At 71.6% G+C, this 54,735-nt stretch carries 56 protein-coding genes (1 of these 56 running past the window's edge); 31 read left to right on the top strand and 25 right to left on the bottom strand.

All coding sequences use genetic code 11. The annotated features are described in order from the left end of the window. Positions 1–16: 16 nt before the first annotated feature. Positions 17–403 carry a hypothetical protein gene (locus tag V3T34_RS04005; protein ID WP_305079264.1) on the bottom strand — a complete coding sequence of 129 codons (387 nt, stop codon included), beginning with the start codon at positions 401–403 and terminating at the stop codon, positions 17–19. A gap of 48 nt (positions 404–451) precedes the next feature. Continuing rightward, a complete protein-coding gene (locus tag V3T34_RS04000) occupies positions 452–1,132 on the bottom strand; it encodes a nitroreductase (protein WP_305079263.1) in 681 nt (226 codons plus the stop codon). Between the two features lie 110 nt (positions 1,133–1,242). Here V3T34_RS04000 and V3T34_RS03995 point away from each other — a divergent pair, with 110 nt between their 5' ends. Further along, complete coding sequence (locus tag V3T34_RS03995; protein ID WP_305079262.1) at positions 1,243–2,538, top strand: NAD(P)/FAD-dependent oxidoreductase; 1,296 nt, start codon at positions 1,243–1,245, stop codon at positions 2,536–2,538. Positions 2,539–2,557: 19 nt separating this feature from the next. Here the strand turns inward: V3T34_RS03995 and V3T34_RS03990 are convergent, their stop codons facing one another. Together V3T34_RS03990 and V3T34_RS03985 are read right to left on the bottom strand one after the other, a co-directional pair. Then, a complete protein-coding gene (locus V3T34_RS03990) occupies positions 2,558–3,532 on the bottom strand; it encodes a glutathione S-transferase family protein (protein ID WP_305079261.1) in 975 nt (324 codons plus the stop codon). Between the two features lie 63 nt (positions 3,533–3,595). After that, positions 3,596–4,516 carry an alginate O-acetyltransferase AlgX-related protein gene (locus tag V3T34_RS03985; RefSeq protein WP_305079260.1) on the bottom strand — a complete coding sequence of 307 codons (921 nt, stop codon included), beginning with the start codon at positions 4,514–4,516 and terminating at the stop codon, positions 3,596–3,598. 76 nt (positions 4,517–4,592) lie between these two features. On the opposite strand from V3T34_RS03985, the gene V3T34_RS03980 reads away from it, so the two are divergent. The 9 genes from V3T34_RS03980 (at position 4,593) to V3T34_RS03940 (ending at position 12,614) form a co-directional block, all read left to right on the top strand. Then, positions 4,593–5,105, top strand: a complete 513-nt coding sequence (locus tag V3T34_RS03980) for a 2'-5' RNA ligase family protein (protein ID WP_305079259.1) — start codon at positions 4,593–4,595, stop codon at positions 5,103–5,105. Continuing rightward, the gene (locus V3T34_RS03975; RefSeq protein WP_060846430.1) at positions 5,105–5,842 is read left to right on the top strand and encodes a phosphatase PAP2 family protein; all 738 of its coding nucleotides are present in this window, start codon (positions 5,105–5,107) and stop codon (positions 5,840–5,842) included. The genes V3T34_RS03980 and V3T34_RS03975 overlap by 1 nt, the downstream gene beginning before the upstream one ends. Positions 5,843–5,905: 63 nt before the next feature. After that, positions 5,906–6,679 (top strand): enoyl-CoA hydratase, encoded by a 774-nt coding sequence (locus tag V3T34_RS03970; protein WP_060846431.1) that lies wholly within the window; start codon positions 5,906–5,908, stop codon positions 6,677–6,679. Beyond that, complete coding sequence (locus tag V3T34_RS03965; RefSeq protein WP_305079258.1) at positions 6,679–7,635, top strand: threo-3-hydroxy-L-aspartate ammonia-lyase; 957 nt, start codon at positions 6,679–6,681, stop codon at positions 7,633–7,635. The genes V3T34_RS03970 and V3T34_RS03965 overlap by 1 nt, the downstream gene beginning before the upstream one ends. 10 nt (positions 7,636–7,645) lie before the next feature. Then, positions 7,646–8,167 (top strand): prolyl-tRNA synthetase associated domain-containing protein, encoded by a 522-nt coding sequence (locus tag V3T34_RS03960; RefSeq protein ID WP_060846433.1) that lies wholly within the window; start codon positions 7,646–7,648, stop codon positions 8,165–8,167. A gap of 279 nt (positions 8,168–8,446) precedes the next feature. Beyond that, on the top strand, positions 8,447–9,100 hold the full coding sequence (locus V3T34_RS03955; RefSeq protein WP_305079257.1) for an ABC transporter ATP-binding protein: 654 nt from the start codon (positions 8,447–8,449) through the stop codon (positions 9,098–9,100). A 76-nt stretch (positions 9,101–9,176) separates the two neighbouring features. Next, the gene (locus tag V3T34_RS03950; protein ID WP_305079256.1) at positions 9,177–10,418 is read left to right on the top strand and encodes a capsule biosynthesis protein; all 1,242 of its coding nucleotides are present in this window, start codon (positions 9,177–9,179) and stop codon (positions 10,416–10,418) included. Between the two features lie 64 nt (positions 10,419–10,482). Then, positions 10,483–11,709, top strand: a complete 1,227-nt coding sequence (locus V3T34_RS03945; protein WP_331369102.1) for an MFS transporter — start codon at positions 10,483–10,485, stop codon at positions 11,707–11,709. A 146-nt stretch (positions 11,710–11,855) separates the two neighbouring features. Further along, positions 11,856–12,614, top strand: a complete 759-nt coding sequence (locus tag V3T34_RS03940; RefSeq protein ID WP_091889506.1) for a hypothetical protein — start codon at positions 11,856–11,858, stop codon at positions 12,612–12,614. 104 nt (positions 12,615–12,718) lie between these two features. Here the strand turns inward: V3T34_RS03940 and V3T34_RS03935 are convergent, their stop codons facing one another. Next, a complete protein-coding gene (locus tag V3T34_RS03935) occupies positions 12,719–14,140 on the bottom strand; it encodes a TAXI family TRAP transporter solute-binding subunit (RefSeq protein WP_091889504.1) in 1,422 nt (473 codons plus the stop codon). A 48-nt stretch (positions 14,141–14,188) separates the two neighbouring features. Between V3T34_RS03935 and V3T34_RS03930 the strand changes: the two genes are divergently transcribed. Then, positions 14,189–14,758 carry a regulatory protein RecX gene (locus V3T34_RS03930; protein WP_407942668.1) on the top strand — a complete coding sequence of 190 codons (570 nt, stop codon included), beginning with the start codon at positions 14,189–14,191 and terminating at the stop codon, positions 14,756–14,758. A 93-nt stretch (positions 14,759–14,851) separates the two neighbouring features. Beyond that, complete coding sequence (locus V3T34_RS03925; protein WP_091889502.1) at positions 14,852–15,277, top strand: OsmC family protein; 426 nt, start codon at positions 14,852–14,854, stop codon at positions 15,275–15,277. A 95-nt stretch (positions 15,278–15,372) separates the two neighbouring features. Here V3T34_RS03925 and V3T34_RS03920 read toward each other — a convergent pair whose 3' ends face one another. Next, a complete protein-coding gene (locus V3T34_RS03920; protein WP_082742750.1) occupies positions 15,373–16,377 on the bottom strand; it encodes a 2-hydroxyacid dehydrogenase in 1,005 nt (334 codons plus the stop codon). Between the two features lie 318 nt (positions 16,378–16,695). Between V3T34_RS03920 and V3T34_RS03915 the strand changes: the two genes are divergently transcribed. Beyond that, positions 16,696–17,259, top strand: coding sequence for an SH3 domain-containing protein (locus V3T34_RS03915; protein ID WP_305079273.1), 564 nt, complete (start codon positions 16,696–16,698; stop codon positions 17,257–17,259). A gap of 83 nt (positions 17,260–17,342) precedes the next feature. Here V3T34_RS03915 and irrA read toward each other — a convergent pair whose 3' ends face one another. Continuing rightward, on the bottom strand, positions 17,343–17,843 hold the full coding sequence (gene irrA, locus V3T34_RS03910; protein ID WP_048430708.1) for an iron response transcriptional regulator IrrA: 501 nt from the start codon (positions 17,841–17,843) through the stop codon (positions 17,343–17,345). A 236-nt stretch (positions 17,844–18,079) separates the two neighbouring features. Here irrA and fabA point away from each other — a divergent pair, with 236 nt between their 5' ends. The 3 genes from fabA (at position 18,080) to fabI (ending at position 21,089) form a co-directional block, all read left to right on the top strand. After that, entirely contained in the window at positions 18,080–18,631 is a 552-nt protein-coding gene (fabA, locus tag V3T34_RS03905; RefSeq protein WP_060846441.1) for a 3-hydroxyacyl-[acyl-carrier-protein] dehydratase FabA, read from the top strand. Between the two features lie 237 nt (positions 18,632–18,868). Next, the gene (gene fabB / locus V3T34_RS03900; protein ID WP_060846442.1) at positions 18,869–20,095 is read left to right on the top strand and encodes a beta-ketoacyl-ACP synthase I; all 1,227 of its coding nucleotides are present in this window, start codon (positions 18,869–18,871) and stop codon (positions 20,093–20,095) included. Positions 20,096–20,261: 166 nt separating this feature from the next. Beyond that, positions 20,262–21,089: an enoyl-ACP reductase FabI gene (gene fabI, locus V3T34_RS03895; protein WP_060846443.1), complete on the top strand. Its 828-nt coding sequence runs from the start codon at positions 20,262–20,264 to the stop codon at positions 21,087–21,089. Between the two features lie 891 nt (positions 21,090–21,980). Here fabI and V3T34_RS03890 read toward each other — a convergent pair. Beyond that, positions 21,981–22,652, bottom strand: a complete 672-nt coding sequence (locus V3T34_RS03890; protein ID WP_305079252.1) for a L,D-transpeptidase — start codon at positions 22,650–22,652, stop codon at positions 21,981–21,983. Positions 22,653–22,834: 182 nt separating this feature from the next. Here V3T34_RS03890 and V3T34_RS03885 point away from each other — a divergent pair, with 182 nt between their 5' ends. Beyond that, positions 22,835–23,338, top strand: a complete 504-nt coding sequence (locus tag V3T34_RS03885; RefSeq protein ID WP_305079251.1) for a DUF427 domain-containing protein — start codon at positions 22,835–22,837, stop codon at positions 23,336–23,338. 33 nt (positions 23,339–23,371) lie between these two features. On the opposite strand, the gene V3T34_RS03880 is transcribed toward V3T34_RS03885, so the two are convergent. The 5 genes from V3T34_RS03880 to V3T34_RS03860 form a co-directional block, all read right to left on the bottom strand. Next, complete coding sequence (locus V3T34_RS03880; protein ID WP_305079250.1) at positions 23,372–24,433, bottom strand: HD-GYP domain-containing protein; 1,062 nt, start codon at positions 24,431–24,433, stop codon at positions 23,372–23,374. Between the two features lie 376 nt (positions 24,434–24,809). Then, positions 24,810–25,256: an RrF2 family transcriptional regulator gene (locus V3T34_RS03875; RefSeq protein WP_082742439.1), complete on the bottom strand. Its 447-nt coding sequence runs from the start codon at positions 25,254–25,256 to the stop codon at positions 24,810–24,812. An 8-nt stretch (positions 25,257–25,264) separates the two neighbouring features. Continuing rightward, positions 25,265–25,762 (bottom strand): dUTP diphosphatase, encoded by a 498-nt coding sequence (dut, locus tag V3T34_RS03870; RefSeq protein ID WP_305078041.1) that lies wholly within the window; start codon positions 25,760–25,762, stop codon positions 25,265–25,267. Then, positions 25,759–26,628 carry an aldolase/citrate lyase family protein gene (locus tag V3T34_RS03865; RefSeq protein WP_305078040.1) on the bottom strand — a complete coding sequence of 290 codons (870 nt, stop codon included), beginning with the start codon at positions 26,626–26,628 and terminating at the stop codon, positions 25,759–25,761. Before V3T34_RS03865 ends, dut begins: the two co-directional genes overlap by 4 nt. A gap of 56 nt (positions 26,629–26,684) precedes the next feature. Further along, positions 26,685–27,299, bottom strand: coding sequence for a GntR family transcriptional regulator (locus V3T34_RS03860; RefSeq protein ID WP_305078039.1), 615 nt, complete (start codon positions 27,297–27,299; stop codon positions 26,685–26,687). 187 nt (positions 27,300–27,486) lie between these two features. Here V3T34_RS03860 and V3T34_RS03855 point away from each other — a divergent pair, with 187 nt between their 5' ends. The 4 genes from V3T34_RS03855 to V3T34_RS03840 are packed head-to-tail and all read left to right on the top strand — an operon-like array spanning position 27,487 to position 31,665. After that, positions 27,487–28,818, top strand: a complete 1,332-nt coding sequence (locus tag V3T34_RS03855; protein ID WP_305078038.1) for an MFS transporter — start codon at positions 27,487–27,489, stop codon at positions 28,816–28,818. Between the two features lie 41 nt (positions 28,819–28,859). After that, complete coding sequence (locus V3T34_RS03850) at positions 28,860–29,540, top strand: DUF2848 domain-containing protein (protein WP_060846450.1); 681 nt, start codon at positions 28,860–28,862, stop codon at positions 29,538–29,540. Positions 29,541–29,548: 8 nt separating this feature from the next. Continuing rightward, positions 29,549–30,421, top strand: coding sequence for a hypothetical protein (locus V3T34_RS03845; protein ID WP_305078037.1), 873 nt, complete (start codon positions 29,549–29,551; stop codon positions 30,419–30,421). Further along, on the top strand, positions 30,379–31,665 hold the full coding sequence (locus V3T34_RS03840) for an amidase (protein ID WP_305078036.1): 1,287 nt from the start codon (positions 30,379–30,381) through the stop codon (positions 31,663–31,665). Before V3T34_RS03845 ends, V3T34_RS03840 begins: the two co-directional genes overlap by 43 nt. Before the next feature lie 529 nt (positions 31,666–32,194). Here the strand turns inward: V3T34_RS03840 and V3T34_RS03835 are convergent. Further along, positions 32,195–32,380 (bottom strand): DUF3606 domain-containing protein, encoded by a 186-nt coding sequence (locus tag V3T34_RS03835; RefSeq protein ID WP_060846453.1) that lies wholly within the window; start codon positions 32,378–32,380, stop codon positions 32,195–32,197. 215 nt (positions 32,381–32,595) lie between these two features. Here V3T34_RS03835 and V3T34_RS03830 point away from each other — a divergent pair, with 215 nt between their 5' ends. The 4 genes from V3T34_RS03830 to V3T34_RS03815 all read left to right on the top strand — a co-directional run bounded on the left by V3T34_RS03830 (position 32,596) and on the right by V3T34_RS03815 (position 36,858). Continuing rightward, positions 32,596–33,711 (top strand): asparaginase, encoded by a 1,116-nt coding sequence (locus V3T34_RS03830; protein WP_091889484.1) that lies wholly within the window; start codon positions 32,596–32,598, stop codon positions 33,709–33,711. Positions 33,712–34,148: 437 nt separating this feature from the next. Beyond that, a complete protein-coding gene (locus V3T34_RS03825) occupies positions 34,149–34,907 on the top strand; it encodes an SDR family NAD(P)-dependent oxidoreductase (RefSeq protein WP_091889482.1) in 759 nt (252 codons plus the stop codon). Positions 34,908–34,918: 11 nt separating this feature from the next. After that, positions 34,919–35,800 carry a beta-keto acid cleavage family enzyme gene (locus V3T34_RS03820; protein ID WP_305078035.1) on the top strand — a complete coding sequence of 294 codons (882 nt, stop codon included), beginning with the start codon at positions 34,919–34,921 and terminating at the stop codon, positions 35,798–35,800. Positions 35,801–36,069: 269 nt separating this feature from the next. Beyond that, entirely contained in the window at positions 36,070–36,858 is a 789-nt protein-coding gene (locus V3T34_RS03815) for a lytic murein transglycosylase (protein WP_060846457.1), read from the top strand. A gap of 280 nt (positions 36,859–37,138) precedes the next feature. Here the strand turns inward: V3T34_RS03815 and V3T34_RS03810 are convergent, their stop codons facing one another. The 6 genes from V3T34_RS03810 to glmU form a co-directional block, all read right to left on the bottom strand. Beyond that, on the bottom strand, positions 37,139–38,296 hold the full coding sequence (locus V3T34_RS03810) for a DUF2778 domain-containing protein (protein WP_305078034.1): 1,158 nt from the start codon (positions 38,294–38,296) through the stop codon (positions 37,139–37,141). 298 nt (positions 38,297–38,594) lie between these two features. Further along, positions 38,595–40,421 carry a glutamine--fructose-6-phosphate transaminase (isomerizing) gene (gene glmS, locus V3T34_RS03805; protein ID WP_305078033.1) on the bottom strand — a complete coding sequence of 609 codons (1,827 nt, stop codon included), beginning with the start codon at positions 40,419–40,421 and terminating at the stop codon, positions 38,595–38,597. 235 nt (positions 40,422–40,656) lie between these two features. After that, positions 40,657–41,211 carry a fasciclin domain-containing protein gene (locus V3T34_RS03800; protein WP_305078032.1) on the bottom strand — a complete coding sequence of 185 codons (555 nt, stop codon included), beginning with the start codon at positions 41,209–41,211 and terminating at the stop codon, positions 40,657–40,659. A gap of 117 nt (positions 41,212–41,328) precedes the next feature. Further along, positions 41,329–42,057: an anti-sigma factor gene (locus tag V3T34_RS03795; RefSeq protein ID WP_331369101.1), complete on the bottom strand. Its 729-nt coding sequence runs from the start codon at positions 42,055–42,057 to the stop codon at positions 41,329–41,331. Further along, positions 42,054–42,647: a sigma-70 family RNA polymerase sigma factor gene (locus V3T34_RS03790; RefSeq protein WP_060846462.1), complete on the bottom strand. Its 594-nt coding sequence runs from the start codon at positions 42,645–42,647 to the stop codon at positions 42,054–42,056. The genes V3T34_RS03795 and V3T34_RS03790 overlap by 4 nt, the downstream gene beginning before the upstream one ends. A 111-nt stretch (positions 42,648–42,758) precedes the next feature. Then, positions 42,759–44,126, bottom strand: coding sequence for a bifunctional UDP-N-acetylglucosamine diphosphorylase/glucosamine-1-phosphate N-acetyltransferase GlmU (gene glmU, locus V3T34_RS03785; RefSeq protein WP_305078030.1), 1,368 nt, complete (start codon positions 44,124–44,126; stop codon positions 42,759–42,761). Positions 44,127–44,461: 335 nt separating this feature from the next. On the opposite strand from glmU, the gene V3T34_RS03780 reads away from it, so the two are divergent. Together V3T34_RS03780 and mdoH are read left to right on the top strand one after the other, a co-directional pair. Further along, entirely contained in the window at positions 44,462–46,000 is a 1,539-nt protein-coding gene (locus tag V3T34_RS03780; RefSeq protein ID WP_407942667.1) for an OpgD/OpgG family glucan biosynthesis protein, read from the top strand. A 29-nt stretch (positions 46,001–46,029) separates the two neighbouring features. Further along, on the top strand, positions 46,030–48,144 hold the full coding sequence (mdoH, locus tag V3T34_RS03775) for a glucans biosynthesis glucosyltransferase MdoH (RefSeq protein WP_305078045.1): 2,115 nt from the start codon (positions 46,030–46,032) through the stop codon (positions 48,142–48,144). A 48-nt stretch (positions 48,145–48,192) separates the two neighbouring features. Here the strand turns inward: mdoH and V3T34_RS03770 are convergent, their stop codons facing one another. Then, on the bottom strand, positions 48,193–48,690 hold the full coding sequence (locus V3T34_RS03770; RefSeq protein ID WP_305078028.1) for a GNAT family N-acetyltransferase: 498 nt from the start codon (positions 48,688–48,690) through the stop codon (positions 48,193–48,195). Positions 48,691–48,718: 28 nt separating this feature from the next. Continuing rightward, positions 48,719–49,423: a class I SAM-dependent methyltransferase gene (locus V3T34_RS03765; protein WP_091889464.1), complete on the bottom strand. Its 705-nt coding sequence runs from the start codon at positions 49,421–49,423 to the stop codon at positions 48,719–48,721. A gap of 130 nt (positions 49,424–49,553) precedes the next feature. On the opposite strand from V3T34_RS03765, the gene V3T34_RS03760 reads away from it, so the two are divergent. From V3T34_RS03760 to V3T34_RS03745, 4 genes are all read left to right on the top strand, one after another. Continuing rightward, the gene (locus V3T34_RS03760) at positions 49,554–50,204 is read left to right on the top strand and encodes a GntR family transcriptional regulator (RefSeq protein ID WP_091889462.1); all 651 of its coding nucleotides are present in this window, start codon (positions 49,554–49,556) and stop codon (positions 50,202–50,204) included. A 103-nt stretch (positions 50,205–50,307) separates the two neighbouring features. Further along, positions 50,308–50,865: a biotin transporter BioY gene (locus tag V3T34_RS03755; protein WP_305078026.1), complete on the top strand. Its 558-nt coding sequence runs from the start codon at positions 50,308–50,310 to the stop codon at positions 50,863–50,865. Then, positions 50,862–51,857 (top strand): biotin synthase BioB, encoded by a 996-nt coding sequence (gene bioB / locus V3T34_RS03750; RefSeq protein ID WP_305078025.1) that lies wholly within the window; start codon positions 50,862–50,864, stop codon positions 51,855–51,857. Before V3T34_RS03755 ends, bioB begins: the two co-directional genes overlap by 4 nt. A gap of 142 nt (positions 51,858–51,999) precedes the next feature. After that, positions 52,000–52,137 carry a hypothetical protein gene (locus tag V3T34_RS03745; RefSeq protein ID WP_167543904.1) on the top strand — a complete coding sequence of 46 codons (138 nt, stop codon included), beginning with the start codon at positions 52,000–52,002 and terminating at the stop codon, positions 52,135–52,137. On the opposite strand, the gene V3T34_RS03740 is transcribed toward V3T34_RS03745, so the two are convergent. The 3 genes from V3T34_RS03740 to V3T34_RS03730 all read right to left on the bottom strand — a co-directional run. Then, entirely contained in the window at positions 52,110–53,330 is a 1,221-nt protein-coding gene (locus V3T34_RS03740; RefSeq protein WP_305078024.1) for a DUF2336 domain-containing protein, read from the bottom strand. The genes V3T34_RS03745 and V3T34_RS03740 overlap by 28 nt on opposite strands. A 41-nt stretch (positions 53,331–53,371) precedes the next feature. Further along, the gene (locus V3T34_RS03735) at positions 53,372–54,310 is read right to left on the bottom strand and encodes a transglycosylase SLT domain-containing protein (protein WP_331369100.1); all 939 of its coding nucleotides are present in this window, start codon (positions 54,308–54,310) and stop codon (positions 53,372–53,374) included. Between the two features lie 269 nt (positions 54,311–54,579). Then, positions 54,580–54,735, bottom strand: the 3' end of a protein-coding gene (locus V3T34_RS03730) for a flavin reductase family protein (protein ID WP_060846470.1). 471 nt of this gene lie beyond the right edge of the window; 156 of the gene's 627 nt are visible here — the last part of the coding sequence; its start codon lies off the right edge, out of view — the gene reads right to left on this strand; it ends in the stop codon at positions 54,580–54,582.

Genomic DNA, 54,735 nt, shown 5'->3' with positions numbered 1-54,735 from the left:
ATACGCAGATCGGCCGCTACCCAACGAGCAGCCTGACGGCCTGGACACGCACAAGAGTCGCGGCGAAGAATATACATGCCACCACCAGCGCAGCCATCAAGGCAACGGCGAAGCCGGGCTCAGATTGAGGTGAGCGACGCAGCATATAATTAGGGGCCACCCAGTTGGCGATCGCGGCTAAGGTTAAAATACACGAAAATACAAACAAATACTGAACGGTACTTTCGCCCTTGTTTGGCCTGTCCCCTGGATTTGCCAAATGATACAGATCATTTGTATCTGGCGCAATTTGATAACACAATGTTGCTATTATCACAGAATTTATAGATATAAAAGCCAATAAATAAGTAAAATATTGACGATATTTCTTTCTAAGATCAATATTTTTGGCATCATATTGCATATAGTCACCTTGTATTCGTATCGATTTATCTGGAAAACCATCCCTCTGTTAAGAATCATGAAACACCGCGTAGCTCTCCACCGGCTCCCGCTCCGCTCGCAACGCGTTCACCGGTTCGTCCGGGTCGGCGAAGCCGAGCGCCATCCCGCACACCACCGTCTCGCCCTCCGAAATCCCGAGCTCTCCCCGCACGACCCTCGGATAGCTCGCGATCGCCGCCTGCGGGCAGGTGTCGAAGCCTCGCCCGCGGGCGGCCAGCATCAGGGTCTGGAGGAACATGCCGTAATCGAGCCAGCTGCCCTGCTCCAGGTCGCGGTCGATGGTGAAGACGAGGCCGACGGGAGCGCCGAAGAACGTGAAGTTGCGGCCCAACTGGCGCTTGGCGCCCGCCTTGTCGCCCTTCTCGATGCCGGCGAGCCCGTAGAGCTGCCAGCCGAGGCTCCGGCGCCGGCCGAGATACGGCTCGCGCCAGGTCACGGGGTAATACTCGTATTCTCGCGCCTCCGGCACGTCGCTCTCATGCGCCGCCGAGAGCGCGGCGGTCAGGCGCGCGAGGGCGGCGCCGGTGACGACGTGGACCTTCCAGGGCTGGATGTTGCTGCCGCTCGGGGCCCGGCCGGCGAGCGCCAGGAGATCGCGGATCGTCGCCGTCGGCACCGGATCGGGGAGGAATCCCCGGACGCTGCGCCGGCTGGCGATCGCCGCGTCCACGGCGTTGGATTCGGTCATGCGGGCCTCCCTGGAGGGCCAGTCTAGGCCGGTCCCGCTCCCGCGCCAGCCGTGGCGCGAACGCGACCGATCCGGCATGGTGCCGGACCGATTCCAGGACCCGACTGCCCGTGATCACCGATCCCCGCTCGCACGGCCTCTGGGCGCGTACCGCCCCGCCGGCTCCCGACACGACGCCGTTGCGCGGCGAGGCGACCGCCGACGTGGCGGTGGTGGGGGCGGGCTATACCGGCCTGTCGGCGGCCCTGCACCTCGCGCAAGGCGGCGCCCGGGTAGTGGTGCTCGAGGGCGAGACCGTCGGCTTCGGCGGCTCGGGGCGCAATGTCGGCCTCGTCAACGCGGGCCTGTGGGTGAAGCCCGACCTCGTGCCCGCCGCCCTCGGCACCGAGCGCGGCGAGCGGCTGCTCGCGCTCCTCGGTACCGCGCCGCGCCGGGTGTTCGATCTCGTCGCCCGGCACGGCATCGCCTGCGAGGCGGAAGGGGCCGGCACCCTGCATTGCGCGGTCGGCCGGAAGGGCCTGGCCGATCTCGCGGACCGGGCCCGGCAATGGCAGTCCCGCGGGGCGCCGGTTCGCCTCCTCGACGCGGACGAGGCGACCCGCCTCACCGGCACGCGGGCCTACGCGGGGGCGCTCCTCGACGAGCGCGCCGGCACGATCCAGCCGCTCGCCTATGCGCGGGGCCTCGCCCGGGCGGCGATCGACGCGGGCGCGGTCGTCCATACCGGCAGCCCGGTCGTCGGCGTGACCGGGACCGGCCCGCGCTGGCACCTCGCGACGCCGGAGGGCGGCGTGACCGCCGACTGGGTGATCGTCGCCACCAACGCCTACACGCGCGCGCCCTGGCCGGAGATCCGGGCCGAGATCGCCCACCTGCCCTACTTCAACATCGCGACCGCCCCCTTGAGCGACAACCTGCGCGGCACGATCCTCCCCGGGCGCCAGGGCGCCTGGGACACCAAGCCGGTCCTGACCTCGTTCCGCCTCGACGCCGCCGGGCGGCTGGTGATCGGCAGCGTCGGTGCGCTACGCGGCACCGGGGCGGCGATCCACCGGGCCTGGGCCCGGCGCACAATGAGGGCGCTGTTTCCGCAGGCCGCCGACGTGCCGTTCGAGGCCGAATGGTACGGCCGGATCGGCATGACGGCGGATGCCCTGCCGCGCTTCCACCGGCTCGCCCGCAACGTGGTGGGCTTCAGCGGCTATAACGGCCGCGGCATCGCCCCCGGCACCGCCTTCGGCGCGGTGCTCGCCGACCTCGTGGCCGGCCGGATTACGGAAGCCGACCTGCCGCTCCCGGTGACCGACCCGGCGCCGATCGGGTTCCGGGCCGTCCGGGAGATCGCCTACGAGGTCGGCGCCCAGGCCGTGCACCTCGCCGAGGCGCGGGGTCCGGCCTCGGGGTGACGCGCCCGGGCCGTCGGGTTCAAGTGCCGAACCGCTCGGCCCGGCCGTGCGGCGCGTCGTAGTCGAGCACGGGCCCGAGCGGGACGATCCCGGTCGGGTTGATGGTGGCGTGGCTCTCGTAATAGTGCCGCTTGATGTGGGTGAGGTTCACCGTCGGGGCGACGCCGGGGGTCTGGTAGAGGTCGCGCAGGTAGGGCGCGAGATTCGGGTAATCGGCGATCCGCCGCAGGTTGCACTTGAAGTGGCCGACATAGACCGGATCGAACCGCACCAGCGTGGTGAACAGCCGGATGTCGGCCTCGGTCAGCCGGGCGCCGACGAGGTAGCGCGAGCGGTCGAGGCGGGCGTCGAGGGCGTCGAGTTCCGTGAACAACGCCGTCACGGCCTCCTCGTAGGCCTCCTGCGTCGTGGCGAAGCCCGCCTTGTAGACGCCGTTGTTGACCCGGTCGTAGACCCGGGCATTCACGTCGTCGATCTCGGCGCGCAGGTCCTGCGGGTAGAGGTCCGGCCCGCCCGGGAAGGCGGCGCCCAGCATCCGGACGATCTCGGCCGATTCGTTCGACACGATCGTGCCCCGGACCTTGTCCCACAAGACCGGCACGGTGACCCGGCCGGAATAGTGCGGGTCGGCCTTGAGGTAGACCTCGTAGAGGCGCGTCGCCCCGTTCACGGTATCGGGGGTCGCCCCCGGGCTCTCGCCGAACACCCAGCCCTCGGATCCCATCAGCGGATCGACCACCGAGACCGAGATCGCGTCCTCGAGCCCCTTGAGCGTCCGGACGATCAGGGTGCGGTGCGCCCACGGGCAGGCGAGCGAGACGTAGAGGTGGTAGCGCCCGGGCTCGGCCTGGAAGCCGCCCTCCCCGCTCGGCCCCGGCGCGCCGTCCGACGTGACCCAGTTGCGGAAGGCCGCGTCCTTGCGCACGAAGCGCCCGCCGGTCTCCTTGGTGTCGTACCATTGGTCGTGCCAGACGCCGTCGACCAGAAGCCCCATCGCACCCTCCTCGCCCGTCGCCTCCGAAGGTGGGGCGGCGGGACGGCACCGCAATGGGCGGGTTCAGGCCGCCGGGAGCGAGCGTGCGCCCTCCGCCGCGACGTCGAACCGGTCGGTCGGCACCCTGGCGAGGAAGCGCTCCGCCACCTCGACGAGCAGCAGGTGCGGCCGGACCCGCTCGATATAGGCCCAGTCGAGATTCGCCGACCAGACGAAGTGCAGCTCGCGAAAGCTCTCGGCGAGCAGGCCGGTGAGGAAGATCGGATGGAAGTGCGAGCAGGAATCGCCGAACAGCATCAGGGTCCGCGGGTCGGCGGCCGGGCTCTCGTTGCGGAAGACCACGTGGGCGCCGACATGCAGGTCGGCCGCGGTCCCCCGCGCCTCGTGGCCCTCGACCAGCGGGTTGGCGAAGACCCGCACGGCGTCGCGCTGGACCTCGCGGACCCGCATCGTCTCCCGCACCGGCGGGTCGAGCTTGGCGCCGAGGTCGCGCACCCCGTCATGGTCGTGGAACGGCCGCCCGGCGAGGTCGGCGGGCGGCACCGCGCCCATCGCCCGCATGATCTCGCCGAAGGCGAGCCGGCAGCCCTCCTGGCTCCAGTGGGTGTCGGTGCGCAGGTACAGCGGCGGCTCCGCGTCGCGCGCCGCCCGCAGCGGGCCGACGAGGTCGATCCATGAGCCGGCGACCCGCGAGCGGGCGAGCCGCGCGCCGAGGCGGCGGGCCGGCGAGAGCGCCGGATCGAGGGCGAGCCCGTCGAGGCGGTCCTCGTAGATGCTGAGCTTTTCCGGCACCACGACGTGGAAGGCGCGCAGGCCCGCGGCGGCGGCCCGCGCGGTACGCGCCTCGATCAGCCGGCGCCAGCGCCACAGCCGCCAGGCGACGGGCAGGCTCGCCCGGTACTGCTCGCGCACGCGGTTGGTGCCGCCGGTCAGGAAGAGCCAGCCATCCCGGCCGAGATGGACCATGTCGGTACTGTCGCGCATGGGCGCCGTGTAGCGGGAACGGTACGAGCTGAACAGCACTGGCCTTTGCGGCCGCCTGCGCCATCTCGCCTGGAGGATGTCGCAAGCCCCCCTGATCCTCACCCTGGAACTCGACGAGGCCGCCTTCGCGGAGTTCGACGGCCGGCGCCGCCGTCACTTCCCACCGGCCCTCAACAAGATTCCGGCCCACGTCACGCTCTTCCACCACCTGCCGGGCGAGGAGGAGCGCGCGGTCGTCGAGACGCTCGTCGCGGAGGCACGGGCGGAGAGCCCGATGCCGGTCGAGGTCGCAGGCCTGCGCTTTATCGGCCGCGGCGTCGCCTACACGCTCGAATCGGGCCGGCTCTCGGCCCTGCGCAGGCGCCTCGCCAGAACATTCGAGCCCTGGCTGACGCCGCAGGACCGGCAGGGCTACCGGCCCCACGTCACCGTGCAGAACAAGGTCGCGCCGGAGGAGGCCCGCGCCCTCCACCGCGAACTCGAGGCGTCGTTCGTGCCGCGCACGATCACCGGCACCGGGCTCCTGCTCTGGCGCTATCTCGGCGGGCCCTGGGAGGCTCGCGGCCGGTTTCCGTTCGGGGGCGCCTGATGGTCCAGATCCCGTTCCGGCGCCACGCCACGGCGGTGTGGCTGCGCCTGCGCCTCAACGAGATCGGGCCGCTCGCCTCGCTGCTCGCCGTCAGCCTGTTCGGCTTTGGATTCTTCAAGCTCGCCGACGAGATCCGCGAGGGCGGCTCGTTCGGCTTCGACGACCGGCTGCTCCTGGCGCTCCGCGTCCCCGGCGACCTCGCCCAGCCGATCGGGCCGTCCTGGCTGCCCGAGACGATGCGCGACATCACCGCCTTCGGCAGCGTGTTCGGCATCGTCTACGTCACGGCCTGCGTGGTGCTCTACCTGGCGATCACCGCGCGGCGGCGGGCCGCCCTGTTCGTCGTGGTGGCGATCGGCGGCGGCGAATTGCTCTCCACCGGCCTCAAGCTGTTCTTCCGCCGTCCCCGTCCCGATCTGGTGCCGCACGGCATGGAGACCTTCACGGCGAGCTTCCCGAGCGGGCACGCCATGCTGTCGGCGATCGCCTACCTGACGCTCGCGATCCTGCTCGCCCGGGTCGAGCGCTCCGGCAAGGTCAAGGCCTTCGTGATGGGCCTCGGGGTCGTCACCACGCTGCTCGTCGGCATCAGCCGGATCTATCTCGGGGTGCACTGGCCGAGCGACGTGCTCGCCGGCTGGTGCATCGGCGCCGCCTGGGCGTCGCTGTGCTGGTTCGTCGCCCTGCAGCTCCAGCGCCAGGCCGTGGTCGAGGCGCCGGACCCGCCCCCGGCCTGAGAGCGCTTGCGCCCCGCTTCTCCCTCCCCTAGCCAAGCGGGAGAGGGAAGCGGGAGAAACGCCGTGGACTACGAGAACATCCGGGTCGAGACGCGCGGGCGCGTGGCGCTCGTCACCCTGCACCGTCCGGCGGCGCTGAACGCGCTGTGCAACGCGCTGATCGCCGAGCTGAACCACGCGCTGGACGGCTACGAGGCCGACGCGGGCATCGGCTGCATCGTCATCACCGGCTCCGAGAAGGCCTTCGCCGCCGGCGCCGACATCCGCGAGATGCAGGACCGCACCCACCCCGAATTCTACATGGCCGACCCGTTCGGCGAGTGGGACAAGGTCGGCCGGCGCCGCAAGCCGATCATCGCCGCGGTGGCGGGCTACGCGCTCGGCGGCGGCTGCGAGCTGGCGCTGATGTGCGACTTCATCCTGGCCGCCGACACCGCGAAGTTCGGCCAGCCCGAGATCAAGCTCGGGGTCATCCCGGGTGCGGGCGGCACCCAGCGCCTGACCCGCGCGGTCGGCAAGGCGAAGGCGATGGAGCTCTGCCTCACCGGCCGGATGATGGACGCGGCGGAGGCCGAGCGCTCCGGCCTCGTCGCCCGGGTCGTCCCGGCGGCCGACCTCCTCGCCGAGGCGATGAAGGCGGCCGAGACCATCGCGTCGATGTCGCTGCCCGCCGTGATGGTGGCCAAGGAGAGCGTCGACCGCGCCTTCGAGACCACGCTGACCGAGGGCATCCGCTACGAGCGCCGGGTGTTCTACGGGCTCTTCGCCACCCACGACCAGAAGGAAGGCATGTCGGCCTTCGTCGAGAAGCGCAAACCCAACTTCGAGAACCGCTGATGACCCTCGCCTACGCCGACGTCGAGGCCGCCGCGGAGCGCATCCGCGGCATCGCCCACCGCACGCCCGTGCTGACCTCCCGCACCGCGGATGCGCGGACCGGCGCCACCCTGTTCTTCAAGGCCGAGCCGCTGCAGCGGGCCGGCGCCTTCAAGTTCCGGGGCGCCTGCAACGCCATCGCGGCGCTCTCGCCCGAGCAGCGCGAGCGCGGCGTGCTGGCCTTCTCGTCGGGCAACCACGCCCAGGCGATCGCCTATGCCGGCGCGCTGCAGGGCGTGCCGACCGTCATCGTGATGCCGCACGACGCGCCGGCCATCAAGGTCGCGGCGACCCGCGGCTACGGCGCCGAGATCGTCGTCTACGACCGCTACAAGGAGGACCGCGAGGCGGTGAGCCGACGTCTCGCCGAGGAGCGCGGCCTGTCGATGATCCCGCCCTACGACCATCCGGACGTGATCGCCGGCCAGGGCACCGCTGTGAAGGAGCTGATCGAGGAGGTCGGCCCCCTCGACGTGCTCCTCGTCTGCCTCGGCGGCGGCGGCCTGCTCGCCGGCTCGTGCCTCGCGGCCCGGGCCCTGTCGCCGGAGGTCGAGATCTGGGGCGTCGAGCCGGAGGCCGGCAACGACGGCCAGCAATCGCTCGCCCAGGGCGAGGTGGTGCGCATCCCGGTTCCGGTCTCGATCGCCGACGGGGCGCTGACCACGCATCTGGGCCAGCACACCTTCCCGATCATCCGGCGCGAGGCTGCCGGCATCGTGACGGCGACCGACGCCCAGCTCGTCTCCGCCATGCGGTTCTTCGTCGAACGGATGAAGCTCGTCGTCGAGCCGACCGGCTGCCTCGCGGCGGCCGCGGCCTTCGAGGGTGCGGTGGCGGTTCAGGGCAAGCGCGTCGGCGTGATCCTGTCGGGCGGCAACGTCGACCCGGCGGCGCTCGGCCGCCACCTCGCCGCGTGAGACTCGCGCGATGAACCCCGCGACGCCCGAGGCGCTGTTTGCCCTCCTCGACGGCCTCGGCATCGCCCACGCCACCGTGGCGCACGAGCCGGTGCACCGGGTGTCGGAATCCCGCGACCTCAAGGCCGGGATGCCGGGTGGGCATTCGAAGAACCTCTTCCTGAAGGACAAGCGCGGCAGGCTCTTCCTCGTCGTGGCGGAGGCCGAGGCGCGGATCGACCTCAAGCGCCTGCACGGGCCGCTCGGCGCCACCGGGCGGCTCTCCTTCGGCTCGCCCGAGCTGCTCTACGAGCGCCTCGGCGTCCGGCCGGGCTCGGTGACGCCGTTCGGGCTCGTCAACGACCGTAACGGCACCGTCGCGGTCATCCTCGATGCCGGGCTGATGGCGCACGACCCGGTCAATTTCCATCCGCTCCACAACGGCGCCACCACGGCCGTGGCACCGGGCGACCTGATCCGCTTCCTGGAGGCGATCGCGCACCCGCCCCGGGTGATGGCCTTGCCGGAGCCGCCCGAGGATGAAGCGGAGTAGCGGCGAAACGGGGCCTGCGCATCCGGCGGGGCCTGGATACGATGTGGTATCCGTCCCGGATCACCGCATTGTCGATGCCCGATCCGCGGCGTCGGTCCGGCGGGGCCGTTCCTTCTCAGATTCGCCGCTTTTTCCGCCTAGGTCCCGACGCTGCCGGCCGATGCGGCCGGCCTCGTTAACCGTGCGGATGCCGGCGCGGCGCATGATCGGACAGGCGTAAGGCCGTCCGGCCCCTGCCCGGACGGCGACCGCCAGCCCTTCGAGCGTGCCTTCCCGCCGATGATCCGCCTCGACAACGTCACCAAGATCTACAAGACGGACGGGTACCGCCGCGTCATCCTCGACCAGGCGTCGCTGACGCTGAAGCCGGGCGTGAGCTACGGCATCCTCGGCATCAACGGCGCCGGCAAGTCGACCACGCTGCGGCTGCTGGCCGGCTGCGAGCTACCGACCCGGGGACGGGTGATCCGCACCACCCGGATCTCCTGGCCCCTCGGCTTCGGCGGCGGCTTCCACCCGTTCATGACCGGGCGCGAGAACGTGATCTTCGTCGCGCGCATCCACGGCGAGGATCCGCGCCGGGTGCTGGCCTTCGTCGAGGATTTCGCCGAGCTCGGCGACTACATGAACGTGCCGATCCGCAACTACTCCTCGGGCATGGGCGCCCGGCTGGCCTTCGGGATGAGCATGGCGATCCCGTTCGACTGCTACATCGTCGACGAGATCACCGGCGTGGGCGACGCGCGCTTCGCCAAGCGCTGCGAGGAAGTGTGGAGCCAGCGGCGGGCCAATGCCGACATCATCATGTGCTCGCACTCGATGGATACGATCCGGGACTACGCCCAGCAGGGGATCGTGCTGGCGAACGGTCGCGCCGTGATCTATCCCGACATCAACGACGCGATCGAGGTCTACCAGCGCCTCAACCAGTGAGCGATCCGCGACCCGCTCTTCCTGCCGGCCGGCGCGCCCCGCGCCCCGGCCACGCCCGCAGCCGGAACACCTGTCCATGACGATCGACGCCCGCAACCCGGAAGGCAAGGCGCTCAGCCCCGCCGACCGCTCCCGGATGATCGGTGAGGCCCTGCGGCAGGCGGCCCGGGTGTCGCGCTTCTCGAACCCGAGCAAGACCACGATCCGTACGATCCGGGCGCACCGGCGCCGGGACATCGTGACCCCGCTCCTGTTCCTTTTCCTGTTCGTGCTCCCGTCGCTCGGCAGCGCGGTGTTCTTCGGCCTCTACCTGTCGGATCGCTACGTCACCGACGCCCGCTTCGCCCTGCGCCCGGCGATCGGCGGGGCCGAGAAGGCCGCGCCCGATGGGGTCGGCACCACCTCGAGCATCCCGTCCCAGATGATCGCCCAGGACTCGATGATCGTCGGCGAATACATCAAGAGCCGGACGATGATCGAGACGCTCGAACGCAGCCTGCCGCTACGAAAGATGTTCTCCCGTGACGATATCGATGCGTATTCCCGCTTCAATCCCGACAAGCCGATCGAGAAGCTCGTCAAGTACTGGGCCGACCGGGTCAAGGTCACCGTCGAGACGTCCGGCCTGATCGAGGTCTCGGTCAATGCCTTCGACCCGGACGACTCCCTGACGTTGAGCAAGGCCGTGCTCGCCGAGAGCGAGCGGCTGGTGAACCAGCTCACCGTGCGGGCCCGCAACGACGCCCTGGCGGAGAGCGAGCGCGAGATGAAGCGCGCCGAGGAGCGGCTGACCAAGCTGCACCTCGCCGTGCGCGACCTGCGCAACCGCGACGGCGTGCTCGACGCCCAGAAATCCAACGACACGAACCTGAAGATGATCGCCGAGATCCGCTCGCAGCGGATCGGCCTCGCGGTCAAGCTCAGCCTGCTCCAGCGCGACCTGCGCGACGACAGCCGCAGCATCCAGGACCTGAAGGCGCAGATCGCCCAGCTCGACGACACGATCTCCCGCATCGAGCGCGAGGCGGCCAACCAGGATCCGGACCAGCGCCGGGTGCTCTCGGCGACGCTGACCAAGTTCGAGGAGCTCGACGCCGAGCGCAAGACCGCCGAGAGGTACTACTCGGCCACCATCGCGGCGCGGGAGCGCTCGCGCATGATCGCCGACCGCCAGATCGAGTTCTTCAGCATGGTCGTCGAGCCGGTGCGGGCCGAATCGGCCCAGCAGCCCCGCCGCACGCTCTTCATCGCGATCTCGGTCGCCGTCTCGGCCCTGGCCTTCGGCCTCTCGATCCTGACCCGCAAGCTCCTGGCCTGATCGCCCGTCGCGACGGGCCCTCCTCCTGAACCCCGCCGCCCGATCCGGCGGGCACGGACCGACCATGCTCTCCCCCGCCCCGTCCGGCTGGACGCTCTTCCGCAACCGCGACTTCCGGCTCTTCGGCGGTGCCCGCTTCCTCACCGGGCTCGCCTACCAGATGCAGGCGGTGGCGGTGGGCTGGTTCGTCTACGACCTCACACGCAGCGCCCTGGCGCTGGGTCTCGTCGGGCTGGCGAGCTTCGCCCCGGCGATGCTCGGGGCGCTGGTCACCGGCCACGTCGCCGACACCTACGATCGGCGCCGGATCGCGGCCCTGTCCTACGGGCTCCTGGCGCTCGCCGGCCTCGGCCTGACGGCGCTCGCGCTCTCCGGTGCGGCGCCGGTCTGGCCGGTCTACGCCCTGATGATCCTGGTCGGCACCGCCCGCGCCTTCGCCAACCCGGCGAGCCAGGCCCTGCTGCCGACCCTGGTGCCGCGCGAGCAGTTCGGCAGCGCCATCGCGCTCAATTCCTCGCTGTGGCAAAGCGCGTCGGTCACCGGACCGGCCTTCGGCGGCCTGCTCTACGCGCTCGGGCCGGCCGTCGTGTTCGGCCTCGCCGCCGCCTGCTTCGCGCTTGCCGCCGTCAGCATCATCGGGATCCGGCCGCGGCCGGCCGCCGTCGCCACCCGGCCGGCGGTCACCTGGAGCACGCTGCTCGCCGGCCTCACCTATATCCGCTCGCAGCCGGTGGTGCTTGGTGCCATCACCCTCGACCTCGTGGCGGTGCTACTCGGCGGCGCCACCGCGCTCCTGCCGATCTTCGCCCAGGAGGTACTGTTCGTCGGCCCCCTCGGCCTTGGTCTCCTGCGCAGCATGCCGGCGCTCGGCTCGGTCCTGATGGCGATCCTCCTCGCCCACCGGCCGCTGACCCGCGGGGTCGGCCCGCGGCTCCTCATCGCCGTCGGGGTGTTCGGTCTCGCGACGATCGGCTTCGGCCTCTCGACCTCTCTGCCGCTGTCGATGGCATGCCTGTTCGTCACGGGGGCCGCCGACATGGTCAGCGTCTACGTGCGCCAGAGCCTGGTCCAGGGCGAGACGCCGGACGCGATGCGCGGCCGGGTCGCGGCGGTCAACACCGTGTTCATCGGCGCCTCGAACGAGCTCGGCGAGTTCGAATCCGGCACGCTCGCCGCCTTTGCCGGCGCGGTGCCGGCGGTGGTGATCGGCGGCATCGCGACGGTCGCGGTGGCGGCCCTGTGGGGCCGACTGTTTCCGGCCCTGAGGCGCCGGGACCATCTCATTACCTAAAGTCCGTGCGCGAGAACGCAATCAACGCCATCCTGGTCTGCTCCACGACGAACGGTTTGCGAACCCTCCGGCAAGTCCGTTGAGCGTACGCAGGCTCGACGGTACGTTCGTCGGATCTGCAGAGTCGCATCACGGATCGGGGCTTTATGAGCTTGGTCGCCGCCAAGATCGTCGTCACTCCAGCGCTGATGTGGGTGGTGTCGGCTGCCGCGCGTCGGTGGGGAAGCCTCGTCGGAGGGTTGCTGTCGGGGCTACCTCTGACTTCGGCGCCGATCTCGATCTATCTTGCCATCGAACAGGGCGAGCAATTTGCCTCCGATGCGGCGGTCGGATCGGTCACCGGTCTCGGGGCCGTGGCACTCGCCTACATGGCTTACGCCCTCTGTGCTCCGCGGGTCAGCTCCTCGAGGGCGGTGGGTGCGGGACTGCTGGCGTTCCTCGGCGGCGGGTTCATCCTGCACAGCGTCATTCACCCGGGGGTGTGGGTGATGGCTGCTCTCGATGTTGTCTTGATGGTGCTGGTCATTGCGCTGTGCCCGCTCTCGGGACAGGCCGTCGGCCGTGCACGACCACCTCGGTGGGACATGCCCGCGCGGTTGGGCGCTGCCACCCTGCTCGTCGTGCTCGTCTCGACGCTTGCCCCGTATCTCGGCCCAGCCCTGAGCGGGGTGCTTGCCCCTATCCCGGTCATTTCCTGGCCACTCATCGTCTTCGCCCGCGTCCAGACCGGCGTCGCCGCTTCTCTCGATGTCGTACGCGGCAGCGTTCAGGGGGCGTTCGGGGTGCTGGCCTTCTATCTCTGCCTGTATATGACGCTCGGACAAATAAGTATCGTATTGGCCTACACCCTGTCGATCACCCTGTCGGTCGCCCTTGTAATGCCTTGGCTCTTCGTTCGGCGGTGACAAAGCCGTCTTGCGAGATCGAACATAATCGACCTCGCCCGCTCGCTCCCTGCTTTCGGACGACCTGACCCATGATCAAGCCGGGCGGCCCGAGATGGAAGGGTTCAGGTCCCGCTCGCCGGATGCCACGACAGCACCCGTCCCGACCGTTCCCGCACAGGCGCCCCGTCCCGCCGGCAATCCGCCACCGCGGCGCGGGCGGCATCCACCGCCAGGATCAGCGCGCTCATCGTGCGCGCATCGGTGTCGTTGGCACGGGCATGGCGCACCACGTCGATGACGAGGCCGTCGATCTCGACCGCCAGGGCCTCCAGGGCGGCCGGGTCCTGCGTCGCCCGCGCCTCGATCAGGATGGCGAGCAGCCGGTCGAGGACGGCGTCGATGCGGGCGCGCTGCTCGCGGGCGAGGCGCTGGCCGAGCCAGGCCACCGCCGAGCCGAGGCCGCCGCCGAAGAACGCCACCAGGTACACCCAGTCCTCGTAGCGCTGGAGAAAGGTTTGCTGCTCGCGCTCGTAATAGTCGACCGCGCCGGGATGGATCGGCAGGCGGGCGCTCGTCGCCTCGGCGGCGCTGTCGAAGTCCGGGGCCTTCATCAGGTTGGCCGTCGGCACCATCGCGGCGAGCCGCGAGCGCAACTCGAACAGGTGCTGGGTCACGCTCGCGGCGGTGTCGCGGGCGAGCGACGACCGGGCCATCAGCCGGTAGGAGGCGCCGACCGTCTTCACCTCGTCGTCCGGGCGCTTGGGCCGGCCCCCGAAGGTGCCGGCCGCGATGGTCACGGCCTGCAATTCGGGCAGGCGCTGGACGATGGCCTCGCCGTCGGGGATCGCCACGATGGTCGCGCCGCGTCCGGGCGAGGCCGCCTCGACCGCCTGTACCACCCGGGCGGCGGATTTCGCCGAGGGCGCGGCGATCACCGCGGCGGCATCGATCCGGTGCTCGGCCAAGGCCGCCGCGACCTCCGAGGCGTGCAGGGGGACGAGGGCGACGCTGCCGGCGGCGGCGGGCAGCGCCCCGCCGGGATCGGCGGGAGCCGGCGCGGCGCCGGCCGGCGTCGGCGCCAGGGCGTAGTAGGCGAGCAGGCTCGCGACCAGGGGCTGGTCGGCGCCGTGATGGGCGACGAGGCCGAGGCGCTTGCCGGCGAGGTCCGAGAAGGCCTGGATGCCCGAATCGGGCGGAGCCGCGATGATCAGGGCCTCGTCGTGCAGCACCGCCAGGGTCAGGCCGTTCTCGGGCAGGCGGACGTCGGGGCGCACCACCGCGAGGTCGGCCCGACCGCTCTGGAGCGCCGCGGCGCTGTCGCGCACGTCGTCGTACGGGACGACCTCGAGGCGTATATCCTCCCGGGCGCGGGCGAGCGCGTCGGCATAGGCCTGGATCAGGTGGGTCTCGACCCGGTCGCGGGGGCCGACGGCGACCCGCAGGGTCGTCGGCCGCGACAGGTACAGGACCGCGCCGGCCACCGCCCCGAGGGCGAGGGCGATCAAGAGGAAGAAGGATTCACGCTTGTGGAGAAACGCCGGCATCACCCCTCGCACGGGCCCGGGGCGGACGCCTCCGCCGGGACGGAGGCGATCCGGGACGGCGCCGATCAACCCGCCCGCGATGGCGCTTTGAGGGCGGCGCGGCCGATCACCCCGGCCTACCTCGAGCGGGCCGCGCTCTACTACCTCGAACGCTACGGCGCCTCGGCTGAGATGCTGCGCCGGGTGCTCCGGCGCCGGGTCGAGACCCGCTGCCGCCTGCGCGGCGAGGCGCCGGACGACTTTTCCGAGATGGTCGAGGCGGTGGTGGCCCGGGCGCTCGGCGCCGGCCTCGTCGACGACGCGGCCTTCGCGGCCGCCAAGGTGCGCAGCTTGCGCCGCCGCGGCGGCTCGGCCCGGGCGATCGGCGCCAAGCTCGCTGCCAAGGGGGTGGACCGGGAGACGGTCGGCGCGGTGCTGGCCGGGCAGGAGGACGGCAGCGAGGACGAGGCCGCCCTCGCCTACGCCCGGCGCCGCCGCCTCGGGCCGTTCCGCCAGCCGGCCGCGCGGGCCGGCGCCCGCGAGCGCGACCTCGCCGCGATGGCGCGGGCGGGCTTCGCTCTCACCTTGGCCCGCCGGGTGATCGACGCCGAGACGGAGGACGACCTGCGCGACGGATGATCGGCGTGACGGGTGACCTGACGGCGCCGTGACCTACCTGTGGACGTGAACGCGCCGGGACGGACCCGCGCGAGCGTCACGGGAGACGAAGCCATGAACCGCAAGGCGAACGCCGTTTGGCAGGGCAACGGCAAGGAGGGCAAGGGCCAGCTCACGACCCAGTCGGGCGTGCTGTCGAGCAACCCCTACGGCTTCAACACCCGCTTCGAGACCGAGCCGGGCACCAACCCGGAGGAACTGATCGCCGCCGCCCATGCCGGCTGCTTCACCATGGCGCTGGCCTTCCAGCTCCAGGGTGCCGGCTTCACCGCGGACGAGCTGCGCACGGAAGCGGTGGTCAGCCTGGAGAAGGATGGCGACGGCTTCACCATCACGGCCTCGGCCCTTACCCTTACGGCGAAGATCCCGGGCATCGACCAGCAGAAGTTCGACGAGCTCGCCGGCATCGCCGAGAAGAACTGCCCGGTCTCGAAGGTGCTGAACGCGAAGATCAGCCTGAAGGCTACGCTACAGGGCTGAGCGGACGAGGCGCTTCTCGCTCACCCCGGGGCCGCGAGGCGGAACCCGGGGTGACGCGTGAGACTGTCGGGGTCGGAGGCCGGAAGGCCCCCGCCTCACAGCATGCTGGGCAGGATGCGGTCCGGCGGCCGGTGGCCGTCGAGGAAGGTCTTGATGTTGATGATGACCTTCTCGCCCATGTCGACGCGGCTCTCGTGGGTGGCCGAGCCCATGTGGGGCAGCAGCACGACCTTGCCGGCCTTGGCGAGCTTGACGAGGCGCGGGCTCACCGCCGGCTCCTGCTCGAACACGTCGAGCCCGGCCCCCGCGATGTCGCCGACCTCGATCAGGCGGGCGAGCGCGGTCTCGTCGATCACCTCGCCGCGGGCGGTGTTGACCACCACCGCCTCGGGCTTGAGCAGCTTCAGGCGCCGGGCCGAGAGCAGGTGGTAGGTGGCCGGGGTGTGCGGGCAGTTGACCGACACGATGTCGACGCGTGCCAGCATCTGGTCGAGGGATTCCCAGTACGTCGCCTCGAGGTCGCTCTCGATCCGGGCGCCGACCCGGCGGCGGTTGTGGTAGTGGATCGACAGGCCGAAGGCCTTGGCGCGGCGCGCCAGCGCCTGTCCGATGCGGCCCATGCCGACGATGCCGAGGCGCTTGCCGGTGATGCGCCGGCCGAGCATCCAGGTCGGCGACCAGCCGCCCGACCAGGCGTCGTCCGGGATGATCCGGGCGCCCTCGGTGACCCTACGGGCGACCGAGAGGATCAGCGCCATGGTCATGTCGGCGGTATCCTCGGTCAGCACGCCCGGCGTGTTGGTGACCGTGATGCCGCGCTGGAGCGCGACGCCGACGTCGATGTGGTCGACGCCGTTGCCGAAATTGGCGATCAGGCGCAGGTTCGGGCCGGCCTGGGCGAGCACCGAGGCGTCGATCTCGTCCGTGACCGTCGGCACCAGGACGTCGGCCTCCTGCAGGGCCTGCGCCAGGGCGGCACCTGTGAGCGGCGTGTCCTCGTGGTTGAGGCGGGCGTCGAACAACTCGCGCATCCGCGTCTCCACGACGTCCGGCAGGCGCCGGGTGACCACCACGAGCGGCTTGCGCTTCAACGACATGATCCCTCCCTCGCCACCGGGCAGGCCCTCGGCCCGTCCGTGCGGTCCCGACACGCGTCACGGGCTTCCGCGGCGCACGATAGGCGACGCGGCGGCCCGGCGAAAAGCCCCGCCTTGGTGCGGGCCACAGGCGTCGTTACGCCCCTTTAACCACGCCCCGGCGATACGGGCGGGTACGCACCCCTCGATCCGGGGCCCGGCGGCCTCTCTAGCAGAGGCCGACCGGAAGACAATCCGCGCCGCGGCCCCGCGCCGCCGGATGGGAGACCGATCGTGACGCTCCACCCGCGCCTTCTCGCCCTGGCGATCCCCGCCCTCCTGATGCTGGCCGCGCCCGCCCTCCTGATGCTGGCGGCCCCGTCCCACGCCGCGCCGCCCACCCCGGCGGTCAACCCCGCCCCCGGCGAGATCGGCGTCACCATCGGTCCGGCGACCAAGCTGCCGATCCCGCGCTACGTCAGCCTCAAGACCGACCGGGTGAACCTGCGCGAGGGCCCGTCGAAGGACCACCGTACGCTCTGGGTGTTCCAGCGTGCCGGCCTGCCGGTCGAGATCATCGCCGAATACGAGACCTGGCGCCGGATCCGCGACTCGGAGGGCACGGAGGGCTGGGTGCTGCACTCGCTGCTGTCGGGCCGGCGCACCGCCGTGGTGCTGAACCGCGGCGACAAGGACAAGGGCGCGCCCGTCCCGCTCTACGACCGGGCCGACACGGGCAGCGGCGTGGTGGCGCAGCTCCAGGCCGGGGTGATCGGCAGCGTGAAGACCTGCGACGGTACGTGGTGCCGGCTCATCGTGGCGCTGCCGCAGAAGCGCGGCGACGTCGACGGCTACATGCGGCAGGACCGGCTCTGGGGCGTCTACCCGAACGAGAAGGTGGACTGACGCGGGCCCGCACTCAGGACGGCAGAAGGGCCGCGCTCCTCCCGGAGGCGCAGCCCTTCATTCGGTCAAAATTCGGCTGTGGATCAGGCCCGGCCGGTGCGGCGGCGCAAGCGCACGATCACCTCGACGCCGGCGATCTCCATGCCCTCGGGGGCCTGGGGCAGCGAATCGACGGTGATGCCGCAATCCGGCATGTCGAGGACCTGGCCCTCTTCCTCGAGGAAGAAGTGGTGGTGCTCGCTCGGGTTGGTGTCGAAGTAGGCCTTGGAGCCGTCGAGCGCGAGCTGGCGCAGCAGGCCGGCCTCGGTGAACTGGTGCAGGGTGTTGTAGACGGTGGCGAGCGAGACCGGGACCTTCGCCCGCATCGCCTCGTCGTACAGCATCTCGGCGGTGAGGTGACGGTCGCCCTTGCCGAACAGCAGCCAGCCGAGGGAGAGGCGCTGGCGGGTCGGGCGCAGGCCGGCGCGACGCAGACGGTCCCGAAGCTCCGACAGCGGGCAACCGCGGCGCTGCCCGGCAGCGCCGGTCTCGAGGGCCGGGACGCGGGCGCCGAGGACGGCGCGCAGGGGCGACAGGTCGTTCATCAGCGGGACTATCGACTCGTTGGACTGCGACAAGGATAACCGCCGTTATAGGCCCGCGCCTGTCCTGCCGCAACCCGACCGGGGCCGTCGCGGCGCAGATCAGAAGCGTTACAGACTAAGCCGGCGGCGCGGCTTTGAACAGTCCCGGGCGCTGTGTTAACGAGGCGCCACCCCGCCGCGGACCGGCCCATCGCCGGAGCGCCCGCGGCGTCCCGCACGAGGAATTCGCCCCGCACATGTCCGCCGACCAGACCTCCGCTCCCGACGCCCCGAGCCGGCCCTCGCACTTCTCCTACGAGGACCTGCTGGCCTGCGGCCGCGGCGAGATGTTCGGCGTCGGCAACGCCCAGCTGCCGCTGCCGCCGATGCTGATGTTCGACCGCATCACCTCGATCGGCCGCGAGGGCGGCGCCTACGGCAAGGGCCACGTCGTCGCCGAGCTCGACGTGCGGCCCGACCTCTGGTTCTTCCCCTGTCACTTCCAGGGCGACCCCGTGATGCCGGGCTGCCTCGGCCTCGATGCGCTGTGGCAGATGGTGGGCTTCCACCTCGGCTGGCTCGGCTCGCCGGGCCGCGGCCGCGCGCTCGGCGTCGGCGAGGTCAAGTTCAGCGACCAGGTGCTTCCGAGCGTCAAGAAGGTCGTCTACGGCGTCGACCTGAAGCGGGTGCGCCAGGGCCGCCTGGTGCTCGGCATCGCCGACGGCTGGCTCGAGGCCGACGGCCGCCGCATCTACGAGGCGAGCGACCTGCGCGTCGGCCTGTTCCAGGCCGCGACGCCCGCCGCCTGAGGCCGATGGCCCGACCCGCGACCGCGGGTCGAACCCGCCCGCCGATGCGGGCGCGGAGCGCTCCGTTAAGAGGCACGGGGTCCGCTCGTGCGGGCGCGAGACGCCCGCCGGGAGCCTTTCCCCGAACGGGCGGTTGAGATTGGGACGCAGGGCGCCTAGGTGACACCCGCGTGGCGAGAGCGCCCGCGGGCGTTCACGGGCTTGTCCGTGACGCCGCTCCGGAGGGTTCCGACGATCATGAGGCGCGTGGCAATCACCGGGATGGGCATCGTCTCGTCCATCGGAAATTCCACCCAGGAGGTGCTGGCGTCGTTGCGCGAGGCGCGCTCGGGCATCTCGCGCGCCGAGGATTTTTCCGCGCACGGCTTCCGCAGCCAGGTCGCGGGCGCACCGACCCTCAACGCCGAGGAGGTGGTGGACCGCCGCGCGATGCGCTTCCACGGCGGCGGCACCGCCTGGAACCACGTCGCGATGGAGCAGGCCATCCGCGACGCCGGCCTCGAGCAGGCCGAGGTCTCGCACGAGCGCACCGGCATCATCATGGGCTCGGGCGGTCCCTCGACCCGCGCGCTCGTCGAGGCCGCCGACATCGCCCGCGCCAAGGGGCCGAAGCGCGTCGGGCCGTTCGCGGTGCCCAAGGCCATGTCCTCGACCGCCTCCGCCACGCTCGCGACCTGGTTCAAGATTCGCGGCGTGAACTACTCGATCTCGTCGGCCTGCGCGACGTCGAACCACTGCATCGGCAACGCCGCCGAGATCATCCAGGCCGGCCGCCAGGACATCATCTTCGCCGGCGGCTGCGAGGAGCTCGACTGGACCCTCTCGGTCCTGTTCGATGCCATGGGGGCGATGTCCTCCAAGTACAACGACACCCCGGCCCGGGCTTCGCGCGCCTATGACAAGAACCGCGACGGCTTCGTCATCGCGGGCGGCGCCGGCGTACTGGTGCTGGAGGAACTGGAGCATGCCCGCGCCCGCGGCGCGCGCATCTACGGCGAGGTCGCGGGCTACGGCGCGACGTCCGACGGCCACGACATGGTGGCCCCCTCCGGCGAGGGCGCGGTGCGCTGCATGCGCCAGGCGATCGAGGGCCTGAAGGGCGCCAGGATCGACTACATCAATCCGCACGCCACCTCGACCCCCGTCGGAGACGACAAGGAGATCGAGGCGATCCGCGAGGTGTTCGGCGCGGGCGACGCCTGCCCGCCGATCGCCGCCACCAAGTCGCTCACCGGCCACTCGCTCGGCGCCACCGGCGTGCAGGAGGCGATCTACTCGCTCCTGATGATGAACAACGGCTTCATCTGCGAGAGCGCCCATATCGACGAGCTCGATCCGGCCTTCGCCGACATGCCGATCCTGCGCGCCCGCAAGGACGACGCGAAGCTCGGCCACGTGCTGAGCAACTCGTTCGGGTTCGGCGGCACCAACGCCACCCTGGTGCTCAAGCACGTCGACGCCTGACGCGGTACCCTGTCCACGACACGTGGACAGAAGCCGGCCGCCCGCGTAAACGCCCGATCCATCGACACGAGAGCATCGCGCGATTGCGCGATGCTCTCGTTTTTTGAGTTGCCGCATTTCCTCTCGACGATCCGTCGTCGAAAAATGCTGGAGCGGAGGATCAGGCGTGACGGGTTTGATGGCAGGCAGACGCGGCCTCGTGATGGGTGTCGCGAACGACCACTCCATCGCCTGGGGCATCGCCCGGGCCCTGAGGGCCCAGGGTGCCGAACTGGCCTTCACCTACCAGGGCGAGGCTTTGGGCCGCCGCGTCGGGCCGCTCGCCCAGACCCTCGGCTCCTCCCTGGTGCTTCCCTGCGACGTCGAGGATCTGGCGAGCGTCGACGCGGTCTTTGCCGCCCTCGACGAGGCCTGGCCCGAGGGCTTCGACTTCGTCGTCCACGCCATCGGCTTCTCCGACAAGGCGCAGCTCAAGGGCCGCTACGTCGACGCCACCACGCGGGAGAACTTTTCCCGCACGATGGTGATCTCCTGCTTCTCGTTCACGGAAGTGGCGCAGCGGGCGGCCAAGCGCATGCGGCCGGGCGGCAGCCTCCTGACGCTGACCTATGGCGGCTCGACCCGCGTCATGCCGAACTACAACGTGATGGGGCTGGCGAAGGCGGCGCTCGAGGCCTCGGTGCGCTACCTCGCGGCCGATCTCGGGCCCCAGGGCATCCGCGTCAACGCCCTCTCGGCCGGCCCTGTGCGGACGCTCGCAGGCGCCGGCATCGCCGACGCCCGGCTGATGTTCAACCACCAGGCCGCCCACGCCCCCCTGCGCCGCACCGCGACGCTGGAGGATATCGGCGGCTCGGGTCTCTACCTGCTCTCCCCGCTCTCGGGCAGCGTCACCGGCGAGACCCACTTCGTCGATTCGGGCTACAACATCATCTCGATGCCGCGCCCGGACGTGCTGAAGGCGCAGGACGCAGCGGGCGTGACCGACGCGTGAGGGGTTTCGGGGCTGAAGTTTGGTGCCTTCAGCCCCGAAAAACCCTTTACCAGAATATAGAAATATGTAATCGCAAATTGGGGCTACGCCCATCCAAAGTGATTTCTTGCTTCTCCGAAAATCCATAGGCGCGAGTTTGCTCGCTGAGAGTTTTCCGTAGAGTTATTAATTGTACAGACGGGGGCGCCGAAGCGGCTGTAGGTGTCGTACTGATCGGGCGAATCTAAAAGAATCAGAGATTGCAAGTTCCAGCCACTCTTTATATAATACTTTATGTACTCACTGCCGGTAGGCAGACCATTCAAGGAATCTGAACGAAAGGCAAGTAATATGTTGTAATATGCGAAAACGCCTTTACTCTGCTGAAGCCGAGCCGATTTTAGAGATTTAGACGCAGAATCCTCGGGACTGCGTCCTGCCTCTTGGACCGAACGTCTGAAGGCATGTATTGGCAACCAACCTCCGCCTCTTAACGGAATGTCGCGTCTCCCGCCCCCTCCCTTACGTTCGAATCCTGCTAGATTGGCAATGGTTGATGACTTTCCACTATTGTGGGGGCCAACTACAGCCCACAAGCGGATCTTAAAAAAAATCCTGATTTACCTCTGACATAGCGACATTTTCCCCCGCTGCCCGGCAAAAAATACAACATGATTCACGAATTGGAAATGCAAAAATCACTAAAAATATTTACTGAATTATATGCTTTTTATTTTTTACCGAAGCGCTTTTGAATTGACTCGATCAACGGGACAGTTCAACATAGAAAAGGCGCCGACGTTGATGCGCCGGCCACCTCCTATTCGAAATTTGAATTGCAGGTCGCGGAGATATTGAATTCCTGGAAAAGATTGAATTATAATATCTATAGATTATTTTGCACGGCGATGATCAGGCCGGCAGCACCACCACCTTGGTCTTCACGGGGGTCCGCTCGTACAGGTGGATCATGTCCTGGCTCAGCAGGCCGACGCAGCCGCTGGTGATGCCGGAGCCGATCGAGTCCGGCTCGCTGCTGGCGTAGATCGTGTAGAGCGTATAGGCGCCGTTCTGGTACAGGTGCAGGGTGCGGGCCCCGAGGGGGTTCTCGAGGCCGCCCGGCATGCCGCGGGCCCACTTCGCCACCTCGGGCTGGCGCTTGATCATCTCGCGCGGCGGGGTCCAGGTCGCCCACTCGCTCTTGCGGCCGACATAGGCGTCGCCGCTCCAGCGGAATCCGTCGCGGCCGACATTGGCGCCGTAGCGGGTGGCGAGACCGCCCTCCTCGATCCGGTAGACGTAATAGTTCCTCGGGTCGACGACGATCGTGCCCGGCGCCTCCTTGGAGGCGTACTGCACCGTGCGGCGGTAGTATTTCGGGTCGACCTTGCTGATGTCGGTCGCCGGGATCGGGAATTTTTCCGTCGGGACCGGCCCGTAGAGGGCCGAGGCCTCGGCGAGGCTCATGCCGTCGGTGGTGGCGCAGCCGGCGAGCCCGAGGGCGCCGAGGCTCGCGGCCGAGCCGGCCAGGAAAGCGCGGCGGTCGAGGAGCCGGGCACGGTGCATCGGCGAGGTCGCGGTCATGAGTCTGGCGTCCCGTCTTCCTGCCATCCGGCCGGGGAAGGGGTCGGCATCCCCCCGCCGCATGGTCGTTCCGGCGCGGACCCTGCCGCCCCACGGCCGCGCTGGCAAGATCGCGCGGGCCACGACGCGACACTTTCCGGTCTCGCCGGCGTTGACCGGGGCGACCCCAGGAGAACGATGCGATGCTGCGCGGCCACCCCGATCCCGACCCTGCGGGTCCCGGCCAGGAGAGCGTGTGGGACTATCCCCGCCCGCCCCGGCTGGAGCCGGTGCCCGAGCGCCTGCGGGTGGTGTTCGACGGCACCACCATCGCCGACACGATGCGGGGCTGGCGCGTGCTGGAGACCTCGCACCCGCCGAGCTACTACCTGCCGCCCGACGACATCCTGCCCGGCGCGCTGGCACCGGCCGGCGGCGGATCGCTGTGCGAGTGGAAGGGCCGGGCGCTCTATTACGACGTGGCGGGGCCGGGACGGCGGGCGGAGCGGGCGGCCTGGGCCTATCCGGGGCCGACCGCCGCCTTCGCGGCGCTCGCCGGGCACGTCGCCTTCTATGCCGGGGCGATGGACGCCTGCTTCGTCGGCGACGAGCGCGTGACGCCGCAGCCCGGCGGCTTCTACGGCGGCTGGATCACCCGTAGGATCGTCGGCCCGTTCAAGGGCGAAGCCGGCACGATGGGGTGGTAGACGGGCGACGGCGGGGGGCGACCGCCCCTCCCCTCACGCCGCCTGGTCGGCCGGGCGCTCCTCGACGAGGGTCACGACATCCTCCCAGCGCGACAGGAAGGCGGCGACGCAGGCCGGATCGAAATGCGCGCCGGACTGCTCCTCGAGGAAGCGGCGGGCCCGTTCCAACGGCCAGCCCGGCTTGTACACCCGGGCGGAGATCAGGGCATCGAACACATCGGCCACGGCGGTGATGCGGCCGGCGAGCGGGATCTCGGTGCCCTTGAGCCCCTGCGGGTAGCCGCCGCCGTCCCAGCGCTCGTGATGGGTGAGCGCGATCTCGGCGGCGAGGCGCAGCAGGGGCGAGGGGCTGTCGTGCAGCATCCGGTAGCCGCGCAGGGCGTGCTGCATCATCTCGGTCCGCTCGGCGTCGGTGAGCGGCCCGGCCTTGCGCAGGATGCTGTCGGCGACGCCGATCTTGCCGATGTCGTGCATGGTCGAGGCGAGCGCGATGTCGTTGCCCTCCTCCTCCGACAGGCCGAGCCCGTCGGTGATCGCCAGCACGCAGCCGGCAACCCGTGTCAGGTGGCCGCCGGCCTGGTCGTCGCGGTACTCCGCCGCCACCATCAGCCGCCGGATGATCTCGCGCTCGCGCTCCTGGCTCTCGGCCAGCGCCCGCTCGACCTCCTGCGCCAGGGCGTGGGTCCGGCCCTCGGCCGCGCCCTGGGCCTGGGCGAGCGCGATCAGGTTGCGGCCGCGCAGGGCGAGGTCGGAGGTGTCGAGGGAGGCGAGCACCACGTCGGTGGCGCCGGCCGCGAGCGCCCGGTCGCGGGTCTCGGCCGGGTCGCCGGCGGCGACGAGCAAGATCGAGGCCTGGGCGAGATGCACGCGTCGGCGCAAGTCGCGCACGAAGCCGAGCCCGGTCCCGAGCGCGTCGAGGCCGGGCCCGGCCTCGATCAGCACGAGGTCGGCCGGCCGGCGGTCGAGGATCGCCAGCGCGGCGGCGGGATCGGTGACGGCCAGGGTCGGGTAGTCGGAGGCGAACAGCCGGGCCAGCCCGCCGGGATCGGGCCGGGCCGTGACGATCACGACGGCGGGATCGGCTGCGTTGGTCATGGTCCCCGGGTTTCCCTTCGCACCGGATGATGGCTCAAGCTACCGCGGCTTGATAAACCGTTCTTTAAGCCTGGGAAGCTTCGCGACGACCGCAGCCTCGTCCCGTGCTTCGCGCAAAAGCTTGATCCCGCTCCGCTTCCAGGCCGCCGCACCGGCACGCCGGAAGACTACCTAGAGCATTTTCCGACGAAGTGGATGCCGGTTCATCGAAAAAATGCGACAAGACAATGACTTAGAGAGCTTCGCGATCGCAGCGCGATCGTGGAGCGCTCTAGACCAATTTTTCGACGAAGCGGGTTCCGGTTCGTCGATGGAAAACGCGGCAAGGTCAAAGCCCCGGAGCGGTGCGCGGTCGCACCGCGAATCGGGCGCCGCTCTAGATGGTGAAGTCCGGCCCCGCCCGGGGCCCCGCGACCCGGACGGCCTCGGCGCGGCCGCACAGGTCCTCCACCGTCACCGCATCGAGCGTGGCAAGGTACGCGCCGGCCGCCTCCGCCACCAGGGGCGCCACCACGAGACCGAAGACCGCCTTGTCCGCCTCCACGTCCGGCCGAGCCTCCGGGCCGAGCACCGCCCGGGCGATGTCGCCGGCGCTGATGCGGCGGCGCTCGCGGGCGAGCTCGTAGCCGCCATGCGGCCCCCGCATGCCCTTGAGCAGGCCGTGATGCACCAGGGCCTGGAGCACCGCCTCGAGGTGGCGCGGAGGCAGGGCGTGGCGCGCCGCCAGCGCCTTGGCGCTCACCGGCTGGGGCCGGGCGTGGAGCGCGATGTCGACCATGGCGGCGAGCGCCAGGGCGAGGCGGGGCGGGGCCAGTGCGTCCACCCGCGCCCTCAGCCGCGGCCGGTGGAGCCGAAGCCGCCGGCACCGCGGGCACCGGCCTCGGCCTCCAGCTCGGGAAACGCCTCGACCACCCGCAGGGACGGCCGCACCACCCGGGTGAAGACCAGCTGGGCGATGCGCTCGCCCGGCCGCACCGGGATCGCCGCGGACCCTGGCGGGTTGCGGTTCCAGGCCGAGATCATCAGCGGGCCCTCGTAATCGGCGTCGATCACCCCGACGGTGTTGCCGAGCACCAAGCCGTCCCGGTGGCCGAGGCCGGAGCGCGGATACACCATCGCGCACCAGCCGGGATCGCGGATCGCCAGGGCGAAGCCGGCCGGGATCAGGATCGCCGGGGCCTGCGGGAGGATCGGGGTCTCCGCATCGAGGCAGGCATGGAGGTCGAGCCCGGCCGCCAGCGCCGAGCCCCAGCGCGGGAAGCCCCAGCCCGCCAGACGCGGATCGAGGAGCCGGATCGCGACGTCGAGGCCGTGCGCGGGCTCGCTCATGCCCGGTGGCCGGCACGGGACGCCACCGCGTCGGCGAGCGCGACGAGGCGGCGGGCCTCGTCGGCCTCCCGCCGCAGCACCGTGCGGCCGAGATGGGCGAGGCCGGCCTGGCCCCTCCCCTCGGGCGCGTCGAAGGCGGCCACCAGGGCGCGGGCGGCGGCGACCGAATCCGGGTCGGGTGCGAAGGCCGCCTCGGCCCGGCGGGCGCCCGCGGCCGAGGTCACCACCGCGCCGTCGAAGCCGAGGCCGCGAGCGCGGCCGATGTCGAGGCGGTCGGCGGGATCGAGCAGCACGTCGAGGTCGTGGGCGCGGGCGGCGGCGAGCGCCGTGGCGAGCCAGGCGAGCAGCGGCCCGGCCTCCGGCGCGCCGGGCGGCAGCCGGCCCTCGCGGGCGAGCGCACCGGCATCGACCACCAGGCAGGCGAGGCGCGCGTCGACGTCGCGCACCGCGCTCGCGACCGCCTCGGCCGACAGGATGCCGAGGGGCGTGTCGAGGCAGGCCCAGATCCGTACCCGCTCCGGCGCGTGCAGGCGGCGCAGGCGACTGCCGAGGCCGGCGAGGTCCTCGGGCTCCTCGACCCGCGGCACCAGGACGGCGTCGGGCCCGGCCTGCGCCACCGCGGCGAGGTCGTCCTCCCCCCAGGGCGTGTCGAGGCCGTTGACCCGGACCACCACCTCGGCGGCGAAGAACCCGCCCTCGGACAGGCAGGAGACGACCAGGGCCCGGCCCGCCTCCCGTTCGGCGGGAGGGAGCGAATCGGCGAGGTCGAGGATCAGGGCATCGACGGGCTCGGACCGCGCGGCGGCCAGGGCGGTCGCGGTGGCCGGCACCAGAAGGGCGCTGCGGCGGGGGCGGATGTCGGTCATCGGTCGCGTGACTCCCCGATTTGGCGGCGCATCTATGCCTCGGGGAACGGCTCCCGTCACCCCAGCCGCGAGGCGAGCGTGCGGGCGAAGGAATCGATGTGCGCGGTCATCGCCGCCGCCGCCCCGTCCGGGTCGCGCCCGCGCAACGCTGCCAGGATCTCGGCGTGCTCCTCGGCCACCTCGGCCTGGTGGTGGCCGGTGGCGAGCGACAGGGCCCAGAACCGGACCGAGCGCCCGTGCAGCCCGGCCAGCACCTCGGCCAGCACCCGGTTGCCGGAGGCTTCGGCGATGACGGCGTGGAACTGCCGGTCCGATTCGAGGATCGCGTCGAGATCGTCCGGGGCCGCGGCCAGGATCGCGTCGAGCCGCTCCAGCGCCTCTTGCCCGATCCGCGCGGCGGCGAGCGCGGCGCAGGGCGGCTCGGTCAGGCGGCGCACCTCGATCAGGTGGGCGAACTCGTCCATCGAGAGCGGCTGCACCAGGATGCCCTTGCGGGGCAGGATGCGCACCAGCCCCTCGTGCATCAGCCGGTGCAGGGCCTGGTTCACGGGCGTGCGGCCGAGGCCCAGTTCGGCGCACAGGCCGGATTCGTTGAGCGCATCGCCGGGCTTCAGCCGCAGCGAGACGATGTCGTCCTTCAGCCGCCGGTAGGCGCGCTCGTTCTGCGACAAGGTTGGGCACGAACCTGCACGCGTTTTGGCCACCGACACCGCTCCGCTCCATCGCCGCCGCTTTACCACGGGGCAGGCCCCGCTTGGGCCGTCTTGTGAAATATCACAGGCATGGTACTTGCAGAACCACACGCCGGGCGGCCGGTTCGCGGACCGCGGGAGAAGAGCGATGCCGAGGGTGGACGACGTGAGAGCGCACGATGCGAGAGCGCAAGACGCGACCAAGGAGGAATTGGACGAGGGCTACCGCCGGGCGACGCTCCGGCTGATCCCGTTCCTGGTGTTCCTGTTCATCCTGGCCTGGATCGACCGGGTGAACGTGGGCTTCGCCAAGCTGCAGATGCTGTCGGATCTCAAGTTCAGCGAGGCGGTCTACGGCTTCGGCGCCGGCATCTTCTTCATCGGCTACTTCCTGTTCGAGGTGCCGAGCAACCTGCTGCTGGAGCGCATCGGCGCCCGCAAGACGCTGGCGCGCATCACCATCCTGTGGGGGCTCGCCTCGATGAGCCTCGCCTTCGTGCAGTCGGAATGGACGTTCTACGCCATCCGCTTCCTGCTCGGCGTGTTCGAGGCCGGGTTCTTCCCCGGCGTGGTGCTCTACCTCACCTACTGGTTCCCGAGCGCGAAGCGCTCGCGCATCAACGGCCTGTTCATGACCTCGTTCGCCATCGCCGGCGTGATCGGCGGCCCGCTGGCGGGCCTGATCATGGGCACGATGGGCGGCGTCTCGGGGCTCGCCAACTGGCAGTGGCTGTTCATCCTCGAGGGCATCCCGTCCCTGATCGCGGGCGCCGCCGTGCTGGCCTTCCTGCCCGACCGGCCGAAGGACGCCCGCTGGCTCACCCCGAAGGTCGCCGCCGCGATGACGGCGGTCGTCGAGGCGGAAGGCCGCGCCGCCGGCAAGGAGGCGAGCTTCAAGGCGGCCTTGCGCGACGGCCGGGTCTGGCTCTGCGCGCTGATCTACTTCTGCATCGTCAGCGGCAACGCCACGATCGCGTTCTGGACGCCCTCGATCATCAAGGAGATCGGCGTGCAGGGCTCGATCGCGATCGGCTTCCTCGCCGCTGTGCCGTTCATCGCCGGCACGATCGCGATGGTGTGGACCGGGGCGCATTCCGACCGCACCGGCGAGCGCCGGCTGCACTGCGCGATCGCCAGCCTGATCGCGGCGGCGGGGCTCGCCGCCACCGGGGCGCTCATCGGCCACGCGGTGCTGGCGCTCGTCGCGCTCACGGTCGCGGCGATCGGCATCCTGGCCGCCTTCCCGGTCTTCTGGTCGCTGCCGCAGACGTTCCTCGCCGGCACCGCGGCGGCCGGCGCCATCGCGGCGATCAACTCGATCGGCAACCTCGCGGGCTTCGTCGCCCCCTACGTGGTCGGCCTGTCGAACACGCTCACCGGCACGTCGAGCAACGGGCTCTACGTCGTGGCCGGCTTCGAGTTGCTGGCCGGCCTCCTGGTGCTGGGCTTCGCCCGCTGGCGCGAGGACCGGGCGGCCGACCTCGCCCCGGCCGAATGATCCGCCGCGCGATCCCTCGAGAGATCCGGAGACATGACACGATGCTGACCTTCCATCGCGAGGCCGCCGGCCGCCGGGACACGATCGCGCTCTCGCCCGAGGCGCTGGTGATCGCCGGCTGGGCCGGCCGGGACGAGGCGGCGATCCGCCACCACATCGACGAGCTCGCGGCGATCGGCGTGCCGCCGCCCTCCTCGGTCCCGGTCTATTACCGGGCCGCCGCGGCGACGCTGACGCAGAGCCCCCGCCTCGAGGTGCTGGGGCCGGATTCCTCGGGCGAGGCCGAGCCGGTGATCGTCTCGCTCGCCGACGGGCTGTGGCTCGGGCTCGGCTCCGACCACACCGACCGCAAGGCCGAGACGGTCGGCATCGCGCTCTCCAAACAGATGTGCGGCAAGCCGGTCGGTACCGGCCTGTGGCGCCTCGACGAGGTCGCGGACCACTGGGACGAGCTGATCCTGCGGGCCTACGCCACCATCGACGGCGCAAGGCTGCTCTACCAGGAGGGGCGCTTGACGGCGCTGCGCACGCCGGGCGACCTGATGGCGCGCCGCCCCGGCGGGCCGGATCTGCCTCCCGGCACGGTGATGTTCGGCGGGACGCTCGGGGCGATCGGCGGCATCCGCCCCGCCGCCCGGTTCGAGATGGAGCTCGAGGACCCGGTGATGAAGCGCACGCTCGCCCACGCCTACGACATCGCCGTGCTGCCGGTCGTGGCCTGACGCCCGCGATGACGACCGCGCTCGCCGGGATCGGGGACGGCGCCTTCTGGGCGGCGCTCCTCGTCAAGATGCTGACGAGCGCGGTCATCGTGGTCCTGGCTTCGCTCGCGGTCGAGCGGGCCGGGGCCCTGGTCGGCGCGATGATCGCGACGCTGCCGCTCTCGGCCGGGCCGGCCTACCTGTTCCTCGCCCTCGACCACGATGCCGCCTTCCTGCGCGACAGCGCGGTGGCGAGCCTGCCGGCCATCGCCGCCACCGCGCTGTTCATTGCCGCCTATGCGGCTCTGGCCCGCCGGCACGGCGTCGCGCCCTCCCTCGCGGCGGCCCTGGGTACCTGGACCGCCGCCGCCCTGGCCCTGCGGGCCCTGGGCGGCGGCCCCCTCGGGGCCGGGGCCGCCACCATCCTGGTGATCGTCGCCTGCATGGCGCTGTGCCGCCGCGTCCGCGCCGGCCCCCCGGTGCCGAAACGGCCCGGGCGGCGGAACGACGTGCTGGTCCGGGCCGGCATCGTCATGACGCTGGCTGCCGCCGTGGTGCTGGCCGGCCGGCTCGCCGGGCCGGGCGCCGCCGGCCTCCTCGCCCTCGCCCCGGTGGTGATGGTCAGCCTGGCGGTGATTCTGCATCCGCGCCTGGGTGGGGCGGCGACCGCACGGATGCTGGTGCTGAGCCTGCCGGGCATGCTCGGCTTCGTGGCGGCGCTCGCCACCCTCGCCCTCACGGTCGAACGGCTTGGGCCCGCCCTCGCCCTGCCGCTCGCCCTCCTGATCACGATCCTGTGGAATGGCGGGATCCTGCTCGCCGCCCGCACTCGCCCTGCTCCCATCCGAGAGACCGACCGATGCGCACGATCCGCGACGACCTCGAACGCCGCCTCGCCCTGATCGAGGAGCCGGCGAGCCGCCACGTCTTCACCAAGCTCTACCCGGAGGCCGCCCGCGCGGCGGCCGACGCCGCCGACGCGCGCCGCGCGGCCGGCCTGTCGCTCGGCGCCCTCGACGGCGCCATCGTGTCGATCAAGGACCTGTTCGACGTGCAGGGCGAGGCGACCACCGCCGGCTCGTCGCTCCGTCGCCGGGCCGAGGCCGCGCTCGAGGACGCGCCGACCGTCGCCCGCCTGCGCCGCGCCGGCGCGGTGATCGTCGGAAAGACCAACATGTCCGAGTTCGCCTTCTCGGGCCTCGGCCTCAACCCGCACTGGGGCAACCCCGGCAATGCCGCCGATCCGAGCCTGGTGCCGGGCGGCTCCTCGTCGGGGGCGGGCGTCTCGGCGGCGCTCGGCACCTCCGACATCGCGATCGGCACCGATACCGGCGGATCGATCCGCATCCCGGCCGCGCTCAACGGCGTCGTCGGCTTTAAGCCCACCGCCCGGCGGGTGCCGCTCGCCGGCGCGTTTCCGCTCTCGCCCTCGCTCGATTCGATCGGCCCGCTCGCCCGCTCGGTCGAGGCCTGCGCCGCCACCGACGCGGTGCTGGCCGGCGAGGAGTATCGCCCGCTCACGGCGCTCCCGTTGCGCGACCTGCGGATCGGCGTGCCCCGCGGCCTCCTGTTCACCGAGACCGAGCCGGCTGTGGCGCAGGCCTTCGAGGCCGCGCTGTCGCGCCTGAGCGCGGCCGGCGCCCGGGTGCACGACACCGCCCTCGACGACCTTCTCGCCCGCATGGCCGAGGCGACGGCGGCGGGCCCGATCGCCGCGGTCGAGGCCGCCGAGATCCACGCCGACTGGCTCGACGCCGAGGCCGCCGCCTTCGACCCGCGGGTGCATGCCCGCATCACCCGCGGCCGCACCGTGACGGCGGCGGCCTATATCCGGATGATGCGGGTCCGCGCCGGGCTGATCGAGGCCGGCGACGAGCGCCTCGCGCCACTCGACGTGCTGGCCCTGCCGGCGACCGCCATCACCGCGCCGCCGATCGCCGCGGTGGCCGAGGACGACGCCGAATTCTCGCGCCTCAACCTGCTGATGCTGCGCAACACCATGGTGGGGAACCTGTTCGACCTCACCGGCATCTCGCTGCCGCTTCCGGGCCAGACGAAGCCCGTCGGCCTGATGCTGCTCGCCCGCCACGGCCACGACCGGCGGCTTCTCGAGATCGCCGCGGGGGTCGAGGCGGCCTTGCAGTGACGCGGCCGGGGTGGGGCCGGTCGCTCCGGCCTGCCATCCTCCTCGGGCCCTCCCTCGCGGGATCGAGCGGGATAACGGCGAGGCGCTCGAGGACCCGGGCGCCGGTCCCTGGTTGCGGCCCGCGGTGCCCGAAGCGCGCCGGGCAAGGCACCTCGTGTCGCGCGTGATCCACGACGGCGTCGCCGCGGGGCAGCACCGTGCAGCGAGCGGCGCGCGACGCCGACCGGCGAAGGTCGCAACCGGAATCATGACGGGCGTGCGAATCAGGCTTTCGGAACGGCCGCCATTGTCTGCAGGCCGAAAATCAGCCGAACCGCAACCTGCGATCACCTCGATCGACAGGATAATATGTCGTCCAATCGGCAGGATTTCTTGAAAAACGACGGATCCTGCGCCGCTCTATCGTCGATGATAGTTCTAACAACTAGAGAAAACTGGAGCGACATTACGTCACCCCTCGGTTTTCAACCTATAAAAATGCCGCGGCCCATCAGCCGGACCGCGGCGCGACGATCGGTGATCCGCCGGATCAGGCCGCCTGTCGTCCGAGATGTGCCGCCACGGTCGTGACCCGCGAGCCGACCATTTTCACGGCGTCACGCAGCTCGTCGCCGCTGACGCCGAATTGACCGGCCCAGTAGGCGCGGTCGTCCGGGCAGTGAATATCGATATGTTGGGCGAAACGAGGCTTGAGACCGTCCTGAGAGGCGGACATGATGTTTCCTCGACTGTCGAAGGAGCCAGTATCCGCTGGCGCGGGACGCTCTGCGTCGCGTATCTGAACAACGTCCGAACGAAGGAAAAGTTGCCGGTTCGCCGTGCGTCCCCGCGAGCCGGGCGCCCGGGGACCAAGCGCGGCCGCTGGCGGGAAGCGCCCAAGGCTGGTACCGGCTCCGCCCGTCCGATTCCCCACTCGTTCAGGACTCGACCATGACCCGTTTCCGTCCCGCCCTCGCGGCGCTCCTGCTCGCGACCGTCTCCCTTGCCGGTCCCGCGATCGCCCGCGAGATGCCGCAGGGACCGACGAACCAGACCACGGCGCCGCCGGCTGCCGCCACCAAGGCCAACGTGGTGATCCTCGCCACCGGCGGCACCATCGCGGGTGCGGGGGCCGACGCCACCAACAGCGCGACCTACCAGGCCGCCAAGGTGCCGGTGGACAAGCTGATCGCCGCGATCCCGTCGCTGGGCGAACTGGCGAACGTCCGCGGCGAGCAGGTCTTCCAGATCGCCTCCGAGAGCTTCACCAACGCCCAGCTGGTGCAGCTCGCCAAGCGCGTCTCCCAGCTCCTGAAGCAGAACGACGTCGACGGCGTGGTCATCACCCATGGTACCGACACCCTGGAGGAGACCGCCTACTTCCTCGACCTCGTGGTGAAGAGCGACAAGCCGATCGTCGTCGTCGGCTCGATGCGGCCCTCGACCGCGCTCTCGGCCGACGGCGCCCTCAACCTCACCGACGCCGTCGCCACCGCCGCCAACCCGGCCTCCCGGGGCAAGGGCGTGCTGGTGACGATGAACGACGAGATCCAGGCCGGCCGCGACGTCACGAAGCGCGTCAACATCAAGCCGAGCGCGTTCTTCAGCCAGTGGGGGCCGCTCGGCATGGTGGTCGAGGGCAAGACCTACTGGTTCCGCGCGCCCGTGAAGCGGCACGGCACCTCGTCGGAGTTCGACATCGACACGATCGACACCCTGCCGGAGGTCGCGATCGTGTACGGCTCGGGCAACATGAACCCGGCCGCCTACACCGCCGCCGTGCAGGGCGGCGCCAAGGCGATCATCAATGCCGGCACCGGCAACGGCTCGGTGGCGGGCTACGCCGTCGACACCCTCAAGGACCTGCGCGCCAAGGGCACGATCGTCATCCGCTCCTCGCGCGTCGGCGACGGCTTCGTCCTGCGCAACGCCGAGCAGCCCGACGACAAGTACGACTGGGTCGTGGCCCACGACCTGAACCCGCAGAAGGCCAAGATCCTCGCCGCCGTCGCCATGACCAAGACCAGCGACACCAAGGAGCTGCAGCGGATCTTCTGGGAGTACTGAGGGCCTGTTTTACCGATCGACACGATCTATGATACGAGAAACCTTATCCTGAGTCGTTAGTCGATTTTTGATCGACTAACCTCGAGGGAGGGCTCCAGAAGTCTCCGAGATCACTGGATCCCTCCTTCGAGGCTCGGCGATCTCCGATCGCCCGCGATCTATGATCGCCCGCACCTCAGGATGAGGTCGAGGGTAGGATAGAGAATCCCCTCGCGACCGGGCGCCGCTGCGTTTCGTCCCGGGGCCGCGCCGCATCCGGAACGACCCCGTAGACGCCGTGCCGGTGGGAGCACCGCCCCGACCCCCGATCATGCCACGTCGCCCCGCGCCGTCGAGACGCCCGGGCGGCGCACCCCCGATGCGTCCGGCGGCCCTGGACAAGCCCCTCCCCGCCCGCCACTCTCCCGCGAAACAAGATTTCGCAGGGTGGAAACGACATGATCAGTGCGGATCTGCACGGGCGCCGCGTGCTCGTCACCGGCGGCGCCTCGGGGATCGGGCTCGCCGCCGTCACGCTCTTCGCGCGCTGCGGCGCCGAGGTGATGCTCAACCACCTCGCCGAGGATGCACGCGGGCCGGACGCCGCGGCGCGGCTCGCCGCCGAGGGGCTGAAGGTCCGGGCGATCCCCGGCACCGTCTCGGTGCCGGGCGAGGCCGAGGCCATGGTGGCGCGCGGGATCGACGCGCTCGGCGGCCTCGACATCCTCATCAACAACGCCGGCACTCCGGCCTCCGCGACGCCGATCGCGTTCACCGACCTCGACGCGATGACCGAGGACTTCTGGCAGACCATCCTGGCGACGAACCTGATCGGCCCCTACCGCTGCGCCCACGCGGCGGCGCCGGCCCTGCGCCAGGCCAAGGGCGCCATCGTCAACACCGCCTCGGTGGCCGGCCTCGGCCGGCGCGGCTCCAGCATCGCCTACTCGGCGAGCAAGGCCGGGCTCGTGAACCTCACCCGCAGCCTCGCCCGGGCGCTCGCCCCGGAGGTCCGGGTCAACGCCGTGGCGCCGGGCCTCGTCGAGACGCCCTGGACGCAGGGCTGGCCCGAGGAACGCAAGGCCGACACCCTGTCGCGCACCCTTCTCGCCCGGCTCGCCAAGCCCGAGGACATCGCCGAGGCGATGCTGTTCCTCGCCGCCGGTGCCGCCTACATCACCGGCGAGACCCTGGTGGTCGACGGCGGCATGCTCTGAGGGGGATCGCCATGTCGTCGCGCAAGACCGTCATCACCTGCGCCCTCACCGGCTCGTTCGACACCGCCTCGAAGAATCCGGCGGTGCCGGTGAGCCCACAGGCCATCGCGCAATCCGCCCTGGAGGCCGCCGCGGCCGGCGCCGCGATCGTCCACATCCACGTCCGCGATCCCGCCACCGGCAAGCCCAGCATGGAGCTCGCCCTCTACCGGGAGGTGGTGGAGCGGATCCGCGAGAAGAACGCCGACGTCGTCCTCAACCTGACCACCGGGGCCGGCGGTCGCTACGTCGCGGGCGATCCCGACCCGGCGGTGGCGGGGCCCGGCACGACGCTCGCCTCGCCCGAGGCGCGCACCCGCCACGTCACGACGTTGCGCCCCGAGATCTGCACCCTCGACGTGGCGACGATGAATTTTGGCGAGCACGCCTTCATGAACACGCCCGCGCACCTGCGGGCGATGGCGGCGATGATCCGAGACGCCGGAGCGAAACCCGAGATCGAGGTGTTCGACCTCGGCCAGATCGAGCTCGCCCGCCACCTCCTGGCGGAGGGGCACCTCGATTCGCCGCCCCTGTTCCAGATCTGCCTCGGCATCCCGTGGGGCGCCCCGGCGACGCCCGAGACGCTGCTGCAGATGCGCGACCGCCTGCCCAAGGACGCGCTGTGGTCGGCCTTCGGCATCTCGCGGGCCGAATTCCCGATGGTGGCGCTCGCCGCCACCGCGGGCGGCCACGTCCGGGTCGGGCTCGAGGACAACCTGTATCTGGCGCGCGGAACCCTCGCCCCGAGCAACGCGGCCCTGGTCGAGAAGGCGGTGAGCCTGCTCGCCCATCTCGACTGTGCCCCGGCGACTCCCGCCGAGGCGCGGGCGATCTTCGGCCTGCCCGGCTGATTCGCCCCGGAGCGGCGTGGCCCGGGCGCCACGCCGCCGGACTTTTCTCCTGTCCCGCTCCGCCTCGCCCTACATTCCGCCCGATGGTTCCGACCGCGTCGTCGAGACGAGGGCCGGGACTTGCGGGCGTGTTGCAGTTCCGCCGTAAAGCTTTCGCAGAGGGCGGGGTCGTAGCGTCGCCCGACGGGCAGGCGGAACAAGCCGGAATGGGAGCCGCGGGCGGCCCGACGTCCCGAGGCCGGCGACGCGGCTCCGATGGAGAAGTCGAGATGATCGGTAACGGTTACGGGAGGGCCCTGGTCGCCGCGAGCCTCGCGGTGCTGGCCGGCGGGGCGCAGGCCGCGCAATGCGGCAACACCTCGGCCGGGTTCGAGGCCTGGAAGCGCGAATTCGCCGACGAGGCCCGCGGGCGGGCGAGCCCCGCCGCGATCTCGGCGCTGATGGGGACGTCGTACTCCTCCGCCACCATCTCGGCGGATCGCGGCCAGAAGAGCTTCAAGCTCTCCCTCGACCAGTTCATGGCCAAGCGCGGCGCCGCCGCGATCGTCTCCCGCGGCCGGGCGATGAAGCGCTCGCAAGGAGCCCTGTTCGATTCGATCGAGCAGCGCTACGGCGTGCCGCCGGGCCCGCTCCTGGCGATCTGGGGCATGGAGACCGGCTTCGGTGCCGTGAAGGGCAACGTCAACACCCTCTCGGCGGTGGCGACGTTGGCCTACGATTGCCGCCGCTCGGCCTTCTTCACCGACCAGCTCTACGCCGCCCTGACCCTGGTCGACCGCGGCGTGCTGACCCCCGGCACCCGCGGCGCGGCCCACGGCGAGGTCGGCCACACCCAGTTCCTGCCGAAGAACGTACTGAACTACGGCACCGGCGGCAGCCTCGACAACGCCTCGGTGGCGCTGAACTCGACCGCGAACTTCCTCAAGGCCCATGGCTGGCGCGCCGGGGCCGGCTACCAGCCCGGCGAGCCGAACTTCGCGGCGATCCAGGGCTGGAACGCCGCCTCGGTCTACCAGCGCGCCATCGCGATCATCGGTGCCAGGATCGACGGCGAGTGAGCTGGACAGAATAAAAAGACCCTCGGGAGCAGGGCTCCCGAGAGTCTCCGGATACGGATCTGCCCGGCAAGCGACGATAGTGCGCGCGCCACCGCCATCCTATTCTCGACCTCATCCCGAGGTGTCGGTCGATCGGCGATCGACCGACCTCGAAGGAGGGCTCCGGTGACCGCGGTGGTTCCTGGATCCCTCCTTTGAGGCCATCCGATCTTCGATCGGCCGGTACCTCGGGATGAGGTCGCGATCGGGATGGATTGTCCGACACGCTCTCTCAAGGCTCTCAGCCTCGCGACGCCCGGTCCGACGGGCCGCCGCGCCCGATCCGGGGCAGGTCGCTCGCGCCGGCCCCCGGCACCACGACGAGGCGACGGACCTCGCCGCGCAGGAAGGCCTGCAGGAATCGGTCGTAGTTGCGGAACGAGACGCAGCCGTTCGAGGCGCCGCTCGGGCCGAGCATGTAGGTGTGGGCGAGGAGCCCGACGCGGCCGTGGATCGCGCCGCTGCCGCCGACCGGGTTGAGCCGGATCGCCCGCACGCCGTGAAACAGCGCCTCGCGCTCGGTGAGGTCGTAGGTGCCCGGCGGCGTGGCGCCGCGCATCTTCAGGTGGACGTTGCGGGGGTCGTCCATGTGCGGCCCGAGGCCGGAATGCGCCTCCAGCGACTCGCCGCTCGGCAGCGTCACGACGCGGGCGCTGATGTCGTACACGGCGATGCCCGGGCTGACGCTCAGGCGGGGCCGCGGCGTGCTCGCCTCGAGCCCGCCGGGGGCGGCATAGGCGAGGGTCTGGGTCAGGGCCGAGCCCCCTCCCCCGAAGATCCGGTCGAAAAGCGACGGCTCCTCCGGCAGGGCGGCCTTGAACACGCTCTCGGTCGAGGCCATGGCCCGGACCGGGCGGCGCGGCGCGCGGGTCGCCAGCACGGCCGGCGTCGGGCGCAGCTCGGGCGGGCGCGGCACGGGAAGGGGCGCGACCGCCAGCGGACCGGGCGCCGCGCCGAGGGATTCGGCCAGGGCGAGCGGACCGGGCGCGGGTGCCGCCGGCACGACGGCCGCGCGCAGAGCCGCGACGGTCGGTGCCGTCTCGGCGAGGCGCGCCGTCTCGGGGGCCGGCGGCGTCAGGGCGGCGACGGTCCGGCTCGCCTCCGGAAGGACCTCGCGGGTGAAGCCCGCCGCGTCGCGCCCCAGGGTCGGCAACGGCGCCAGCATCCAGCCGAGTTCGGCCTGTGCCACGACCGACCGGGGCAGCGGGGCCTGGGCGACCGGAGACGCGGGAACCGCCGTCTCCGCCACCGTCAGCCGGGCCTCCTCGCGCGGCGCCAGCCCCGCGGCCGCACCGATCCCGGCGAGCGCGGCGGCGATACCGATGAGCCGCCGGTTGCGGCGGCGACGGCGGAGGGAGCCCGGGGCGAGGCGACCGGACGAATACGCGACGAGGTCCATGCGGCCTGTACTCGATGGCTTGTCCCGCACGGACCCGCCCGGCCGGCCGCCGGCGCACGGGTGCGCGGCGGGCCGGAGAGTTCGGCCGTTTAGGAAAGGATCAACCTTAAGCCCCCGTATTGAGCGGCCTCTTGGTTAATCCCGGCTAAATGACATCGAGAGAATCCGTAGAATTCATGGCGTCCTGATGGCGCCGGGCACGGGCGCTCCGCCGCGTCCCGAAATGCGACAGGGCGCGGTCCCTGCGGGAGACCGCGCCCTGTCGTCGTCCCGTGCGCCGCCCGCAGGGGCGCCGCCCTCACTCCACGGTGACGGACTTCGCCAGGTTGCGCGGCTGGTCGACGTCTTTCCCGAGGACCACGGCGGTGTGGTAGGCGAGGAGCTGCACCGGCACCGCGTAGACGATCGGCGCCACCACCGGGTCGAGGTCGGGCATCATCAGGGTGGCCAGCGTGTCGAGGCCGGCCGCGTCGGCGCCGCGCGCGTCGCCGATCAGCACGATCTTCCCGCCGCGGGCCGCGACCTCCTGCATGTTCGAGACGGTCTTCTCGAACGTGGCGTCGTGGGGCGCGATCACGATCACCGGCACCGCGTCGTCGATGAGCGCGATCGGGCCGTGCTTCAGCTCGCCGGCGGCGTAGCCCTCGGCGTGGATGTAGGAGATCTCCTTGAGCTTCAGCGCGCCCTCGAGCGCCATCGGGTAGGCGGTGCCGCGGCCGAGATAGAGCACGTCGCGGGCCTTCGCGATTTCGCGGGCCAGGACCTCGATCTCCTCCTCGCGCTTCAGCGCCTCGGCCATCAGGCCCGGCACCTTCATCAGCGCGTCGACGAGGCGCTTCTCTTCCGCCTCGTCGAGGGTACCCCGCGCCCGGCCCGCCGCGAGCGCCAGGCAGAGCAGCACCGTGAGCTGGCACGAGAACGCCTTGGTGGAGGCCACCCCGATCTCGGGCCCGGCGAGCGTCGGCACCACCGCGGAGGCCTCGCGGGCGATGGTCGAGGTCGGCACGTTGACGACCGCGAGCGTGTGCTGGCCCTGCGCCTTGGCGTAGCGCAGCGAGGCCAGGGTGTCGGCGGTCTCGCCCGATTGCGAGATGACGATGGTCAGACCGCCCTGCTCCAGCGGCGGCTCGCGATAGCGGGTCTCGGAGGCGACGTCGATCTCGACCGGCAGGCGGGCGAGCTTCTCGAACCAGTACTTGGCGACGAGGCCGGCGTAATAGGCGGTGCCGCAGGCGGTGATCGAGATCCGGCTGAGCTTCGCGAAGTCGAAGGGCAGCGCCTCCGGCAGGGCGACCCGGCCGGCGGCGAGGTCGACGTAATGGGCGAAGGTGCGGCCCACCACCTCCGGCTGGTCGTAGATCTCCTTCGCCATGAAGTGGCGGTAGTTGCCCTTGTCGACCAAGAAGGCCTGCGTGGCGATCTTCTGGCGCGGCCGGGCGACGACGTTGCCGGCGAGGTCGCGGATCTCGGCGCCGTCGCGGGTCAGGATCGTCCAGTCGCCCTCGTCGAGATAGGTGATCTCGTCGGTGAAGGGGGCGAGCGCCAGCGCGTCGGAGCCGAGATAGGTCTCGCCGTCGCCGAAGCCGACCGCGAGCGGCGCGCCGTGGCGGGCGCCGATCAAAAAGTCCTCCTCGCCGGCGAACAGGAAGGCGAGCGCGAAGGCGCCGCGCAAGCGCGGCAGGGCCGCCTCGACGGCGGCGACGGGGCCGAGGCCGCCGCGCATCAGGTGGCTGACGAGCTGGGCCACCACCTCGGTGTCGGTCTCAGTCTCGAAGACGCAGCCCTCGGCCTGGAGCTCGCCTTTCAATTCGCGAAAATTCTCGATGATGCCGTTATGAACCACCGCCAGGCGCTCGGTGGCGTGCGGGTGGGCGTTGGTCTCGTTGGGCCGGCCGTGGGTGGCCCAGCGGGTGTGGCCGATGCCGATGGCGCCCGAGAGCGGGCTCTGCAGCAGCTTCAGCTGGAGGTTCGACAGCTTGCCCTCGGCGCGCCGGCGCTCGAGCTTACCGGATTCCAGGGTGGCGATGCCGGCCGAGTCGTAGCCGCGGTACTCGAGCCGGCGCAGCGCGTCGACCACCTGTCCCGCCACGGCATTCCGGCCGACGATTCCAACGATCCCGCACATGCTCACCGCCTCAGATGTCGTTCGGCCGCGCGTCCCGGACCGGGACGCACGAGGCCATATGGGGGGCGGTGGAGCAGATTTCCTGCCGGACCGCACCCGCCACGCTCTGGGGCCGTTCTACCGGACCGGCCGGTCCCGAGGCGAGTCAACTTCCGTAACGGATTGTGACGGCCAAGGTTCGCGGCCCGGCTGCATCGTGCGGCGGCCGGGCGGAGCCTCCGCCCGGCCGAGCCCGTCAGGGCATCATCACGGCGTCGATGACGTGGATCACGCCGTTCGACTGCATCACGTTGCCGATCGTCACCCGGGCGGTGTTGCCCTTGTCGTCGGCGACGAAGAGCCGCTTGCCCTTCTGCATCACCGTCAGATTGTCGCCCTCGACGGTCTTCAGCTCGGCCTGGCCGCCACCCTTCTTGACGAGGGCCGTCAGGTCCTGGGCGGTGTAGGTACCGGGCACGACGTGATAGGTCAGGATCTTGGTCAGCGTCGCCTTGTTCTGCGGCTGGACCAGGGACTCGACCGTGCCGGCCGGCAGCTTGGCGAAGGCGGCGTTGGTCGGGGCGAAGACCGTGAACGGGCCGGGGCCGGCGAGCGTGTCGACGAGGCCGGCGGCCTTCACGGCGGCGACGAGCGTGGTGTGGTCCTTCGAGTTGACCGCGTTCTCGACGATCGACTTCGAGGCGTACATCGGCGCGCCGCCGACCATCGGGTTCTTCGCCTGGGCGGCCCCGGCGGTCGCCGCGAGGGCGAGGGCGAGAACCAGGGTGCGGGCGTGGGTCCGGATCGTCATGGGGTTCGTTCCGTCTCTCGTGTCAGCCCCGCTCTCGTCGGGGTCGAGGGCCGGTACGGAGGGCCGGACGGGAAAGTTTCGGGCGCCTCGCGATTTTTTCGTGCGTCCGCGATTTTTCTAACGCGCCTCCTCGCGCACCAGGCGGCCGCTATAGACCGCCGGGCCGGTCGGAGAGCCCGACGGCGAGCCGCCCGGCGGCTCCAGAGTGACCGCGAGGCTGGCTCCGTCGAGGAGCGCACGGTCGCCGGCCGGCAGCGGCAGCGGCAGCCGGGTGCCGGCCGCCTTGTGGACGAGGCCGAGCGAACGCGGGGCGCCCGAGGCCGGCACCACCCAGAGTTCGAGGCTGCGGTCGCGGGGCGCCTCGGCGGCGAGCGACCGGACCTGAACCGTGCCGGCCCGCGGATCGACCCGCACCACCAGCGCCGGCAGCTCCCCGCCCCGGTTCACCACCGCGAGGTACTGCGTCGTCTCGGGAGCCGGCGCGAAGCGCTCGACGGCGATGAACAGGGCGAGGCCGGCGGCCAGCGCCCCCGCCGCCAGGGCGGCGCGGCGCCAGCGCCGGAGCGCCGGTCGCAGATCGACGATCTGGACGGTGGGGCGCGGCGCCTGGCCGGGCAGTTGCGCGGCGATCCCGTCCCAGGCGCCGGGCGGCGGGGCGGCCTCCGGCACGGCCGCGGCCAGCGGGGCGAGGCGCGCCTCCCAGGCGCGCTCGGCCGCCTGGAGGGACGGAGAGCCGGCGCGCTCCCGCCGGTAGGCCTCGTGCTCTACCCGGCCCAGGGTGCCCAGCACGTACTCGGCGGCCCGCAGGTCGGCCTCGTCGGAAGGGGTGGTGTCGGGCGTGCTCATGCGACGGCGTCCAGGCAGCCCCGCAGCGAGGCGAGCCCGCGATGCAGCCACGTCTTCACGGTGTTGACCGGCCGGTCGTAGCGGGCGGCCAGTTCCTCGCGCGACAGGCCCTCGCAATAGGCCAGCACGATGCAGTCGCGCTGCGCCGGCTCGAGCCGGCCGAGGCAGGCGAGGAGCGCGTCGCGGTCCAGGAACTCGGCCTCGCTGTCGCGCGGATCGGCGATGCGGGCGAGCCAGTCCTCCTCGTCGTCCTCGCCCGCAGGCATCGTCACCTCGCCCCTCCGGCGTACCAGATCGATGGCGCGGTGGCGCGCGATCGCGGCGAGCCAGGCCATCGGCCGTCCCGCCTCCGGGGCGTAGCCCGCCGCGCCCTGCCAGACCCGCAGGTAGGCGTCCTGCAGCACGTCCTCGGCCGCGCCCCGATCCCGGACGATACGCAGGATCAGCCCGAAAAGTTTCGGGGCGGTCCGGTCGTAGAGCGCCCGCAGGGCGTCCTGCCGCCCGGTCGCGACCAGGGCGATCAGGTCCGCCAGGACCGCCGCCTCGTCGTCGGGCCGATCTCGGGTGAGGCGATCCTCGACGCGCACCATCGTTCCTGTCCCGGGGGCGCTCCGCGCCGCCCCTTCCGGAATGCTGCCATAGATCAATCGCGCCCGGCGGACCACCGGCACGATGGCGATCGCGAGCACGCGGATCGCGGGCTACCGCTTCGTCGGCTTCGCCCAGCCGGTCTTCACCACCTGGCGGCCGCGGCCGATCGCGAGGGTCCCGGGGGGCACGTCGTCGGTGATGACCGAGCCGGAGCCGACGAAGGCGCCGTCTCCGACGGTCACCGGGGCGACGAGCGCCGAGTTCGAACCGACGAAGGCACCCGCTCCCACCACCGTGCGGTGCTTGTTCACGCCGTCGTAGTTGCAGGTGATGGTGCCGGCCCCGAGATTGGCCCCCGCCCCGATCTCGGCATCGCCCACGTAGGACAGGTGGTTGACCTTGGCGCCGGCCCGGATCGCCGCGTTCTTCACCTCGACGAAGTTGCCGATGCGGGCGCCCTGCTCCAGCACCGCGCCGGGCCGCAGGCGGGCATAGGGGCCGATCTGGACGCCCTCGGCGAGCGTCGCCTTCTCGAGATGCGAGAAGGCATGGATGGTGCAACCATCGCCGACGACCACGCCGGGGCCGAACACGACGTGGGGCTCGACCACCACGTCGCGGCCGAGCGCCGTGTCGTGGCTGAAGAACACGGTCTCGGGGGCGATCAGGGTGGCGCCCGACAGCATGGCGTTCCGGCGCAGGCGCGCCTGCACGGTCGCCTCGGCGACGCTGAGCTGCACCCGGTCGTTGATGCCCTGCGCCTCGGCCTCGTCCACCGGCACCACCGCGACCCGGTGCCCATCGGCCACCGCCAGCGCCACCGCGTCGGGCAGGTAGTACTCGCCGGCCGCGTTGGCGTTGCCGATCCGCTCCAGGAGCCCGAGGGCCAGCGGGCCCGAGAGGGCCATCAGCCCGGCATTGCTCAGGGTGACGCGGCGCTCGGCCGCGCTCGCGTCCTTCTCCTCGCGGATCGCCGTCACCCGGCCGTCCTCGACCAGCACCCGGCCGTAGCCGGTGGGGTCGCGGGCCTCGAAGGCCAAGACCGCGACCGCCGCCCCTTCGGCCAGCGGCGCGCGCAGGCGGGCATAGGTCTCGGCGGTCACGAGCGGCGTGTCACCGAAGGCCACGACCACGTCGTCGGCGCCGGAGGCCAGGGCGGCGCGGGCCGCCAGCACCGCATGGGCGGTGCCGAGGCGCTCGGCCTGCGGGAAGGTCTCGGCGCCGGGGAAACCCGCGACCACCTCGGCGACGTCGTCGCGGCCGGGCTCGACCACCACGGCGAGGCGCCCCGCCCCGGCCTTCGCCACGGCGGCGAGCACGTGGGCGAGCATCGAGCGACCGGCGATCGGGTGGAGCACCTTCGGCAGGTCGGAGCGCATCCGCGTGCCCTTGCCGGCGGCGAGGACGACGGCGAGGAGCGAGCGGGCCCCTGCGGGCTTCGGGGTGCGGGCCCCTGCGGGCTTCGGGGTGGAGGTCATCGGCGGCCCGTGGCGTGTGGGGGAACTCTGCCGCCCGTCTAGAGCAGCGCCCGATCGCTCCGCAACCGGACCCCGCTCCAGGTCTTCGCCGTCGGCGCACTTTCCATCGACGAACCGGGCCCCTTTCGCCGGACGACGCTCCAGCCGATCGACCCGCCGGGACATGCGCCGGCCCGCCTCTCCCCAACGGCACCGGACGGTCGATTCTTAACCTCCGGTTCACGCCGGATCGTGGTAAACGGCCGGCGCCCCTTCGACCCGGTACGGTATCCCTGGCCTTGACGACCGAGCTTCCGCCCGCCCCGCCCCCCTGCCCCGACCTCGACCGACGCGCGATGCTGGCGCTCGCCGGGAGCGGGCTGACGCTCGCCGCGATCGGTGCCGCCCATGCGCAGCCGACGGAGCCGGCCCCCCTGTCGGACGGGCAGCGCTTCGATCCCGGCCAGGTGGTCGAGCTCGCCCGGGCGCTGGCGAAGAAGCCCTACGCCGCCCCGGCGGCGGACCTGCCGGACGCCTTCAAGAACCTCACCTACGAGCAATATATCGGCGTGCGGGCGCAACCCACCGCCCTGCTCTGGGCCGGCGAGGGCCGGGGCTTCGTGGTCGAGCCGCTGCACCGCGGCTTCGTGTTCACCACGCCGGTGGCGCTGCACGCCGTCGAGGACGGGGTGGTGCGCCGGGTCGGTTACGACCGCAATCGCTTCAGCTTCGGCAAGGTGGCGCCTCCCGAGGAGGGCCGCGACATCGGCTTCTCGGGCTTCCGGCTCTACGCGAGCTTCAACGGCGCGGCCCCCACCGACTGTGCGATCTTCCAGGGCGCCTCGTTCTTCCGGGCGCTCGCCGCCGGCCAGAGCTACGGCGTCACCGCGCGCGCCCTCACGCTGAAGCCCGCGGAGGCCAAGGGCGAGGAGTTTCCGCTGTTTCGCGCCTTCTGGCTCGAGCGGCCGGGGCCGGGCACCGGCCAGATCGTGATCCACGCGCTCGTCGATTCCGAATCCGCCACCGCGGCGATGCGCATGACCCTGCGCCCGGGCGACGCCACCATCGTCGACGTCGAGGCGACGTTGTGCCCGCGCACGCCGCTCGAACACGTCGGCATCGCCGGGATGACCGGCGCCTACCTGTTCGGGCCGACCGACCGCCGCGGCGTCGACGACGCCCGCTCGGCCGCCCACGAGGTCGATGGACTACAGATCCGCAACGGCTGGGGCGAGGCGATCTGGCGCCCGGTACAGAACCCCGAGACGCTGCAGATCTCCGCCTTCATGGACCAGGACCCGAAGGGTTTCGGCCTGGTCCAGCGCGCCCGCGCCTACGGCGACTACCAGGACGACGTGCAGCGCTGGGAGAAGCGCCCGAGCCTGTGGATCGAGCCGCTCGGCAGCTGGGGGCCGGGGGTCCCGCAGCATGGCTGGGGGGCCGGCGCGGTCCAGCTCATCGAGATCCCGAGCGAGTCCGAGGTCAACGAGAACATCCTGGCCTACTGGCGCCCGAAGGAGCCGGTCGCCAAGGAGACCGCCTTCAGCTACCGCCAGTTCTGGTGCTGGAGCGTGCCGGGCGCACCGCCGCTCGCCGCCTGCTCGGGCACCCGGGTCGGCAAGGGTGCGGGCGGCAAGCGCCGGCTCTTCCTCGTCGACTTCACCGGCGAGGCGCCGTTCGCCGAGGGGATGGACCCCAACGCGCTGCAGCTCGCGCTCGGCACCGCCCCCGGCACCCTGGCGCGCCAGCGGCTCTACGCCTACCCGGAACGCAAAACCCTTCGGGTGGTCTTCGAGCTCGATCCCGGCAACGACACGTCCTGCGAGCTGCGCCTGGTCGTCAAGGCCGGCGACAAACCCGTGACTGAGACATGGCTGTACCGGTGGACCCCGTGACCCTCGACCTCGACGCGCCGTCGCGCGCCATGCCGAATCCCGCCCCGGTCGCCCCCGCGGTCCCGCCGGAATCGCCCCTCGCCATGCCGGTGCAGGACCTGACCCGGTGGTCGGAGGCGGACGCCCACCCGGTGCCCGGCCGCCGGTCGCCCTGGGGCGCCCGCGCCTTCGTGTTCGGCGGCGGCGCCCTGCTCACCGCCTACGGCGCGGTGCAGATGTACGAGGTCGTGTCGGTCGCCGGCTCGACGACCTGGCTGCAGTGGCTGCTGCTCGCGCTGTTCGCGCTCAACTTCTCGTGGATCGCGCTCGCCTTCACCTCGGGCCTGCTCGGCTTCCTGGCGCTCCTGCGCCGGCGCCGGCCGGAGGTCCAGGCAGGCCCGCTGACCACCCGCACCGCCGTGGTGATGCCGGTCTACAACGAGGCCACCGCCCGCACCTTCGCGGCGGTGGAGGCGATCCGCGACTCGATCGAGGCGACCGGCGAGGGCGCGGCCTTCGACTACTGGATCCTGTCGGATTCGACCCAGGCCGACGCCTGGATCGCCGAGGAGCGGGCCTACCTCGCGTTGCGCGCCCGCCTCGGCGAGGGCACGCGCCTCTACTACCGCCACCGCCAGAAGAACCACCACCGCAAGGCCGGCAACATCGCCGACTTCGTGACCCGCTGGGGCGGGCACTACGACCACATGCTGGTCCTCGACGCCGACAGCCTGATGAGCGGCGACTGCGTGCTGACGCTCGCCCGCGCCATGGAGGCGGATCCGGATTCCGGCATCATCCAGTCGCTGCCGCTCATCATCAACCGCAACACCCTGTTCGCCCGGGTGCAGCAATTCGCGGCGCGCATCTACGGGCCCGTCATCGCCACCGGCCTGGCGCTCTGGTCGGGCCGCGACGGCAACTACTGGGGCCACAACGCGATCATCCGCACGCGGGCCTTCGCCGACCATTGCGGCCTGCCCGACCTCTCCGGCAAGCCGCCCTTCGGCGGCCACGTGCTGAGCCACGACTTCGTCGAGGCGGCCCTGATCCGGCGCGCCGGCTGGAGCGTCTACATGCTCCCCGAGCTCCAGGGCTCCTACGAGGAGAGCCCGCCCTCGCTGATCGACGTCGCGATCCGCGACCGGCGCTGGGCGCAAGGGAACCTGCAGCACAGCCGGATCATCGGCACCGCGGGCCTCAAGCTCGCGTCGCGCCAGCACTTCGCCACCGGCATCGCCGGCTACCTCGCCTCGCCGCTCTGGGCGGCGCAGCTCGTGGTCGGCATCGCGCTCGCCCTCCAGACCGCCTACATCCGCCCCGAATACTTCTCGACCGAGTTCCGCCTCTACCCGGTCTGGCCGCGCTTCGACCCCGTCCGCGCGCTCCAGCTCTTCGGGATCACCATGGCGATCCTGCTCGCGCCGAAGCTGTTCGGGCTGATCCTCGGCCTCCTCGACCGCGAGGTGCGCCGCGCGAGCGGCGGGGGGGTGCGCCTCGTGCTCTCGGCGCTGATCGAGACCCTGCTGTCGGCGCTGATCGCCCCGATCGCGATGCTGGTCCAGTCCGGCTCGGTGATCCAGATCCTGCTCCGGCGCGATGCCGGCTGGAACCCGCAGCGGCGCGACGACGGCTCGATCCCGCTCGCCGACATCGTGCGCCGGCACCGCTGGCACACCATCCTGGGGCTGGTCGCCGGCATCTCGGCTTTCGCCATCGCCACCTCGCTGTTCCTCTGGATGTCGCCGACGATCCTCGGCCTCGTTCTGGCGATCCCGATCTCCTGGGCGAGCGGGCAGCTCTTCCTCGGCCTGGCGCTCAAGCGCGCCGGCCTGCTGATGACGCCCGAGGAGCGCGAGCCCCCGGCGATCGCGACCGCCGCCAAGGCGATCGAGGCGCGCAACGCGGCGCTCGGCTACGACGACGCCGACGGCCTGCGGGCGCTCCATGCCGATCCGGACCTCCAGGCCGGCCACCTCGTCTTCCTGCCCCCGGCCGAGCGCCGGTCCCGCGGCGCACCGCAAGCGGACCACGTCATGGCCCAGGCCAAGGTGGTGGAGGCCGAGACGATCGACGAGGCGGCCGACTGGCTGAACGCCAAGGAGAAGATGGTGCTGCTGCACGACCGGGCGCTGCTCGACCGGCTGGCGCGGCTAGGCGGATGATCTTATCGCCACCCCGTCCGAGTCGGGACGGGGTGGCGCGGGGCGCGCTCAGAACCGGCACCGCATCAGCACGGCCGGGAACCGGACCGTGTCGCCCATCGGGATCTCCCGCCGCTCCAGCGCGTGGAAGCCGAGGGCGCGGTAGAACGGTTCGGCGTTGATGCTGGAATAGCACTCGAAGACGCAAAAGCCGCGGCCTCCGGCCTGGCTTCGGCACGCGGCGAATAGGCTGCGCCCGACGCCGCGCCCGGTCCGGGCCGGGTGCACGGCGAAGTGGCGGATATGGCCGAGGCCGGGCTCGACCTCGCCGGTCCCGGGCCGCTCCGGCGTCCAGCCTCCGACCCCGACGACCTCGCTCGAGACTTCCGCCAGATGGACACTGCCGGAGGCGAGCAGGGCCGGATTGGCGTAAACCATCAGCGGCAGCGCCCGGGCCAGCATCGCGGCATCGTAGGAGGCGTTCATCAGGACCGGGTCGCTCGCCGTCAGAACCGCCGTCACGGCATCGGATGACTGGGCGAGACAAACGGCCACCTTCTGCGACATCGGGATCGTCCTCGTCGGGGGTGACGGTTCATGCGGCCGCCTTCTCCCACTCCATCACCAGGAACCACGGCACGCGGGCGTAGCGCGCGACCTTCGCCGGGTCGCCGCCCTGCGGCATCGGCTCGCCGAAGTGCCGCAGGACCAGTCCCTGTCCGAGCAGAAGGCCCATGTACAGCGAGAGCGGCCGGTGCCAGTTGCGGACGCGGATGCCGTGCCACTCCGCCCATTCCGCCCGCTCCTCCGTGTAGCGGTCGATCCGGAAGCGCCGGTGCCCGTCGGGATCCTCGGCCCAACCGCCGGCGGTGGCGAAGCCGTTCAGGTTGGCGATCAGGAGCGTGCCGCCGGGGGCGAGCACCCGGGCCATCTCGGGAATCGCCGCACGGACATCCGGGATGTCGATCAGCGTCAGGTAGCTCACCACGAGGTCGAAGGCTCCGTCGGCGAAGGGCAAGGCCTCGGCGCGGCCCGGGACGTAGGTACCGGTGGGATCGCGGTCCCGCGCGCGGCGCAGCAGAGCGTCGGTCGGATCGATCCCGACGGTCGCGACCCCGAGGTCCTGCATCCGGCGGCAGAAGCGGCCCTCGCCGCAGCCGACGTCGAGGGCCCGGCGAAAGCCCCTCCCCGACAGCCGGGCGAGCATCGGCGCGTCGAGCACGCTGGCGCGGCCGAAATCGCCGGTCTCGCCCATATCGGCGATCCAGGCGGCGGCGGACTCGTCCCAGCCGTTGCTCATCGCGGGCCTTGCTGATTCCGTCGGGGAGAATCCCCCATGGCAGATTCCCCGAGGGCAGAGTTTCGCACGAGCGAACCGGGCCTGCCACCTCCCGGGTGACGCCCCGCCTCCGGTCGATTATCGATAATTCATGACGACAGCCAAAGACGAACCGATTGCCGTGCGCATCAGCCGGGCCCTGGCCGAGCGTATCATTGCGGGAACGCTGGCGGCGGGATCGCGCCTGCGCCAGGACGCGATCGCGGACGAGTTCGGCGCCAGTCACGTCCCGGTGCGGGAGGCCTTCCGCCGCCTCGAAGCCCAGGGGCTGGTGGTGAGCGAGCCGCGCCGCGGCGTTCGCGTTGCCGGCTTCAGCCCCGACGAGGTGCGCGAGGTCGCCGAGATGCGCGCCGCCCTCGAGGTGCTGGCCCTGCGCCATGCCGCCCCGCACCTCACCGCGGCGATCCTCGACCGGGCCGAGGCGGCGACCAGGGCCGGCGACCGTGCCGGCGGCGACGTGCAGGCCTGGGAGGAGGCGAACCGCAGCTTCCACCGCCTGATCCTCGCTCCCTGCGGCATGCCACGCTTGCTCAAGACCATCGACGACCTCCAGGCGGCGAGCGCCCGCTTCCTGTTCGCCGGCTGGCGCGCCGAGTGGGAGGCGCCGACCGACCGCGACCACAGGGCGATCCTGGTCGCCCTGCGGGCCGGCGACCTCGATGCCGCGGCGGCGGTCCTCGCCCGTCACGTCCAGTGGGTCGGGCACCGTCCCGGCCCCACAGCCGCCCGCCAAGCCGGCTGATCGAAAATTATCTATTATCTATCGTCATTATTGCATTTGATGCGCCACTGTGGATCTCTGCCGTCGTCGAGTCGATTTAATTATCTATAAAAAGGAGATCCCGATGACCGCCCTCGTCGTCGGCGCCGCGCCCCTGCGCGCCGCCCGCAGCCTCGCCGTCGTCGTCGCCGGCGTGCTGCTCGTCACGCTCGCCGCCAAGGTGCAGATCCCGTTCTGGCCGGTGCCGATGACGCTGCACACCCTCGCCATCATGGCGCTGGCCGTGGGCCTCGGACCACGCTTTGCCGTCGCGACGATGCTCGGCTACCTCGCGGCGGGCGCCGCCGGCCTGCCGGTCTTCTCCGGCACGCCGGAGCGCGGCATCGGGCTCGCCTACATGGCGGGACCGACCGGCGGCTACCTCGCGGGCTACCTTCTCGCCGCCGGGCTGACCGGGGCCCTCGCCGCCGGCCGCGGCCTCCTCGGCCGGGTCGCCGCGATGCTGGCTGGCCTCGCAGTGATTTACGCCCTCGGCCTCGCCTGGCTGGCGCTGTTCGTGCCGGCCGACCGGGTCGTCGCCCTCGGCCTCCTGCCCTTCCTCCTCGGGGATCTCGTCAAGATCGGCCTCGTCGCCGCCGGGTCCTCGGTCCTGCCGGGCCTGCGCCGGGTCCTCGCCCGATGAGCGCGGCGATCGGCAGTCCCGAGGACGGAGCGATCCGGCACGACTGGCGCACCGACGAGATCGTGGCGCTGCACGACCTGCCGCTCCTGGAGCTGGTCGGTCGCGCCAACGCGGTCCACCGCCGCCACAACGATCCGAACCGGATCCAGCGGGCGAGCCTCTTGTCGGTGAAGACCGGCGGCTGCCCGGAGGATTGCGCCTATTGCCCGCAATCGGCGCATCACCGCGAGGTCGACCTGACCCGCGACCGGCTGATGGACCCGGCCGTCGTGCTGGCCGAAGCCGCCCGCGCCAAGGCGGCGGGGGCCGACCGGTTCTGCATGGGGGCGGCCTGGCGCCAGGTGCGCGACGGCGCCGAGTTCGACGCGGTGGTGGCGATGGTCGAGGGGGTGCGGGCGCTCGGGATGGAGGCCTGCGTCACCCTCGGCATGCTCAAGGCCCACCAGGCCGCGCGACTGGCCGAGGCCGGACTCACCGCCTACAACCACAACCTCGATACCGGCCCGGATTACTACGACCGGATCGTCACCACCCGGACCTACCAGGACCGGCTCGATACGCTCGCGACGGTGCGGGAGGCCGGCATCGGCCTGTGCTGCGGCGGCATCGTCGGCATGGGCGAGGCGGTGGCGGACCGGGCCGGATTGCTGCGGGTGCTCGCCGGGATGGCGCCCCATCCGGAAAGCGTGCCGATCAACGCCCTGGTCCCGGTGGAGGGAACGCCGCTCGCCGCGCGCCCGCGCATCGATCCCCTCGATCTCGTGCGCATGGTGGCGACGTCGCGCCTCGTCCTGCCGGGCTCGATCGTCCGGCTGTCGGCGGGCCGCTCGCAGCTGGGGCGGGAGGCGCAGATCCTGTGCTTCCTCGCCGGCGCGAACTCGGTCTTCGCCGGCGACACCCTGCTGACCACTCCGAACGCCGAGCCGGACGAGGATGCGCTCCTGTTCGCCGCCCTGGCGCCCCGGAGCGGGGCCGCGGCGGTGCCGGCCTGACGGAGCGAACGTCCGACGGCGGCGCACGTGGAGCGCCGCCGGTTTCATCCGTCCCTCGACACGACGATGTTTGCCGCGCCCGGCTTGCGACCCGGGCGTTGTGCGGCGTAATCTTGGCGCGATCTTGATTCGCGAGGCTTCGATGAGCGTCACCGCCCATTTCATCCCGCCGATCCATCCCGACACCGTGACGATGTCGATCGCCGGCTACCTCGCCGCCGCCGTGCTCTGCGCCGACCGCCGGGCAGTCGCTCAGGCGGCCAGCCGCGGCCGGTCCTGACGGTAGCTCTCCATCAGCCCTGCGGGGATCGTTTCCAGCACCGCATCGACCGCGGCCTCGCTCGCCAGCGCCCGGGCGAGGTCGCGCGCCTCTTCCCGGGCCGCTTCGGCATCGAAGCGGTTGAGCAGGGCGACGATGGCGTGCGCCTCCGCGAAGGGCAGGCGCTCGCAGGCCGTGACCGCCCGCTCGATCATCCGCCGCGACAGGCCGGCGGCTCCGCTCTCGCGCAGGCCGGTCGCCTCCTCGTGCCAGGCCGACATCGCCGCCGCGAAGGCGGGCTCGAGGGCGGCCGGCAGGCCGGCCCGGCGGTAGAGCGCCGCCATCCCGCTGCCGCGGGGATCGTGCAGCAGCCCGGCGACCCGGCCCGCAGTGAGACCCGAGAGGTCGGTCAGCGCCGCCTCGGTGAAGGCCATCCGGCCCGACAGCATCGCCCGCAGGATCAGGCCCGGGGTGAGCTGGCCGGCCTGGCGCAGGTAGGTGACGAGCCGCGCGAGGTCGGCGCGGTCCGAGCCCTCGGCGAGGCCGAGCGTCGTGCGCTCCCGCGCCTCCCGGGTGACCCGCTCGCTGCGCTCGGGCGAGAGCCAGCCGCACCCGGTGACGAAGGCCGAGAGCGCGCTCGCGAGGCGGGCGGTCACCGCCTGGCGCACGTCGACCGGCAGGTCGGACCGGGCGAGCAGCGCCTCGCGCAACGCCGCGTCGTCGCCGTGGCGCTCGACGATCCGCATCAGGCTGTTGCGGGTGATCTGCGCGCCCGGATTGGCGGCGAGCGCCCGCAGGGCCCTGGTGCCGGCGATCTCGGCGAGTGCCCCGCACAGCATCGGCGACAGGGTGGGCCGGTTCGCGATGGCGATCCGGCCGGCCTCGTCGCCGACGGCGGCGCAGTCGACGAGGTCGGCGTCGGACAGGACCGGCGAGCGGGCGAGCACGAGGCCGGCGATCTCGGCCTGGTCCTGGGCGAGCGCGACCACCAGGGTGCGGGGCGCCTCGGCGGCGTTGGCGCAGGCCTCGGCGAGCGCCCGGCGCACCAGCGGCGAGGGGTCGTCGAGGAGCGCCGTGATCGCGGTCTTGGCCTCCCAGCGGGCGGCGGCGTCGAGGTTGGCGTAGAGGTAGGCGCGGGCGAGCGACGAGGCCGCCTCGGCCCGCCGGCCGGCGGATTCGTGCTGCGTCCAGAGCAGGAACTGGCGGATGATCATCGGCGCGGCTCCGTGGCGACGGCCAGGACTGGGACGGGGGGTCAGGATTCGAGCGACGTCGGACCGAGGGCGGCGGACCGTCCGCGCCCACCGTATTCCGGCGGTCGCGGCGGCGGCAGCGGCACGCCGTCGGCGGCGTCCGGCGTCGCGGGTGCGGTGGCCGGCAGGGTGACCGAGACCGAGGCCGCGGCGACCAGCGGCCGCTCGGAGGAGCGCGGGAAGTAGCTCGGCGCGGCGTTGCCCCCGCCCCCGCTTCCCCGGTTGCCCCACAGCCGCGCGACGCTGTCGGAGACCGGGCCGCGGCGGGCATCGGTCTGGAACAGGGTGCCGATGCCGCTGCCGGCCTCCGGGGCGTAGGCGGTCGGCGCGTTGGCCTGGGCGACCAGCGTCGAGGCCGGCGCCGGGCTGCCGGGGCTGGTGCCCAGCACGGCGTAGAGCTCGGAGGCGCTGCGGGCCCGGCCGGCACGGTCGTAGAACAGCCCGCGGTTGCCCGACGCCGCGTCGGGCAGGTCGGCGGCGGCCGAGCGACCGGGGGCGGTCTCGGCGTTGCGGATCAGGGTCAGCGCGCCGCGCACCCCGAGCAGGTGGGCGGCGTAGAGATCGGCCTTGTTCGGCTCGCGTCCGAGCGCCGCCGAGAGCGCGTCGGCGTTGCGGCGGGTGAGCGCGCCGGCCATCGCGGAGGCGACCTCCGGGTCCCGGCGCAGGTCGAGGATCGCCTGCCGGGCGGCCGGGTCGCTCACGGTGTAGCCGCCCGAGCCCCGGGCCGTGATGGCGTCGGCGTACGAGCCGAGCCCGAGGGACGGGCCGTCCTGCTTCATCACCCCGAGCCAGGTCTGCTCGATGAACTGGAACAGGCCCGTGGCCGAGGACGAGCCGGCCTTGGCGCTCGGGTTCAGGCTCGATTCGCGCTGCGCCGTCGACAGGAGGTAGTCGAAGGCCGCTCCGGTCTTCTCGGCACCCTGGCGGATCGCGTCGATCACCGGGTTGCCCGTCCCGGTGCGGCCGGCCCCCGAGGCTCCGGGCCCGGTCGAACCCTGCGAAGGCGTGCTGCTGAACAGGAACATGGCGGCCCGCTGGAGCGGCACCGCGACGCGCGGGCCGGCTCTCTCATGGGCCGCATGATGCTGGCGTTATGGTAAAGAAAGGTTGAAGCGGGCGCCTCGGCGTCAGTCCCGCACAAACCGTGCCCGAATCCGGCACGTTGCACGGTCGGCGGTGGCCCCGCGCCGGGCGGCACGGGGCCCCGGCCTCACCGCCGCGGCACGTCGCCCCCGCCGGCCGGGCGGCGCATCTCGAAGCGGTTCTCGGACTCGACCGTGAAGTAGTCGAAGTAGCCGCCGCGCATGATCGGGCGCATCGCCCCGGTATCGACCCGGCCCTCCGGGGTGACGAAGCGGTCGTCGAT

Source organism: Methylobacterium ajmalii (assembly GCF_036448855.1).
Taxonomy (GTDB): Bacteria; Pseudomonadota; Alphaproteobacteria; order Rhizobiales; family Beijerinckiaceae; genus Methylobacterium; species Methylobacterium ajmalii.
The sequence above is the reverse complement of the archived record's forward strand: the minus strand, read 5'-3'. Positions and strand labels throughout refer to the sequence as shown.

Excerpts from the sequence above, each read along its gene's own strand:
- V3T34_RS03950 (WP_305079256.1), top strand. The coding sequence starts at position 9,177 with ATGACGATCGACGCCCGCAACCCGGAAGGCAAGGCGCTCAGCCCCGCC.
- V3T34_RS03795 (WP_331369101.1), bottom strand. The coding sequence starts at position 42,057 with ATGAGCACGCCCGACACCACCCCTTCCGACGAGGCCGACCTGCGGGCC.
- V3T34_RS03940 (WP_091889506.1), top strand. The coding sequence starts at position 11,856 with ATGAGCTTGGTCGCCGCCAAGATCGTCGTCACTCCAGCGCTGATGTGG.
- V3T34_RS03865 (WP_305078040.1), bottom strand. The coding sequence starts at position 26,628 with ATGACCGACATCCGCCCCCGCCGCAGCGCCCTTCTGGTGCCGGCCACC.
- V3T34_RS03830 (WP_091889484.1), top strand. The coding sequence starts at position 32,596 with ATGACCCGTTTCCGTCCCGCCCTCGCGGCGCTCCTGCTCGCGACCGTC.
- V3T34_RS03980 (WP_305079259.1), top strand. The coding sequence starts at position 4,593 with ATGTCGCAAGCCCCCCTGATCCTCACCCTGGAACTCGACGAGGCCGCC.
- V3T34_RS03975 (WP_060846430.1), top strand. The coding sequence starts at position 5,105 with ATGGTCCAGATCCCGTTCCGGCGCCACGCCACGGCGGTGTGGCTGCGC.
- V3T34_RS03800 (WP_305078032.1), bottom strand. The coding sequence starts at position 41,211 with ATGACGATCCGGACCCACGCCCGCACCCTGGTTCTCGCCCTCGCCCTC.
- V3T34_RS03990 (WP_305079261.1), bottom strand. The coding sequence starts at position 3,532 with ATGGGGCTTCTGGTCGACGGCGTCTGGCACGACCAATGGTACGACACC.
- V3T34_RS03820 (WP_305078035.1), top strand. The coding sequence starts at position 34,919 with ATGTCGTCGCGCAAGACCGTCATCACCTGCGCCCTCACCGGCTCGTTC.
- fabA (WP_060846441.1), top strand. The coding sequence starts at position 18,080 with ATGTCCGCCGACCAGACCTCCGCTCCCGACGCCCCGAGCCGGCCCTCG.
- V3T34_RS03765 (WP_091889464.1), bottom strand. The coding sequence starts at position 49,423 with ATGAGCAACGGCTGGGACGAGTCCGCCGCCGCCTGGATCGCCGATATG.
- V3T34_RS03840 (WP_305078036.1), top strand. The coding sequence starts at position 30,379 with ATGCGCACGATCCGCGACGACCTCGAACGCCGCCTCGCCCTGATCGAG.
- V3T34_RS03740 (WP_305078024.1), bottom strand. The coding sequence starts at position 53,330 with ATGATCATCCGCCAGTTCCTGCTCTGGACGCAGCACGAATCCGCCGGC.
- glmU (WP_305078030.1), bottom strand. The coding sequence starts at position 44,126 with ATGACCTCCACCCCGAAGCCCGCAGGGGCCCGCACCCCGAAGCCCGCA.
- V3T34_RS03770 (WP_305078028.1), bottom strand. The coding sequence starts at position 48,690 with ATGTCGCAGAAGGTGGCCGTTTGTCTCGCCCAGTCATCCGATGCCGTG.
- V3T34_RS03945 (WP_331369102.1), top strand. The coding sequence starts at position 10,483 with ATGCTCTCCCCCGCCCCGTCCGGCTGGACGCTCTTCCGCAACCGCGAC.
- V3T34_RS03780 (WP_407942667.1), top strand. The coding sequence starts at position 44,462 with ATGCTGGCGCTCGCCGGGAGCGGGCTGACGCTCGCCGCGATCGGTGCC.
- V3T34_RS03880 (WP_305079250.1), bottom strand. The coding sequence starts at position 24,433 with ATGACCAACGCAGCCGATCCCGCCGTCGTGATCGTCACGGCCCGGCCC.
- V3T34_RS03760 (WP_091889462.1), top strand. The coding sequence starts at position 49,554 with ATGACGACAGCCAAAGACGAACCGATTGCCGTGCGCATCAGCCGGGCC.
- V3T34_RS03745 (WP_167543904.1), top strand. The coding sequence starts at position 52,000 with ATGAGCGTCACCGCCCATTTCATCCCGCCGATCCATCCCGACACCGTG.
- V3T34_RS03815 (WP_060846457.1), top strand. The coding sequence starts at position 36,070 with ATGATCGGTAACGGTTACGGGAGGGCCCTGGTCGCCGCGAGCCTCGCG.
- V3T34_RS03955 (WP_305079257.1), top strand. The coding sequence starts at position 8,447 with ATGATCCGCCTCGACAACGTCACCAAGATCTACAAGACGGACGGGTAC.
- V3T34_RS03845 (WP_305078037.1), top strand. The coding sequence starts at position 29,549 with ATGACGACCGCGCTCGCCGGGATCGGGGACGGCGCCTTCTGGGCGGCG.
- dut (WP_305078041.1), bottom strand. The coding sequence starts at position 25,762 with ATGAGCGAGCCCGCGCACGGCCTCGACGTCGCGATCCGGCTCCTCGAT.
- V3T34_RS03790 (WP_060846462.1), bottom strand. The coding sequence starts at position 42,647 with ATGGTGCGCGTCGAGGATCGCCTCACCCGAGATCGGCCCGACGACGAG.
- V3T34_RS03890 (WP_305079252.1), bottom strand. The coding sequence starts at position 22,652 with ATGACCGCGACCTCGCCGATGCACCGTGCCCGGCTCCTCGACCGCCGC.
- V3T34_RS03755 (WP_305078026.1), top strand. The coding sequence starts at position 50,308 with ATGACCGCCCTCGTCGTCGGCGCCGCGCCCCTGCGCGCCGCCCGCAGC.
- V3T34_RS03835 (WP_060846453.1), bottom strand. The coding sequence starts at position 32,380 with ATGTCCGCCTCTCAGGACGGTCTCAAGCCTCGTTTCGCCCAACATATC.
- V3T34_RS03985 (WP_305079260.1), bottom strand. The coding sequence starts at position 4,516 with ATGCGCGACAGTACCGACATGGTCCATCTCGGCCGGGATGGCTGGCTC.
- V3T34_RS03960 (WP_060846433.1), top strand. The coding sequence starts at position 7,646 with ATGAACCCCGCGACGCCCGAGGCGCTGTTTGCCCTCCTCGACGGCCTC.
- V3T34_RS04005 (WP_305079264.1), bottom strand. The coding sequence starts at position 403 with ATGCAATATGATGCCAAAAATATTGATCTTAGAAAGAAATATCGTCAA.
- V3T34_RS04000 (WP_305079263.1), bottom strand. The coding sequence starts at position 1,132 with ATGACCGAATCCAACGCCGTGGACGCGGCGATCGCCAGCCGGCGCAGC.
- V3T34_RS03965 (WP_305079258.1), top strand. The coding sequence starts at position 6,679 with ATGACCCTCGCCTACGCCGACGTCGAGGCCGCCGCGGAGCGCATCCGC.
- V3T34_RS03915 (WP_305079273.1), top strand. The coding sequence starts at position 16,696 with ATGCTGGCCGCGCCCGCCCTCCTGATGCTGGCGGCCCCGTCCCACGCC.
- irrA (WP_048430708.1), bottom strand. The coding sequence starts at position 17,843 with ATGAACGACCTGTCGCCCCTGCGCGCCGTCCTCGGCGCCCGCGTCCCG.
- V3T34_RS03925 (WP_091889502.1), top strand. The coding sequence starts at position 14,852 with ATGAACCGCAAGGCGAACGCCGTTTGGCAGGGCAACGGCAAGGAGGGC.
- V3T34_RS03885 (WP_305079251.1), top strand. The coding sequence starts at position 22,835 with ATGCTGCGCGGCCACCCCGATCCCGACCCTGCGGGTCCCGGCCAGGAG.
- V3T34_RS03935 (WP_091889504.1), bottom strand. The coding sequence starts at position 14,140 with ATGCCGGCGTTTCTCCACAAGCGTGAATCCTTCTTCCTCTTGATCGCC.
- glmS (WP_305078033.1), bottom strand. The coding sequence starts at position 40,421 with ATGTGCGGGATCGTTGGAATCGTCGGCCGGAATGCCGTGGCGGGACAG.
- bioB (WP_305078025.1), top strand. The coding sequence starts at position 50,862 with ATGAGCGCGGCGATCGGCAGTCCCGAGGACGGAGCGATCCGGCACGAC.
- V3T34_RS03850 (WP_060846450.1), top strand. The coding sequence starts at position 28,860 with ATGCTGACCTTCCATCGCGAGGCCGCCGGCCGCCGGGACACGATCGCG.
- fabB (WP_060846442.1), top strand. The coding sequence starts at position 18,869 with ATGAGGCGCGTGGCAATCACCGGGATGGGCATCGTCTCGTCCATCGGA.
- mdoH (WP_305078045.1), top strand. The coding sequence starts at position 46,030 with ATGCCGAATCCCGCCCCGGTCGCCCCCGCGGTCCCGCCGGAATCGCCC.
- V3T34_RS03825 (WP_091889482.1), top strand. The coding sequence starts at position 34,149 with ATGATCAGTGCGGATCTGCACGGGCGCCGCGTGCTCGTCACCGGCGGC.
- V3T34_RS03810 (WP_305078034.1), bottom strand. The coding sequence starts at position 38,296 with ATGGACCTCGTCGCGTATTCGTCCGGTCGCCTCGCCCCGGGCTCCCTC.